The 54,780-nt window shown below is 35.4% G+C and carries 75 protein-coding genes, 1 tRNA gene and 1 pseudogene (2 of these 77 running past the window's edge); 22 read left to right on the plus strand and 55 right to left on the minus strand.

Annotation, left to right across the window (positions count from 1 at the left end):
• From GQ593_RS01515 to GQ593_RS01725, 43 genes are all read right to left on the minus strand, one after another.
• Nucleotides 1–277, minus strand: the 5' end (the start) of a protein-coding gene (locus GQ593_RS01515) for a tail fiber protein (protein ID WP_160430306.1). 1,010 nt of this gene lie to the left of the window's left edge; the window shows 277 of its 1,287 coding nt (coding positions 1–277); its start codon is at nucleotides 275–277; its stop codon lies beyond the left edge, outside the window.
• Nucleotides 270–860: a YmfQ family protein gene (locus GQ593_RS01520; RefSeq protein ID WP_160430307.1), complete on the minus strand. Its 591-nt coding sequence runs from the start codon at nucleotides 858–860 to the stop codon at nucleotides 270–272. Before GQ593_RS01520 ends, GQ593_RS01515 begins: the two co-directional genes overlap by 8 nt.
• The gene (locus GQ593_RS01525; RefSeq protein WP_202115330.1) at nucleotides 851–1,918 is read right to left on the minus strand and encodes a baseplate J/gp47 family protein; all 1,068 of its coding nucleotides are present in this window, start codon (nucleotides 1,916–1,918) and stop codon (nucleotides 851–853) included. Before GQ593_RS01525 ends, GQ593_RS01520 begins: the two co-directional genes overlap by 10 nt.
• Complete coding sequence (locus GQ593_RS01530; protein ID WP_160430309.1) at nucleotides 1,911–2,324, minus strand: phage GP46 family protein; 414 nt, start codon at nucleotides 2,322–2,324, stop codon at nucleotides 1,911–1,913. The genes GQ593_RS01525 and GQ593_RS01530 overlap by 8 nt, the downstream gene beginning before the upstream one ends.
• 55 nt (nucleotides 2,325–2,379) lie before the next feature.
• A complete protein-coding gene (locus tag GQ593_RS01535) occupies nucleotides 2,380–2,943 on the minus strand; it encodes a phage baseplate assembly protein V (protein ID WP_202115331.1) in 564 nt (187 codons plus the stop codon).
• Entirely contained in the window at nucleotides 2,943–4,016 is a 1,074-nt protein-coding gene (locus tag GQ593_RS01540) for a phage baseplate assembly protein (RefSeq protein ID WP_160430310.1), read from the minus strand. The genes GQ593_RS01535 and GQ593_RS01540 overlap by 1 nt, the downstream gene beginning before the upstream one ends.
• On the minus strand, nucleotides 4,013–5,383 hold the full coding sequence (locus GQ593_RS01545; protein ID WP_160430311.1) for a DNA circularization protein: 1,371 nt from the start codon (nucleotides 5,381–5,383) through the stop codon (nucleotides 4,013–4,015). Before GQ593_RS01545 ends, GQ593_RS01540 begins: the two co-directional genes overlap by 4 nt.
• Nucleotides 5,383–7,440: a phage tail tape measure protein gene (locus GQ593_RS01550; RefSeq protein ID WP_160430312.1), complete on the minus strand. Its 2,058-nt coding sequence runs from the start codon at nucleotides 7,438–7,440 to the stop codon at nucleotides 5,383–5,385. The genes GQ593_RS01545 and GQ593_RS01550 overlap by 1 nt, the downstream gene beginning before the upstream one ends.
• A 149-nt stretch (nucleotides 7,441–7,589) precedes the next feature.
• Nucleotides 7,590–7,889 (minus strand): phage tail assembly protein, encoded by a 300-nt coding sequence (locus tag GQ593_RS01555; RefSeq protein ID WP_160430313.1) that lies wholly within the window; start codon nucleotides 7,887–7,889, stop codon nucleotides 7,590–7,592.
• Nucleotides 7,889–8,251: a phage tail tube protein gene (locus GQ593_RS01560; protein WP_160430314.1), complete on the minus strand. Its 363-nt coding sequence runs from the start codon at nucleotides 8,249–8,251 to the stop codon at nucleotides 7,889–7,891. Before GQ593_RS01560 ends, GQ593_RS01555 begins: the two co-directional genes overlap by 1 nt.
• Entirely contained in the window at nucleotides 8,251–9,750 is a 1,500-nt protein-coding gene (locus tag GQ593_RS01565; RefSeq protein ID WP_160430315.1) for a phage tail sheath subtilisin-like domain-containing protein, read from the minus strand. The genes GQ593_RS01560 and GQ593_RS01565 overlap by 1 nt, the downstream gene beginning before the upstream one ends.
• A 6-nt stretch (nucleotides 9,751–9,756) precedes the next feature.
• The gene (locus GQ593_RS01570) at nucleotides 9,757–9,924 is read right to left on the minus strand and encodes a DUF2635 domain-containing protein (RefSeq protein ID WP_160430316.1); all 168 of its coding nucleotides are present in this window, start codon (nucleotides 9,922–9,924) and stop codon (nucleotides 9,757–9,759) included.
• Complete coding sequence (locus GQ593_RS01575; protein ID WP_160430317.1) at nucleotides 9,914–10,495, minus strand: phage tail terminator protein; 582 nt, start codon at nucleotides 10,493–10,495, stop codon at nucleotides 9,914–9,916. Before GQ593_RS01575 ends, GQ593_RS01570 begins: the two co-directional genes overlap by 11 nt.
• The gene (locus tag GQ593_RS01580; protein WP_160430318.1) at nucleotides 10,492–10,992 is read right to left on the minus strand and encodes a hypothetical protein; all 501 of its coding nucleotides are present in this window, start codon (nucleotides 10,990–10,992) and stop codon (nucleotides 10,492–10,494) included. The genes GQ593_RS01575 and GQ593_RS01580 overlap by 4 nt, the downstream gene beginning before the upstream one ends.
• The gene (locus GQ593_RS01585; RefSeq protein WP_086365949.1) at nucleotides 10,985–11,320 is read right to left on the minus strand and encodes a head-tail adaptor protein; all 336 of its coding nucleotides are present in this window, start codon (nucleotides 11,318–11,320) and stop codon (nucleotides 10,985–10,987) included. Before GQ593_RS01585 ends, GQ593_RS01580 begins: the two co-directional genes overlap by 8 nt.
• A gap of 5 nt (nucleotides 11,321–11,325) precedes the next feature.
• Nucleotides 11,326–11,658, minus strand: a complete 333-nt coding sequence (locus GQ593_RS01590) for a head-tail connector protein (protein WP_160430319.1) — start codon at nucleotides 11,656–11,658, stop codon at nucleotides 11,326–11,328.
• A 13-nt stretch (nucleotides 11,659–11,671) separates the two neighbouring features.
• Nucleotides 11,672–12,202 carry an Ig-like domain-containing protein gene (locus tag GQ593_RS01595; protein ID WP_160430320.1) on the minus strand — a complete coding sequence of 177 codons (531 nt, stop codon included), beginning with the start codon at nucleotides 12,200–12,202 and terminating at the stop codon, nucleotides 11,672–11,674.
• A gap of 78 nt (nucleotides 12,203–12,280) precedes the next feature.
• A complete protein-coding gene (locus GQ593_RS01600; RefSeq protein WP_160430321.1) occupies nucleotides 12,281–13,552 on the minus strand; it encodes a phage major capsid protein in 1,272 nt (423 codons plus the stop codon).
• A gap of 61 nt (nucleotides 13,553–13,613) precedes the next feature.
• Nucleotides 13,614–14,546, minus strand: coding sequence for a S49 family peptidase (locus tag GQ593_RS01605; RefSeq protein ID WP_160430322.1), 933 nt, complete (start codon nucleotides 14,544–14,546; stop codon nucleotides 13,614–13,616).
• Entirely contained in the window at nucleotides 14,534–15,787 is a 1,254-nt protein-coding gene (locus tag GQ593_RS01610) for a phage portal protein (RefSeq protein WP_160430323.1), read from the minus strand. Before GQ593_RS01610 ends, GQ593_RS01605 begins: the two co-directional genes overlap by 13 nt.
• A gap of 2 nt (nucleotides 15,788–15,789) precedes the next feature.
• Nucleotides 15,790–15,969 carry a hypothetical protein gene (locus GQ593_RS01615; RefSeq protein ID WP_160430324.1) on the minus strand — a complete coding sequence of 60 codons (180 nt, stop codon included), beginning with the start codon at nucleotides 15,967–15,969 and terminating at the stop codon, nucleotides 15,790–15,792.
• Nucleotides 15,963–17,687: a terminase large subunit gene (locus GQ593_RS01620; RefSeq protein ID WP_160430325.1), complete on the minus strand. Its 1,725-nt coding sequence runs from the start codon at nucleotides 17,685–17,687 to the stop codon at nucleotides 15,963–15,965. Before GQ593_RS01620 ends, GQ593_RS01615 begins: the two co-directional genes overlap by 7 nt.
• Before the next feature lie 2 nt (nucleotides 17,688–17,689).
• A complete protein-coding gene (locus GQ593_RS01625) occupies nucleotides 17,690–18,175 on the minus strand; it encodes a phage terminase small subunit P27 family (protein WP_160430326.1) in 486 nt (161 codons plus the stop codon).
• A 94-nt stretch (nucleotides 18,176–18,269) separates the two neighbouring features.
• Nucleotides 18,270–18,632, minus strand: a complete 363-nt coding sequence (locus GQ593_RS01630) for an HNH endonuclease (protein ID WP_160430327.1) — start codon at nucleotides 18,630–18,632, stop codon at nucleotides 18,270–18,272.
• 200 nt (nucleotides 18,633–18,832) lie between these two features.
• A complete protein-coding gene (locus tag GQ593_RS01635; protein ID WP_160430328.1) occupies nucleotides 18,833–19,204 on the minus strand; it encodes a hypothetical protein in 372 nt (123 codons plus the stop codon).
• On the minus strand, nucleotides 19,176–19,442 hold the full coding sequence (locus GQ593_RS01640; RefSeq protein WP_160430329.1) for a hypothetical protein: 267 nt from the start codon (nucleotides 19,440–19,442) through the stop codon (nucleotides 19,176–19,178). Before GQ593_RS01640 ends, GQ593_RS01635 begins: the two co-directional genes overlap by 29 nt.
• Nucleotides 19,408–19,773 (minus strand): hypothetical protein, encoded by a 366-nt coding sequence (locus GQ593_RS01645; RefSeq protein WP_160430330.1) that lies wholly within the window; start codon nucleotides 19,771–19,773, stop codon nucleotides 19,408–19,410. Before GQ593_RS01645 ends, GQ593_RS01640 begins: the two co-directional genes overlap by 35 nt.
• A 2-nt stretch (nucleotides 19,774–19,775) precedes the next feature.
• A complete protein-coding gene (locus tag GQ593_RS01650) occupies nucleotides 19,776–20,216 on the minus strand; it encodes a lysozyme (protein WP_160430331.1) in 441 nt (146 codons plus the stop codon).
• On the minus strand, nucleotides 20,200–20,559 hold the full coding sequence (locus GQ593_RS01655) for a phage holin family protein (protein WP_160430332.1): 360 nt from the start codon (nucleotides 20,557–20,559) through the stop codon (nucleotides 20,200–20,202). Before GQ593_RS01655 ends, GQ593_RS01650 begins: the two co-directional genes overlap by 17 nt.
• Complete coding sequence (locus tag GQ593_RS01660) at nucleotides 20,559–20,951, minus strand: putative holin (protein ID WP_160430333.1); 393 nt, start codon at nucleotides 20,949–20,951, stop codon at nucleotides 20,559–20,561. Before GQ593_RS01660 ends, GQ593_RS01655 begins: the two co-directional genes overlap by 1 nt.
• A 254-nt stretch (nucleotides 20,952–21,205) precedes the next feature.
• Nucleotides 21,206–22,351, minus strand: coding sequence for a DUF1133 family protein (locus GQ593_RS01665; protein WP_160430334.1), 1,146 nt, complete (start codon nucleotides 22,349–22,351; stop codon nucleotides 21,206–21,208).
• 159 nt (nucleotides 22,352–22,510) lie between these two features.
• The gene (locus GQ593_RS01670; RefSeq protein WP_160430335.1) at nucleotides 22,511–23,530 is read right to left on the minus strand and encodes a DUF968 domain-containing protein; all 1,020 of its coding nucleotides are present in this window, start codon (nucleotides 23,528–23,530) and stop codon (nucleotides 22,511–22,513) included.
• A gap of 3 nt (nucleotides 23,531–23,533) precedes the next feature.
• The gene (locus GQ593_RS01675; RefSeq protein WP_160406165.1) at nucleotides 23,534–23,878 is read right to left on the minus strand and encodes a hypothetical protein; all 345 of its coding nucleotides are present in this window, start codon (nucleotides 23,876–23,878) and stop codon (nucleotides 23,534–23,536) included.
• A gap of 9 nt (nucleotides 23,879–23,887) precedes the next feature.
• On the minus strand, nucleotides 23,888–24,634 hold the full coding sequence (locus tag GQ593_RS01680) for a phage antirepressor KilAC domain-containing protein (protein ID WP_160430336.1): 747 nt from the start codon (nucleotides 24,632–24,634) through the stop codon (nucleotides 23,888–23,890).
• Between the two features lie 198 nt (nucleotides 24,635–24,832).
• Nucleotides 24,833–25,591 (minus strand): hypothetical protein, encoded by a 759-nt coding sequence (locus GQ593_RS01685; protein ID WP_160430337.1) that lies wholly within the window; start codon nucleotides 25,589–25,591, stop codon nucleotides 24,833–24,835.
• Between the two features lie 4 nt (nucleotides 25,592–25,595).
• Entirely contained in the window at nucleotides 25,596–25,952 is a 357-nt protein-coding gene (locus tag GQ593_RS01690; RefSeq protein WP_160430338.1) for a RusA family crossover junction endodeoxyribonuclease, read from the minus strand.
• Nucleotides 25,870–26,133: a hypothetical protein gene (locus tag GQ593_RS01695; protein WP_160430339.1), complete on the minus strand. Its 264-nt coding sequence runs from the start codon at nucleotides 26,131–26,133 to the stop codon at nucleotides 25,870–25,872. The genes GQ593_RS01690 and GQ593_RS01695 overlap by 83 nt, the downstream gene beginning before the upstream one ends.
• Nucleotides 26,134–26,178: 45 nt before the next feature.
• Nucleotides 26,179–26,931: a phage N-6-adenine-methyltransferase gene (locus tag GQ593_RS01700; RefSeq protein WP_160430340.1), complete on the minus strand. Its 753-nt coding sequence runs from the start codon at nucleotides 26,929–26,931 to the stop codon at nucleotides 26,179–26,181.
• Entirely contained in the window at nucleotides 26,924–27,643 is a 720-nt protein-coding gene (locus GQ593_RS01705; protein ID WP_160430341.1) for a replication protein P, read from the minus strand. Before GQ593_RS01705 ends, GQ593_RS01700 begins: the two co-directional genes overlap by 8 nt.
• The gene (locus GQ593_RS01710) at nucleotides 27,640–28,581 is read right to left on the minus strand and encodes a helix-turn-helix domain-containing protein (RefSeq protein ID WP_160430342.1); all 942 of its coding nucleotides are present in this window, start codon (nucleotides 28,579–28,581) and stop codon (nucleotides 27,640–27,642) included. Before GQ593_RS01710 ends, GQ593_RS01705 begins: the two co-directional genes overlap by 4 nt.
• Nucleotides 28,578–28,769: a hypothetical protein gene (locus GQ593_RS01715; protein WP_143421904.1), complete on the minus strand. Its 192-nt coding sequence runs from the start codon at nucleotides 28,767–28,769 to the stop codon at nucleotides 28,578–28,580. Before GQ593_RS01715 ends, GQ593_RS01710 begins: the two co-directional genes overlap by 4 nt.
• A 58-nt stretch (nucleotides 28,770–28,827) precedes the next feature.
• Nucleotides 28,828–29,313: a YmfL family putative regulatory protein gene (locus tag GQ593_RS01720; RefSeq protein ID WP_160430343.1), complete on the minus strand. Its 486-nt coding sequence runs from the start codon at nucleotides 29,311–29,313 to the stop codon at nucleotides 28,828–28,830.
• Between the two features lie 26 nt (nucleotides 29,314–29,339).
• Nucleotides 29,340–29,525, minus strand: a complete 186-nt coding sequence (locus GQ593_RS01725; RefSeq protein ID WP_065611330.1) for a Cro/CI family transcriptional regulator — start codon at nucleotides 29,523–29,525, stop codon at nucleotides 29,340–29,342.
• Between the two features lie 100 nt (nucleotides 29,526–29,625).
• Between GQ593_RS01725 and GQ593_RS01730 the strand changes: the two genes are divergently transcribed.
• Together GQ593_RS01730 and GQ593_RS01735 are read left to right on the plus strand one after the other, a co-directional pair.
• A complete protein-coding gene (locus tag GQ593_RS01730) occupies nucleotides 29,626–30,273 on the plus strand; it encodes a LexA family protein (protein ID WP_160430344.1) in 648 nt (215 codons plus the stop codon).
• On the plus strand, nucleotides 30,270–30,767 hold the full coding sequence (locus tag GQ593_RS01735; RefSeq protein ID WP_160430345.1) for a hypothetical protein: 498 nt from the start codon (nucleotides 30,270–30,272) through the stop codon (nucleotides 30,765–30,767). The genes GQ593_RS01730 and GQ593_RS01735 overlap by 4 nt, the downstream gene beginning before the upstream one ends.
• A gap of 490 nt (nucleotides 30,768–31,257) precedes the next feature.
• Here the strand turns inward: GQ593_RS01735 and GQ593_RS01740 are convergent, their stop codons facing one another.
• A complete protein-coding gene (locus tag GQ593_RS01740; RefSeq protein ID WP_091125741.1) occupies nucleotides 31,258–31,782 on the minus strand; it encodes a hypothetical protein in 525 nt (174 codons plus the stop codon).
• Between the two features lie 449 nt (nucleotides 31,783–32,231).
• Nucleotides 32,232–32,420: a hypothetical protein gene (locus tag GQ593_RS01745; RefSeq protein ID WP_160430346.1), complete on the minus strand. Its 189-nt coding sequence runs from the start codon at nucleotides 32,418–32,420 to the stop codon at nucleotides 32,232–32,234.
• A 262-nt stretch (nucleotides 32,421–32,682) separates the two neighbouring features.
• Here GQ593_RS01745 and GQ593_RS01750 point away from each other — a divergent pair, with 262 nt between their 5' ends.
• From GQ593_RS01750 to GQ593_RS01815, 14 genes are all read left to right on the plus strand, one after another.
• Nucleotides 32,683–33,450, plus strand: coding sequence for a hypothetical protein (locus GQ593_RS01750; RefSeq protein WP_160430347.1), 768 nt, complete (start codon nucleotides 32,683–32,685; stop codon nucleotides 33,448–33,450).
• A 49-nt stretch (nucleotides 33,451–33,499) separates the two neighbouring features.
• Nucleotides 33,500–34,387: a recombination-associated protein RdgC gene (rdgC, locus tag GQ593_RS01755; RefSeq protein WP_160430348.1), complete on the plus strand. Its 888-nt coding sequence runs from the start codon at nucleotides 33,500–33,502 to the stop codon at nucleotides 34,385–34,387.
• Between the two features lie 181 nt (nucleotides 34,388–34,568).
• Entirely contained in the window at nucleotides 34,569–34,751 is a 183-nt protein-coding gene (locus GQ593_RS01760; RefSeq protein WP_091125755.1) for a flagellar FlbD family protein, read from the plus strand.
• Nucleotides 34,744–34,959, plus strand: coding sequence for a hypothetical protein (locus GQ593_RS01765; protein ID WP_160430349.1), 216 nt, complete (start codon nucleotides 34,744–34,746; stop codon nucleotides 34,957–34,959). The genes GQ593_RS01760 and GQ593_RS01765 overlap by 8 nt, the downstream gene beginning before the upstream one ends.
• A 3-nt stretch (nucleotides 34,960–34,962) precedes the next feature.
• Nucleotides 34,963–35,226: a hypothetical protein gene (locus GQ593_RS01770; protein ID WP_160430350.1), complete on the plus strand. Its 264-nt coding sequence runs from the start codon at nucleotides 34,963–34,965 to the stop codon at nucleotides 35,224–35,226.
• 14 nt (nucleotides 35,227–35,240) lie between these two features.
• A complete protein-coding gene (locus GQ593_RS01775) occupies nucleotides 35,241–35,417 on the plus strand; it encodes a hypothetical protein (protein WP_160430351.1) in 177 nt (58 codons plus the stop codon).
• Nucleotides 35,418–35,484: 67 nt separating this feature from the next.
• Nucleotides 35,485–36,000, plus strand: coding sequence for an HD family hydrolase (locus GQ593_RS01780; protein ID WP_160430352.1), 516 nt, complete (start codon nucleotides 35,485–35,487; stop codon nucleotides 35,998–36,000).
• A gap of 5 nt (nucleotides 36,001–36,005) precedes the next feature.
• On the plus strand, nucleotides 36,006–36,854 hold the full coding sequence (locus GQ593_RS01785) for a ribosomal L7Ae/L30e/S12e/Gadd45 family protein (RefSeq protein WP_160430353.1): 849 nt from the start codon (nucleotides 36,006–36,008) through the stop codon (nucleotides 36,852–36,854).
• A gap of 36 nt (nucleotides 36,855–36,890) precedes the next feature.
• The gene (locus GQ593_RS01790; protein ID WP_160430354.1) at nucleotides 36,891–37,607 is read left to right on the plus strand and encodes a hypothetical protein; all 717 of its coding nucleotides are present in this window, start codon (nucleotides 36,891–36,893) and stop codon (nucleotides 37,605–37,607) included.
• A gap of 29 nt (nucleotides 37,608–37,636) precedes the next feature.
• Nucleotides 37,637–38,119 (plus strand): hypothetical protein, encoded by a 483-nt coding sequence (locus tag GQ593_RS01795; protein ID WP_160430355.1) that lies wholly within the window; start codon nucleotides 37,637–37,639, stop codon nucleotides 38,117–38,119.
• Nucleotides 38,120–38,133: 14 nt separating this feature from the next.
• The gene (locus GQ593_RS01800; RefSeq protein ID WP_160430356.1) at nucleotides 38,134–38,346 is read left to right on the plus strand and encodes a hypothetical protein; all 213 of its coding nucleotides are present in this window, start codon (nucleotides 38,134–38,136) and stop codon (nucleotides 38,344–38,346) included.
• A gap of 63 nt (nucleotides 38,347–38,409) precedes the next feature.
• On the plus strand, nucleotides 38,410–39,009 hold the full coding sequence (locus GQ593_RS01805; protein ID WP_160430357.1) for a 3'-5' exonuclease: 600 nt from the start codon (nucleotides 38,410–38,412) through the stop codon (nucleotides 39,007–39,009).
• Nucleotides 39,010–39,068: 59 nt separating this feature from the next.
• A complete protein-coding gene (locus tag GQ593_RS01810) occupies nucleotides 39,069–39,269 on the plus strand; it encodes an excisionase (RefSeq protein WP_160430358.1) in 201 nt (66 codons plus the stop codon).
• Nucleotides 39,254–40,399 (plus strand): site-specific integrase, encoded by a 1,146-nt coding sequence (locus tag GQ593_RS01815; protein ID WP_202115333.1) that lies wholly within the window; start codon nucleotides 39,254–39,256, stop codon nucleotides 40,397–40,399. Before GQ593_RS01810 ends, GQ593_RS01815 begins: the two co-directional genes overlap by 16 nt.
• Nucleotides 40,400–40,549: 150 nt before the next feature.
• On the opposite strand, the gene GQ593_RS01820 is transcribed toward GQ593_RS01815, so the two are convergent.
• Nucleotides 40,550–40,732 carry a hypothetical protein gene (locus GQ593_RS01820; RefSeq protein ID WP_202115334.1) on the minus strand — a complete coding sequence of 61 codons (183 nt, stop codon included), beginning with the start codon at nucleotides 40,730–40,732 and terminating at the stop codon, nucleotides 40,550–40,552.
• A gap of 364 nt (nucleotides 40,733–41,096) precedes the next feature.
• On the opposite strand from GQ593_RS01820, the gene GQ593_RS13540 reads away from it, so the two are divergent.
• From GQ593_RS13540 to GQ593_RS01840, 5 genes and pseudogenes are all read left to right on the plus strand, one after another.
• The gene (locus GQ593_RS13540; RefSeq protein WP_202115335.1) at nucleotides 41,097–41,336 is read left to right on the plus strand and encodes a hypothetical protein; all 240 of its coding nucleotides are present in this window, start codon (nucleotides 41,097–41,099) and stop codon (nucleotides 41,334–41,336) included.
• A 111-nt stretch (nucleotides 41,337–41,447) separates the two neighbouring features.
• Nucleotides 41,448–41,603, plus strand: a complete 156-nt coding sequence (locus GQ593_RS14120) for an integrase core domain-containing protein (protein WP_202115336.1) — start codon at nucleotides 41,448–41,450, stop codon at nucleotides 41,601–41,603.
• A 153-nt stretch (nucleotides 41,604–41,756) separates the two neighbouring features.
• Nucleotides 41,757–42,323 (plus strand): NAD(P)H-dependent oxidoreductase, encoded by a 567-nt coding sequence (locus tag GQ593_RS01830; protein WP_160430360.1) that lies wholly within the window; start codon nucleotides 41,757–41,759, stop codon nucleotides 42,321–42,323.
• A gap of 75 nt (nucleotides 42,324–42,398) precedes the next feature.
• Nucleotides 42,399–43,468 (plus strand): annotated as a pseudogene (locus GQ593_RS01835) (IS3 family transposase); the annotation flags it as partial.
• 298 nt (nucleotides 43,469–43,766) lie between these two features.
• Nucleotides 43,767–44,336 carry a hypothetical protein gene (locus GQ593_RS01840; RefSeq protein WP_160430361.1) on the plus strand — a complete coding sequence of 190 codons (570 nt, stop codon included), beginning with the start codon at nucleotides 43,767–43,769 and terminating at the stop codon, nucleotides 44,334–44,336.
• Nucleotides 44,337–44,536: 200 nt separating this feature from the next.
• Here GQ593_RS01840 and GQ593_RS01845 read toward each other — a convergent pair whose 3' ends face one another.
• The 4 genes from GQ593_RS01845 to GQ593_RS01860 form a co-directional block, all read right to left on the minus strand.
• Nucleotides 44,537–45,064: an STY0301 family protein gene (locus GQ593_RS01845; RefSeq protein WP_160430362.1), complete on the minus strand. Its 528-nt coding sequence runs from the start codon at nucleotides 45,062–45,064 to the stop codon at nucleotides 44,537–44,539.
• A gap of 123 nt (nucleotides 45,065–45,187) precedes the next feature.
• On the minus strand, nucleotides 45,188–45,715 hold the full coding sequence (locus GQ593_RS01850) for an STY0301 family protein (protein ID WP_160430363.1): 528 nt from the start codon (nucleotides 45,713–45,715) through the stop codon (nucleotides 45,188–45,190).
• 598 nt (nucleotides 45,716–46,313) lie between these two features.
• Nucleotides 46,314–47,051, minus strand: a complete 738-nt coding sequence (locus GQ593_RS01855; protein ID WP_160430364.1) for a carbonic anhydrase — start codon at nucleotides 47,049–47,051, stop codon at nucleotides 46,314–46,316.
• A gap of 970 nt (nucleotides 47,052–48,021) precedes the next feature.
• Nucleotides 48,022–48,097: transfer RNA gene (locus GQ593_RS01860), tRNA-Asn, on the minus strand.
• A 148-nt stretch (nucleotides 48,098–48,245) separates the two neighbouring features.
• Between GQ593_RS01860 and GQ593_RS01865 the strand changes: the two genes are divergently transcribed.
• Entirely contained in the window at nucleotides 48,246–48,821 is a 576-nt protein-coding gene (locus tag GQ593_RS01865) for a TIGR00730 family Rossman fold protein (RefSeq protein WP_160430365.1), read from the plus strand.
• Between the two features lie 61 nt (nucleotides 48,822–48,882).
• Here GQ593_RS01865 and fruA read toward each other — a convergent pair whose 3' ends face one another.
• The 5 genes from fruA to GQ593_RS01890 all read right to left on the minus strand — a co-directional run.
• Entirely contained in the window at nucleotides 48,883–50,574 is a 1,692-nt protein-coding gene (gene fruA, locus GQ593_RS01870; protein ID WP_160430366.1) for a PTS fructose transporter subunit IIBC, read from the minus strand.
• Between the two features lie 9 nt (nucleotides 50,575–50,583).
• Nucleotides 50,584–51,519, minus strand: a complete 936-nt coding sequence (fruK, locus tag GQ593_RS01875; protein WP_160430367.1) for a 1-phosphofructokinase — start codon at nucleotides 51,517–51,519, stop codon at nucleotides 50,584–50,586.
• Nucleotides 51,520–52,725 carry a fused PTS fructose transporter subunit IIA/HPr protein gene (gene fruB / locus GQ593_RS01880; protein ID WP_160430368.1) on the minus strand — a complete coding sequence of 402 codons (1,206 nt, stop codon included), beginning with the start codon at nucleotides 52,723–52,725 and terminating at the stop codon, nucleotides 51,520–51,522.
• Between the two features lie 225 nt (nucleotides 52,726–52,950).
• Entirely contained in the window at nucleotides 52,951–53,955 is a 1,005-nt protein-coding gene (gene cra, locus GQ593_RS01885) for a catabolite repressor/activator (protein WP_160430369.1), read from the minus strand.
• A 190-nt stretch (nucleotides 53,956–54,145) separates the two neighbouring features.
• Nucleotides 54,146–54,780, minus strand: the 3' portion of a protein-coding gene (locus GQ593_RS01890; RefSeq protein WP_160430370.1) for an ATP-binding cassette domain-containing protein. Its footprint extends 121 nt past the window's final position; the window shows 635 of its 756 coding nt (coding positions 122–756); its start codon lies off the right edge, out of view; its stop codon occupies nucleotides 54,146–54,148.

The following is a 54,780-nucleotide window of genomic DNA, read 5'->3' on the forward strand; positions in this document are numbered from 1 at the left end:
CGGTTGTTTCTGATTCACTATTAACCGATGAACTAAGTTTAATTTTACCGGTTTCTACATACTGTAAAATAGCTAATTTAAGCTGATCATGTTTCTCTTTATTTAGTGTAATGCCCACTGATTCGATAACGTTGGCTATTTCTTCTTGCAGTGCATCAAAATATAAATAATCAAGTTGTGTTGCTAGTGTACCGGTTTGTGGATTCCCACGGGTAAAGCCGTTTTTCCCCTGACCAAATTTATCTTTTTGTGCAGTTGGTGTGTCAATTCTATGCATTGATTACTCCGTATTTAAAAATTACATAAGTATGTGATGCGCATAATTTTTCAATTATGCATTCAATTTGTTTATTGCCCCATTTTCTCAAGTATGAATTACAACTATCTTCGCATGTCATTTCTGTTATATGACGACCTGCTGGAATATTCACGACCCAGTAATAACGCCATTCTTCATCATATAAATAGTCTTCGCATGATGATTCACATGTAAAAACATCATTGTTATAGTTAGTGATAGTTGCATCTGGATAACCATTAATTGCTAGTGTTTGTAGATAAAAATCTTTGTTTATTCCACCAGCTAGATTTAGTTTAGAATCTAGCCGATTTCGGCGAGTTGTTAACGTCTGAGATTCTTCTGAATAGCAACTATCAGGTAAACCACATATTTGCTCATATCTATCGATAAGTTCGTTTGTAGTACGTGGATCTATCTCTCGCATTAAATCATCAACACGAAGATGTGTTTTTGATAGTGTTAATGCAAGTGATAAAAGAATTGGCTCTGTTTTATCCCACGCGGGGCCGTAAGGCAATAAATTGCCAACCATGCGTTGGTATTGTTTTTCTATATCCATTCAATACCTCCGAACACAGCCACCTGATTTTTCTCAATAAAAATATCGTTATCTGGGTAGAGTAATTCATGAGAATATTCGCCGAATGATTTACTAATTACTTCACTTATGCGAGATTTGAATAATGTTGTTTGAGGCGTACCTTCTCTCAATAAAAATGACTTTAGTTCTAATTCAATTTGATAACGAATTTCGGGATTATCTGGAGTCACCATGAGCTTAAAATTAATCGGTCTAGGTATCGGTGAAAAGACAATTAACATTGAGCCAGCCACAGGAGCCAATGGCTCTATATGTTTTTTGACATTTTGAATTGTTGTATTGTCTAAAACTGGGTTAACTGGATCATTATTAGCAACCAATATGCCAACGCTACCAGTTCCCGCCCAGTGACGATAACACCAAGCTCTTGTAACTCCAGGTACTTCTTTCGCCCACTGTACATAATCTTGATCGGCTCCGCTTTGGGGTGTGTAATACCATCTATCGATAACTCGTTTTCTAAAAGATTCTAAGTCCTCAATATCAGCACCTGACTCAATAGAATCAGCAAAACAAGTTGATGATAGACCAGTAACAGGGGTGATCAGTGACATACTGGTACCATCATCACAATTCCCTTTTTTACCTACCTCGTCACATACTACAGGCACTCTTAAAATATTATTTGCTGATGTTGTCGTTTGAGTAACTGTATACATACACTGATCAACTTGGCGCCTGACCTTTTGGTCTTTATTAATAACAATGCCATCAGCCACTTCATCAAATCGAATATAACCAACTGCTGGTGTTGGTTGTTTTCTATAGCAACGCTTCATATTTCCATGCCGAGTTAACCAATCTTCATCGGCCTGATCGGGCAAAATATTTTTGGCCATATTTTCAATATAACCCAATAATACATGTGTGGCCCCCGCTATAACTCGCCCGTATACTTCCGGGTCATTACGGCGTAATGAAATTAATTCATCATCGACAGCTAGGCGCGCATATAAATCATTGCGTATAGTTGTGATTAAATCCGGTAATGTTGGTCTTGAAAATCCACTAGACATTAATATCACTCCATAAGTTGTCAAACCTAAATTCTTCATTGCTACCATCTTTTTTGTAAATATTGATAGTAGCAACTAAAACGGTTAAATCGGTTCGCTTTACTGAAACATCAATACGTGATGCCAGCCCATCATCAATCATCCATTGAACCGCTTCTTTTATGTAAATTTTTGCAAAGTTAGCTGTTTGATTAGTTAATTTTGAGCGAGCCAATAAATAAAGGCGTGACCCAATTTTGTCATTTGCTATACTAGGGTATGAATCGCCCCACCAACCGTATGGATGATATGAATCGTCACTGGTGTTTTTTCGTCGCCATGTGAATAGCGAAATTATTAGCGCACGATATAACTTATTTTGAATATTAGTGGGATAAGTATTTCTACCATTTACTGTTAATATCATTTTGTTTTAGCCATAAAAAAACCGTCTAATGACGGTTTATGTAATGAAGTGAGAATTATTCTAATAATTGATTAGGAGTTTGTGTGACCGAGTTTGTTTCGTTATGCGTATGACCATTATAAATAGTTCTGATGTTTGAAATAGTGCTAGTTTTATCTTCTATTTCCCCAGACGATTTTAATAATGGTGTATTAAACTGTGTTCCTGATGATGCGTTAACTATTAAGTTTTTTGTATTTAACTCTATTGCATCATCAGCATTCACAATAAATTTTTTTGTTTTTACATTGATTTCATTATTGCGATTAAAAATAATGTAATCACCTTCATCTGTATAAATAGCAACTTCACCCTGCTTTAGTGACGTAATACGGTAACGACGATCCCCTGCGGCAAGAATCACACCATGCGATTTATCGCCGTCTAAGAATAGCGCCACTGCTTCTGCACCATCCAATGGTCTTGATGTGAACCCGTATGGCTCGATATGCTCGACATCACTTTTTTGTTCACCGCCCGACATTTTGATTTGCAACGTCTGGCATTTGCTTGCGCTATTACTGAATGTGATATAGCCCCGAGATACAAGGTTCATTATTTTATTTAAAACTTTACGCATTAAAATACCTCGCCATCGGCTTTCTTACCTTTTTTCTTCTTGGTTTTCTTCTTATCAGGCAAATAGGCTTCAACGGGTCCTACTTTTAATTCACATAACGTTCCACGACTGCTTAAGCTGTATTTAACTTCGGCAATAACCAGTTTTTCATTATCATAACCCAGTAGCGGATCATCAACGACAACCATTTGATTCGGTTTCCATAACGTTCCATCACCTTGCCGCCAACCTTGAACCGTGTATGTAACTTCTCTGGTTTTGCTTGCTCTCAGCACTTTTTCCATTTCACAGCGTTCTTGGCAAGTACCGTTATTCGAATCGCCAGACTGTTTAATGATTAGAGGGCGGTATCTTAAGATCCCTTCATCTTTAGATGTGGATCTAACTGATGCTAGTGTTGCTTCACCAAAGTTTTCATCATCACCAACACCTTGCCCTGAGACAAAGTAATCTGAATACCGATCTTTGATACTCTTTTCAGTATCCGCAGACAAAATATTAGCCCCTAAAACCAATGCTGTTTTTGCCTCATCTGAACCAATGTCACCAATTATTACTTGCCCTTGCTCATCATCGAATACAACTATTTGTTGCATGCCCATTATTTTACTAATGACATCAAAAACGGTATCCCCTTGGTCCGCTTGAATACTAACGGAACCTGCATCACTGCCTTGATTAATAACATTCAGTTTGAATGGTTTAACCAAATCTTGAATAACTTTAATAGTTGAACTACCGCTATATTGTTTGGGTACCGCACTACAATCAACACAATCAGCCGTTTTACTTCTACCGACAATGCCCATTGATAGCGATCCTGCATCGTACCGAATCGGCAACGCTTCAACATACCCTGTTAAAACCACGTCATCATCGATATACACTTCAACTAAATCACCATTTTTAACATCAATTTTCGTCTCTGAATCCTCGCCTGATGATGGCCATTGTCGAGTAATGGTGACATTAAAATCACGGGCTAGCCGTTCAATACCGGCCGAAATACTCACATCAGTCCAACCCCCGAAGTACTTACGGTTAACTTTCAAAAAAACTTTATTTTGATTCATGGTTTTGGTACTCGCAGCTCTTTTACAGGAATAAAACCAGGATGAAGAATATTGTTGCGAATCGATATATCATCACAACGTGTAGCATTGTTATAAAGATAGTGAGCTAAAACTAAATCGGGCAATACTTCATTAGGAATATAGACAATTGTTTTTTCTATTTTGATTAAGCGTGCATTGATATCTTGGTTAACCGCAGCCTTTAATTTTACTAGCGCAATGTATAAACCATCATGCTCGGTTCGTGACAATTCTTTATCAAAGGATTCATTAATGGATTCTTTGATATCCAGTAAATCATCAAATGAAATTGTATTACTTTTTTCAATTGTTGATGATGTTGATACGGGAGTGTTTGTTATGTTAGCCGTTGAATGATGAGTTGGTAACGTATGATCTTGGTCAAAAGAATGCTCTTTTTTACCTTTTGTTGATTCTAATGCCACAGGAGCAAAAGCTTGCTTCCTTTTATCTTCAACCTGTTTCGGTAGTGATGCGATTATTCGTGATGCTTCTGTTAGAGCGGTTACTCGAATAGCAGTATTAATTAAGTTTTGATTTTTCTTTCTTTTTTTAGTTGATTTGCTATCCGTTGACCAAATAGCACCGGGTAAAATGCTTTTTATAAACGATATACCGTTAAACACCTTTACCCTTGCTATCAACCCATTTATAGAATTGGAAAATTTTGTCGCACTCTTCCAAACATTTTTGATTGAATTAATAATGGATGAACCACCCGCACCGAGAATTGGCGACAGGTCACCATTTAGGATTTTAACCGCATCATTAACATATGGAGTTATCGCATTATAAGCATCAGCGATGTCATTTAAAATTGACATGGTGTCATCAAGAATACTGTGCTGTACAAAATCGGGCGCATCGATTAAGTCAAAATCTTCAAACGCATCTAATAGAGCCTGATCTACATTATCTGCATTTTCATCAACTACATCATCAGTAGCAACAGAGGAATCGGGGAATAATAACTCACCAGCTTCGACAAATGAAAATGAAATAACACTCATTCGACCGTTTTCAACGGAGTTGCTGACTGTTGCTGTACCCACAATATTAACATTAAGTTCGCCAAGAATAGGATGTATTAATGTTCCTGCTCCCTCTTCTTCAATTGCTTCTACCAGTTTTTCAGCTTGTTCTTTGTGATCGTCACCAACAACAAATGCGTCAATTTTATTTTTACGTGCTGAACGTCCCAGATCTTCGGTATAGGGTACATCTCTAAAAGGGTATTCGTGCGTTTGATTGCGCCGTCCAAACTCTGATGATGTACCGCTAACTTGAAACGGTACACCTCGAAAACTGGCCGGCAATAAATTATTTAACCAATTCATGAAGTTCATCAGTTTGCCCCTATAGCATATGGATTCCAGCCAACATCAGCTTTAGTGTTAAAACCAGATGCTTGTTTTGTCTCTTTTACTACTGTGCCATTCGGTGCATTCTCAAACTTAACAACAAGTTCGCCTTTACTGTTGCGATTTACATTATTATTTGAAAAGTTGTTTAGTGGCATTTGTGGTGCTTGATAATATGGATAGGTGACCATTGGTTTCGCCATTTCTTTCGGTAAATTTGCTGTATCAATCTTAACTTTTACTTCCTTTTCATCATCACCGAAAATATAGTCCCACGCATCTAGTAGCGGTTGGATGCCTGACTTAACGTTATCCCACAAGTTTTTAAAGAAATTCTGAACACTTTCCCACACTTTGGGTATAGCTTCACCCGCATTTTTAAAAGGTTCGATAAAGACATCAAAAATGGGCATTACGTATGGCTGGATAAACTCCCATAACTCACTAAAAAACTTAATAACAGCATTCCAACCTTCTTCAATTAGTGCCGCTCCAGCTTTAAATCCGTCAATAAAGACATCAAAAATAGGCATGACATAAGGTTTAATTACCCCCCACAACCATTGAAAGAACTTAACTATATCATCCCAGTATGTAATGATTAACACTGCGGCGATAGCAATGCCCGCCATAATAAGCCCGATTGGATTCATGGCCATCACAGCGTTCAAAGCTATTGACGCTATGCGCACAATTTTAAAAGCTTTTGATAAGGCTATTTGTGCAAATGAAAATAATTTTGTGGCAAAAGTAACACCTTTCAATATGCCATTGAAAATGGTGATCCCCGTTGATAATGAACCTACAATAAAGTTCACACCAGCACACGCAATCCGTAATCCAATTAACCCCGCAACCGCCATCGCCGCCATTTTCACTAGCTCCGGGTTTTCTTGGATGAAATGACCGAATGAAACCACTAATGGTTTTAGTCCAACTAATAATTCTGCGAAAGATGGTAGTAATGAATCACCAATTGATAGGCTAACATCGGTAAGAGCATTGTTAAATGATTGTAATTTGCCTGCAGTTGTGTTTGAACGGGATTCATATTCATTCTGCATTGACCCAGCATACTGAGATGCGTCACCCACCTGATCAAAGTTCTTTTTTAATAACTCCATATTGTTGAGTAATGGCGATATTGCAGCAACACTTTCTTTTCCAAACAACACTGTTAATGCCGCTGCACGTCTATCAGCCGACACCTTACCTAATGACTCTAACACAGACATGATTGTCCCTTGTGCGTCTTTTTGCATCCCTTTTGCTATTTGGGTTGATGTGAATCCAAGTTGTTGAAATGCCTTTTGTTGTTTCGCTGTCGCTGCTTTACCTGATGTTAGCGTCAGCATAAAGTTTTTAATACCTGTAGCCGCTTGATCGGTATTGGTACCCGTTGCAATAATTGTTGAACTTAATGCCGCTAATTTATCAGCACTAACCCCTGATTGTGCGGCAAGCGTACCCATTCGTGTAACTACATCTGAAATTTCCTTTGCTTTCGCATTCTGGCTATTACCTAATAAGTTAATCTTATCAGATAATTCAACTACTTCACTTTGAGTCAGTTTTAAAGCAGTTCGCCATGTTGACATTGTACTGCCTGCTTCTTCGGCTGTGGTATCAAACGCAATACCCATTTTTACGGCATCTTCGGCAAATCGTAGCAAATCATCCTTTGGGATATTTGCCTGACCACCCTCTGCAACGATAGAGGCGATATCTTTAGCCGCCATTGGTAAGCGTAATGACATTTCACGAATATCTTGCCCCATTTGTTTAAATTGCTCAGGCGTATCAAAGTCAACGACTTTCCTAATGTCAGCCATTTTTTCTTCATACCCCATTGCATCTTTCACCCCTTTTACAAACGGCGCAGAGATAGTTAGCCCAGTTACTGCATCTTTTAAACCAAGTTTGCCAAAACCTGATTTGTTCATGCTTTTTTGGAACTTTTCAAGTTTGCCTTTCATTGTATTTAATTGAGGTGACAGCTTATCAACACATGTCACCACTGCTTTTAAGTTAAAGCCTGCCATTTATGATTCCTTGCTATTTTCTATGCGATTTGCTTGTTCACATAATTCAAAAACTTCGGATAGTGAACGTTCTTCTATGATATAAAAAGGGGAGAGTTGCCAGTACTTGGCAAGGTCAAAACAAAGGTTTACAAGATATTCGATTGTAATTATTCCGCTGTCGCCTGTTCCTCCGCTGTATTCTCCACCTTCTCCTTTGGGCCGAAGAACATCATAATTTCACTCGTAATCATTAAAAAATCATAGGGTGTAAGTTGCTCAACGGAGCTTGGCGTAACGTTACCTAGCGCAACAATGTAATCGGCCACTTTTTTAGGGTCACCAATCATTTGGTTATCAAATGGGAAGCCTAATTTTTTGATATCTTTGACTGTTGGTTCTTTTAATTCCAGTACATGCAGCTCATTGCCGTGTGCCATAATCGGCTGTGATAATTTAATTTCTTTCATTATTGATAAAACCCTTCTTCACCGTGAAATTCGATTTCTGCTGTACCTTCTTCGGCATTGTGATTAACTTCACCTTCAACCCAAGCATTAGATAAAACGTAAACCTTACCGTTGGCTAATTCTGCGGTAACGGTCATTGAGTCACTCGACATTAATTTGTCGATTGGAAAATCACTTGGTACTTTAAAAGTCCCTTTAATGTAGGGAGCACGGAATGTTTCTTTGTAGTGAACGCTATTATCTAACCCCAAAATACTTTCTTTAACGTTAGTATTCATCGGGACTTCAATACCGCCCGTTAATGATAGTTGGTTGGAATCAACTTTAATATAAGTTGTTCCAGCGATACGTCGTTGTGTCATTAGTTTTTCTCCTCTTGATATTGCAATCTAAACTGTGCTAACACAGCAAAAACGCGTAGTTGATTAACGAGATCGGGTGGGAATAACACATCCAATCGATTTGGGTCGTTCACATTTCGTTCAACAATTAAGTTCTTCTTGAATACATCAAAATTTTCAACTAAGCCTAATAATTCTAGTTGACGATAAGTGGCGTTGATTTCCGCCTTAGCTACTGCTGGTGTAATAATTGCCTGTCCAGCACCAAACCGAGTGCCATCATTTGCCAATTTATGCCGCGGGTATTTAGATGTGATCACACTACGTAATTTACGTAATACATAAGCGAGTGTATGAAGTGTTTCACTATCTAAATAACTATTATCGGCTACACCGTAACTGTTACGTTGATATGTGGTGATATCTCGCTGAATTAATAAATTACCGCTAGAAGCATATGCTGTCGCAATGCCGTGGTTTAATAATGATTGTTGCTCTGTTAGTGTAAACTGATTGCTATCAGATGCTGGCAATGCACCATTTAATAATCCAGTTTGCGTTGGGCGAGCAGGATCATTACGAATAAAAATAGCGTTTCGCGCTGTTCGCATCGCAATTAATTCATCAATCCCCGTTTGAATGGTTTTCTCATAACCTGCAACGGTAATATGTTGGTAATTTAATTTATCGCCAAACTCTATAAGTTCGGATAAATCACCTTTTTTAGCGGTATAAGCATGTCCATACAATTGGCGCGCATAGCTCCAACGCCCTGTAGTATCATCCATTTCATGATTAAATGTTGCCAAAGATGATAAGTCATTAAATGGGAATGCGATAAAATCAAGTAGTTTGTCACCCATAGCGGCAATAACTGGCGTTAAATCTGGAGTGCCAGTTCCACCATGCATTTGAGTGATAACAATATTTAAACCGTCTGGGGTTTCTTCTCCGCCGATTGTGCCATAGTAGTTAAAGCACAGAGGAATATCATTACCACTCAATCCTTTGTGTTTAGCTGTTAGCGTTATTGTGCTATTCGTCACGGTTGCGGTAACGGGTAAATCAGGATGAGCATTAATCGCATTATGTAAACCGTTTGCTATGCTTTCTGCAGTATCAGAAACGGTTACTCTCGATTGAATTTTACTGTTACCGATATAGAGACTTAATGTGCCTGTTTGTTCTGCTGTGCCCGATATTTGAATAGTACCAGATGCATTCGAGCCAGCAGTGGGTTCATCTACTGCAATCACAAAAAGTTCGCCAAAATTATCGATATTGCGATAGGATTCAACCATTCTAGATAATTGACTGCCTCGGCCTGCGAGTTTTTTTGCTTGATCTACAGACGACATAATAATGAGCTTATTACGTTCAATGGTACTATCCGCTAGCGGATAAGCAATAATTAATGAAGCACCACTATCTTGGATTGTATTCGCTGCAGATGAATCCACTTCCGCATAAAATAGAGGGACTTTTATATTGTTAGGAATATTGTTAAAACTAATTGTCATTTTTAGCTACCTTTTTTCTTGTTTTACTTTGATGTTTGTGACTTCTTCAACATCATTATTTGTTAGTCGTCTAGCCCAGTATTGGTTAAACTCAACATTACGTCCGTCTACTGGTAAATAATCTCCGTTATCGGGGTCATATATCTGCTTGCCCCTCACTGGTTTAATTATCATTATTGCCCTCATAGATATTATTGTGTTCAAAATTAACGGTTACTAATGAATCAGTATCTTTTAAAGCCCCTGACAATGTGTCGAACTTGCCTATATTTAATGGGTTATAATTTTCTTTTGGATTTAAATCGAAATATTGTCGAGTATCCTCAAACCCAACTTCCCGCAGTGCGCTAAAATTAAATTGATAAAAAATTCTCCCTCGGTCCAAATCAAGTAAATCACCACCATCATATTGAATAGGATAATGCGCGGGCGAAGGTTCATAACCAAGCAATGCTCGCCAAAGTTCGGTTTTTATGTTTTCGATAATGTCGTATGCTTCGTGTTGACCCCGTTCATCCAACGGTTTTAATACAACAATAACCCCAAATCCCTCTGTCACATCCTGCCAATAATCAGTTTGTGATTTATTATCATCTACTCTGTCATCAAGCGGTACAACGTAAGCTGCAGGTAATTTCAAAAATGCGGCATCTTTAATAGCTGAAAATTCAGCAGCACCACCTACGCGACCTTCAAAACTTGGACTTAATTGTCGTAAAGCCTGAACAATATTTGATAATTTCATTGTTTAACCTGCTTCATAGCGTTAACGAGTTCTTTGGCTAATGTATATTTACTCCACGATGATTCTTTATTTAACGCATCAATCATAAAGTTTTTACGTGGTACAATGCGCCAAGGCGTTCCACCTGATGCTCCTTTTTTATGGCTTTTCCCTCGTTTGGCATTACGCCTAACGCCATAAAATAAAAATGCTGGATAATACGGACCCATTAGCTTTTCCATGTTACTGCCTCCTTTAACGTTCGGCATCACAATAACCATGAGTCCAGGTCGCCATGATGTTGGCCTTGGAACTTTATAACCGATTGAACGACTCAGCTTACCACTTCGATATCCCGGATATTCGCCACTTTTTGAAACCTGTTTTTTACTGACTAATGCGCGTGATGTTGCTTGAATTTTTCGACCGATTTTGACGAATGTTTTACGCACCTTTTTTCTATCCAGCTCAGCCACTTCGGTTACTTTAAAATCAACATGAACGTTGTAATCATTCATCTGCGCCAATCTCCTCACATTCAATTAGCAAAAAACTGGTAGACTCCTCTATTTCTCTTACTCTTTTGATCCTATAAATTTTATTTTTAAAAACAATTTCATTGTCCGTTGTTAAACATTTGTCATCTCGACGTCTAATAATCACATAATGAGTAATTGTGTTATCTATTTGTGAAGAATTTAAATACGTTGATGATTTTGAATGAACAATTTTCGCAAAAGTATGGAATCTATTAACATGAGTTTTTTGCAAATCATAAGCGTGAACAGGTATATCTTCCCGTGTTCGCACCAATATGTATTTTGTTAATTCACCTGAATGGATCATTTTGGTTAGCCTATAAAGTGTTCTCGATACGGAAACAATAAAACGTCCACAGCCATAGGTAATTTATTAACATTATTCCCAACTGAAATAATGCCTCTATTTTCAAACCAATGAGTAACAATTAAATAAACAGCTTGACGCAAAGATTCATCAAAATAGATTACTTTTTTTGAGCCACATTCAGATATTTGTTCTGATGATGTTACTATTTTAGAATTTAGCTCATTTTCAATATGCTTATGGGCTGCTTGAATATAAGATTTAATTAATTTGTCATGAATTGTTAAGTCATTATCTATAGATAGGTGTTGCTTCATTATTTCTAAGTCAACAATCATATTGAAGCCTCAATTATTTTTTATAACGCTTGGCTACATTCCGTGTTTCAACTAATTCTTTTGCATAACTAGCTTCAAAACCCGCAATATCACCACGTGAATAACGACTAAAAGGACAAATGAATTCAACAATAACTTTAGTATCGTTTTTAGCACATTTTTGCTGTTGCTGTGTTTTTTTATCATCAGGCGGTAACGGCGGCAAATCTGGACTTTTTTCTTCAATATATTTCAATTCAATTGAATTTTGATTAACCACATCATTCACGCTAAAGCTAAATGTTTCTGCACCAACATTAGTTGTTGAAACTGTGCATGTATATGTACCGTCGTCATTGCTTGTTAGTGCAGACAAAATACTTTTACTTTCAGAAATTAACGCTACTTTATATTCACTAGACAGATTTTTAATATCATTACCTTCTGAGTCCTTTAATTGTATTGTAATAACAGCTTGATCTGTCCCATTTGCTAAGATTTGCTCTTTGTTTATCGATAATACAGATAATTGTGCATCAGCAACTAAGGTTTTAGTTTTGCTCATAATATTCTCCTAAAAATAAAACCATCGATATTGATGGCTTTATTATTGATATGTTTTAATTAGACAAAATCACCTAAATTAGAAAGTAACTTTCGATCCGAATGACAACCCTTCTGGATGACGGAATCCGATATCATGTTCGGTAACAACACGAATTAAAGACTGATTACGTGCAAAAGCAGAAACCTGATTACCGTTTGCATCGATATATGTTGCTTCTCGTGAATAGTCAATTGTCATATTGCCATCTTCACCAATTACGACATCATTGAAATCAGCAAAATAAATTTCGGTTTCATTTGAGCTAGCACCTAAATTCGATGGAATGGCATTTGTATGCTCAATTGGATAGCCTTTCAGCATCCCCTGCGCCATTTCTGGATAAACTTTATTGCCATTACCATCACGAAGTCCATATAGATACATCCATGTTCGAGGCGACATTGCCCAGCCACATGCAATCATCAAGCTGTTTGACTCCATCAGTTTTAAAATCAATGAGTCTAAATATTTATCAACTTCATTCAAATTCACAGCCCCCGACCAATCAACATTACGTAAATTATCCAAAGCTGTGGCTTTAAACCCTTTTGGCGTATTATTACTACCATCATCACGTAAAAAGGCTTTATCTTCACGCACTGCAATTGCTGACAGCACATCAGCTAATACCATTTGTTCAACATTGAAACCTGCTCGACCAATTAATTGGTTAGACATCGGCACTAGCGCAATCATTGTTTTAGCCGCTAATTTAACATCGTCAAATGTTGACTCCGTGGCTTTTGCTTCATTACCTTCGCCAACATAGGACGCTGTTGCACCACCAGACATACGAGGCAAACTCAAATTACCATTTGGTAATGGAATTGAACGCGCCCCCAGTTTTCGAACTACAGTGCGATCACGTAAAAGCTCAATAACTTCGCTATATAAATTTTGCGGAATTAATGCACCACCCGATGCCTGTGTAGTACTAATTGCCATTGAAACACCTTTGTCACCGATTTCTGTTTCGGCAAATTTTGCAGCATCTTGAAGATTACCTTTACCTGCAGCGATAGACATGGCAATTCTAGCCAACCCAGCACCAGGATATTGTTTAAGATCTTGCTTAACAACTACTGCTGGAGCATTAACTGCACTGACTGGTTGTGCAATAGCTGCTTGCATTTTTTCTGCTTTTTCAAGTTGTTCTATTTGTGCTGTAACTTCATCAAATTCGTTACAAAGTTGTGTGAACTGAGTAGATTCATCACTCGTTAAACCCGCTTCTGACTTTTTAGCTAAAGCTTGCACTTTATCATTTACTTCTGAACGTTTTCTTCGTAATTCTAGAATTTTAGACATGTTTTCACCTTGTTTAGATATAAAAAAAGCGACCGAAGTCGCTTGATGAGAGTAAAAATTATTAAATTCGTGATGCGTGATCAATTGCCTGTGCACGAATCTTAATGTTATTTTGAGCTTTTGCTTGTTGTTGATACTGTGATGCAATTAAATTAATTGCGTTTTGCGGTGTTTGTAATTCATCAGCTAATCCGACACTTATTGCTTCATTACCGAAATAACATCTTGCTTGTGTATTGATAATCGTTTGAACATCAACACCTCTATATTTAGCAACTGATTCAGTAAATAATTTATACATCCAGTCAAGCTGTGCGTTAAGAAATTCCAGAGCATGATCGCTTAATGGCTCATGAATTGAACCTGCATTTTTATAATCACCTCGATAGAGTGTTGTAAATTTAACACCTTCATTTTCTTCCAGCTTTGACATTTCCATATGTTCTAGAATTACACCAATTGATCCAACTCCTGATGTTTCACTGATAATAATTTTAGAACATGCCGAAGCAATGAAATAAGCAGCAGAAAAAGCGCAATAATTAACAATAGCCGTTATTGGTTTTATTTCTCTTGCTTGAAAAATAAAATCAGCCAGCTCTTTACAACCTGTTGCGGATCCACCTCCAGAATTTATATCAAGCACAATTTCCTTTATTGATGCATCATTTAGTGCTTGATTGATATCAGTATGTAATTTCTCATAGCTAACAAGCTCAGTGCAGGCGGCATTGATTGAACCCCGACGTGTAGTTAACAAACCGTGGATAGGGATAACTTTAACAGGGCTAGCGGTGCTTGTCACAGCAGTTGCTTCAACATCATTCGTGCTTAAATTGATTTTATTCAATTCAAGATCTGATAATGTCAATGAACCACTTAGCATCCGCGGAACAACAACCGCTTTTACTGCGTTCAATGTTTGCGGTGTTGCATAATGAGGAACTCCAAAAACTTGATTTGCTAGATGAGGATAATTAATTAATTTCGGCATAGTATTGTCTCTATTTCTTTTATTTGAGATGGCGTTGCTTTTTTAATTCCTGTTAACATTGATGTATCAACCATATTCAATGGTGTTAAATAAGTATCGCCGCCAGATATTGGGGTTAGGTTTTCCATTCTTCGGATATCATTGACAGATAACCACCCCCATTGACGCCCGATTGCATACGATTCATACCGTGCCTTTTGATCGCCTCTAAGCAATCCCGACACGTTAAATTCAATATATAAATCTTTACGTTCTGACGGTAATAATAAATCACGCATCATTGCTGCCTCGTGACGTTTTAACCACGGCAATAAAGTATAAATAACAAACTGTAACCCTTGATGCTCAATATTGCTAAATGTAGCTTTATCAAGCGATTGAATCATATGAGGCGGAACTTTATATAATCGGCAGACTTCAATCACGCCATATTGGCGGCTTTCTAGTAGTTGTGCCTTTTCGTTGTCCATAGCTAATTGCTTATAAGTCATGCCCTCTTGTAACAAAGCAACTGAGAATGCATTGCGGATACCACTGTGTTTTTCTCTCCATTTATTTAAAATAGCATCAACTTTTTCTTGAGATTCAATTGGTTTAACATCACTAGGTCGTTCAATTACACCGCTCATTGTTGTACCGTTGGCAAACACTTGTGATGCATGCTGATCAACGGCAATACTTAAACCGATAACATCCGCATTAGTTTGTAGCGGTGAAACACCCACAAAGCCATCAAATGAAAATGCTTTAACATGATGTATCATATGCATAGGTACAATTTCATTGTGATCTAAAAGGTTGTAATAAGGTAATCCATCAGGACCTTTTAAAACTTGAATTTTTTTAGGATTTACAGGGATTAACTCTGTTACATAACCGCGTCCATCACGCTCTATTAATGAATAACTATTTCCATCAACACCCAGATAGCCCTGTTTTTGTTCATTGAATTCAAAAATAGTGTCTTTTTTATTTGGCTGGTTATGAATTAAATCATATAAAGGGTGATCTGTTGCTCGTTCTCGCTGTCCATTTTTACCACGGCGATATAGTTCACAGGGCAACTGTGCTACAGACTCGGCTAAAAGAGTAACACACGCCTGAACTGCGCTTTGTGCAAATGCTGTTTCACGATTTACCATTACCCCTGCCGAGCTTGATTTTCCAGAAATAGAGCTAATCCAACGCCAAGCTCCGCTCTGTTGAATTTTATGCCCTTTGAACATTGAGGGAGTAAACATTATTAACCTTCTTTATTTTCAATTTGTTGTGAGTTAGCAATCACCTTTGAAGCAAAATATGACCACAGGATAAAAATACAACCTGCAGTAATAAAACCACATGCGGGCAATATCAGCCACGCTCCATAAGAGACTAAAACAACTCCAAGAATACCAATGAAAAAAATAATTATGTTTAGCATAAGACATCCGTTTTTTCGTAAATTGAATCTTCATCATCTTGTTCAGATAAAATAATTCGACCAATAGCCATTATTAATGCTACCGCTCCATCAATTTTGTTTTCATTCCGCTCTTTTATCGGTCGCACAACATCATCATTACCTGGTGCGTTTTTTCCAACAACGTTACTAATACACCACGTTAAAATAGGGTTACCGTCGTGATGAAATCTGCCCGATTGAATGGCCGCTTCCAATTCTTTCATTGGATCACTTAAATTAGTAAAGTTTTGAATAATTGTGACTGGGTTTAATCCCTCGTCAGCTAAATGGTGTGACAGGTTTGTAGCTCCATGTGGATCTATCGCTGAAACTGTAACTGGATTATCTTTGTTGGACTCAATAGCGTCATGTAATATTTCACGATAATCAATTTCGGCACCATCAGTAACATCTAGATGCCCAGTATTAATCCATTTTTGAAAGCGTTCTGCTGTTTTTCTATCTTCGACATCAGCACCGTAAACAGTATCATAGGGCACCCAAAACTTTGGAGAAATACAATAATAATGGCGTTTACCATCAAGAATTCGGTGAAATAGCCTAACGCCACTGTTCATATCCAATTTTCTGGCCAAATCATATCCACGTATTACTGATTGCCCCTCAAATTGCTCTAACGATAAACTTTTATCTTCGCAGCTTGCCCAACTGATCATATTAAAAAATGCTGATTTTGCTGAAACCCACACATTTAAATGTTTAGTCTTAAACGTATTGGCCAATCTTGCATTATTAATTGCTCTTTGTTGTTGGCTTAATAAAAAGTCACGATAAACAGAAATACCTATATTGGGATTTGCTTTTTCAAGTGCGGCAGGATCTGTCCAGTCATCGCCTTCGTCAATCGTGTAAATAATGCCAAACAGTTCATCATTCGGAACCGTTCCATTTAGCATATCAATCACTTCTCGACGCTTGTCATAACAAGGACCTTCAATGTTATAACCTGCGGTTGTAATCGCCCACATCAACGGCTGTTTACGTGCCCCCATACCTGTTAGCATTGTTGTGTAAAGTGAATCCGTATCATGTTCATGATATTCATCAACAATTGCACAACTCGGAGAAGCACCATCACCAGGATTACCGATCAATGGTTCAAAGCGAGCACCGTCTGCAATTCGACTAAGATTAGACGCATTCACGTTTATACCAAATGCTTCACAAAGAAGAGGGGTTCGTTTGCACATTAATCGAGCTGGGCGAAAAACTTCCCACGCTTGTTTTTCAGTTGTGGCACCAGAATAAACTTCTGCACCAAATTCATTATCCGCAGTAAAGCAGTATAACCCCGCTCCTGCTGAAATTGCCGACTTCCCGTTTTTACGGGGAATTTCAGTGTACACTTCACGAAATCGACGTAAATTTGTTTTTTTATGAACCCATCCGAATACACAACAAAATATAAATAATTGCCACGGCTCTAATGTGATCGGCATTCGTTTAAATGCCCATTCGCCTTTCGTGTGTGGCAATAATTGAATAAATCTACATACTTTTTCCGCAAGATCTTTATTAAATTTATATTTAAACGACTTATTTTTTTCTTGTTCTAAATCATCTAAATGTCTTTGGCATGCGTCAATTACATATTTACACGCAATAATTTTCCCTTTAACAATATCTCTTGCATATTGATTTGCAGCATTAACATTTTTATATGATTTTTTGGCCATAACTATAAATTACTAAATGGGTTATTTGATTTTTCTTTAGTCGCTAAACCAATCAATCTTTGACGGCTACTAGGATCTAAACCAAGCAATGCACCAGTTGTGTTCATTTCAGATTCTTGTTCTTTTTTGGCAGTTAACTCAGGATTTTTTACTGGTCCACCAGTTGCACCGATCACGGTATTACCCTGCCGAGCAATATTAATTACAGCCCTCCGCCAAAATTCATATGCGACACACCAACGCTCAAGAATACTCAAATCGGTTACACACAATAGTCCCTCGGCACACAGCTCTTTTGCTGTTAGCTCCCACATTAGTATTGCGAGTTGTAAATCAGCTTCTACGAACCATTCTGGAGGGCTAACGCCCACAATCGGAGTGAATGTTGGCTCATATTTGTTGAGTTTTCGTTTACCAGGATTATTAGTAAGTTTTTTTATTGCGACTGGTTTTGGCTTACGTCCTGACCGTCCGCTTGCTCCAGCCATAACATCTCCAATTTAAAGTTCATTTTTCGCGGTTGTAAAAATTTGACTAGGGGGGCGGTACTCAGGAAGAAAAGCTACAGAGATTTGATCCCCCCTACCTAAGCCGCTCTCTTGCTGTTTTCTTGTCATGACAGTGCTTATTAATTGCACGCAGATTACTTAGATCATCTGTTCCGCCATGTGCTTTTGCAATGATGTGATCGACATGAGTAGCTTCTTTAACTAAGCCTAAACCCCTACATTCATCACACTGACAAATATATTTATCACGTTGCAAGACTTGCTTTCTTAGCTTGTCCCAAGATGATCCATAACCTCGCTCATGTCTAGAGCGACCTTTTTGGTACCTAGCCCAACTGTTTTCCGTTGGTTTGTGACTTGTACAATAACCTGACGCATCAGTTGTAACCCTTGGGCAACCTTGTTTTCTACACGCTTTTGGTGTGCGAGCTGGCATATTAACTCCAAATTAGACAAACCAATTATGTTGAGAACAGTAACGTTTTCCTTGTGATGTTTTGTTCTTACATCCCTTCTTATTACAAACAGACCAATCCATTTGACGTTTTATTTTATTCACCTTGATCATGTATAAATGTTTATCACAATAACCACTTGCTGAATACGCACAAACACAACAGCCTTTTGCTTTACATCTCACCTCAACACCTCAATCTCGACACCATTAGAGTTTGTTATAAAGACGCTTTCACCTTCATAAATAAACAAATATGAAAGTTCCTCTTTATCATTTTGATCATCTGTTGATAAACAAACTAATCCTATGATCATCGTATTATCATTAATGCAACGAGGAAGAACAAAAACCTTACTATCATCGCGATAAACGCCTTTTTCAATTTCAGTAGCTCTCCCATAACAAATCATATGCTCTGGTCTTTCATACCCCTTTTTTTTGGCCTCGGCAATTGTTGAATCAAACATTAACTGACCAGGTCTAGCTATCACTACTGAATCACATTCGCTAATAATTGTGTTGTTATTTGTGTTTATCTTTACTGTTTGCATTATTTTCACCAATCACTTTTTCGTAAATAGTTATACATGAGTTAGCACGATTCCGCTCTTTTTCACCCCATGTTTTATATTCATTCATTAATTTAAGCGCATCTTTCCACTTAACAAGATTTTGCTCTGTTATTACAGGTTCAGGATTTTGTTTCGAAATGTTATCCGATAATGGAACGTAAGTTGGAGTTACATATTCAATTCTAGTTTGTTGAGAACAACCTGCGGCGGACATCATCAGCAATATTACGATTGCTACACTCGTCACTTTTAAGTAATGCATCCATATCTTTCTGTAATACATCATATTCACCCTGTAACTGCTCGTTTAAGTTCATATAAAGATTTGTTTCTTGCACAACTGTTTCGATTGAACTTTTTGTCAGTTCGCGCTGATATTCCAACTTACCAACATACTCTTTCTCTCGCTTCAAATCTTCTTGAGCGTAAATCAATTGTATTTTTGCAATTTTGCCCTTTAAGCGTTCAGAGTTATAAACCCAAAATCCATTGCTTGAAATTAACAACACAATCAGAACAAAGATCATTATTGCTATTTTTTTATTCATGATTACGCTCTATCAAATAACTCTTTTTCAGCTTGGCGACGTTGAGTCAAACCAAGGCTCGGTTTTTTAACGCCATTTACCCTGATTTTGTTCCACACCAAAAATTGATTAGATGCCCCTGAATAATCCCCTGCATTTAATTTTCTTAATAATGTTGAACCAGTAAATGCAGTAATGCCAATATTAAAAATCAACAAAATTAGAGCATCAAATTGATTTTGATTGATCGGTACCTTAACTAATTTATTCACTGCATTTTCAAACTGAACTAAATCACCCGTTAGGAAAATTTCAGCTTGCCCGATTGTTATTTTATCGCCCTCTTTTACTCCCGTAGTATGACCCCAACCGATAGTCCAAACACCCGCTGAGCATTGGTATGCTATTAACCGTAATCCCTCAAACGACTTTAATTTAGATTTTCCATTAATGCTTATTTTCATTCTTCCTCCTAAAATTAAATATCCTTGGCCATGTTGCATTTTTAAATGCGCCAACAACATTACCGTTGTGTGCCAATAAAACAGCCAGAATAAAACTTCTACCTAATATTTCCGTAAGATCAATTATTTTAGGTTGACCTATAAATACCAGGATTGGATCGGAAATCATTGCAAGCATTAATGAATAAGCCAACAGAGACGGAAAGAATCTAAACTTTGACTTACCTCGTCTATAACAAAACAGCACACCTGCAGATGATAAACTCAACAAAACCACGACCCATTTAAGAAGTGGTTGCACAGAGTTCATATCGAAGTTAAATAAACTAGCTAATAGATACATTAATCATCCCTCCTACTATTATTGGAGAGCCATTTTATAATTGAACTAAAAATAGATTTTTCGACATCTCTATTCTCTAAAAAATACACTAGCACTTTTACAATAAATGCGGATGACAACAATGCACCTAATGACTGATCAACAGTTAACTGAACAAATGGGACCAATGCAGCTATAATTTTCCCAACCGCGTTAGATGTCGTGATACCAAGAAAAAATGACAAAATAAAATACAACCACCGCCGACTCAAACTAATATTATGACTAGATGTCATATATAGTGTTGCACCGGCAAATGAACTAATTATTACTGGATATGCGTCAGATCCAGACACAACACCAATAGCGCACATTACCGCTAAAAATGCTGATGTAGTGGCTGGCTCTTGCATGTTTTTACCCTTTTAATTTAAATGTTTAATAAGTGAGTATAATGAACGAACATGTTCCAAATAAAGAAAGGTGGCGAGTTGCAGCGATATAAACACTGTGGAGCTAATGTGGAGTAATAGCGTTTATATCTCTCGCCATATTTTAGACAATAAAAAACCCCAACTTGTTAAGCTGAGGTTATTTATAGAATTCCTGTGGAATATATCACAAATATACTACCTTATAACTTTTTTTGCAATATTTTTTTATTTTTTTATTTATCTATTTGATTTAATTCATATTGAATAGACGCGTAAAGTTTTTCTTTAATAAAAGATAAGCACCAATGCACACGATCTCTACATTGCTTAACTGTTAGATTATAATCAGTTATTTTTAATATATATTGAGATATTGCAGTCATGCTATACCCATAAACATAATAATAAACAGCAATTCTAATTAATGGATTTTGTACACCAAAAGTTTTTATAAGCATTCTATCAACAAAACTTGCTTCTTCATTTGTGCATTCAGCATAACTTCCATGTCGTAATGAAGCCAAAATATCTGTTGCTTTTTTTACAAGATCTTCTCCTGAATACCCTTTATTATATAACTTTTCAAAAATTTCAACGACCTTACAATGATGAATGGTCCTATAGCCATCAACTGATGCCATCATCCTAGCGATAGGATTTGTGTTATTTTGCTTATCTATTCCTGAGTATGCCCATGCCCCCCAACCACACATCATTCTTTCAATGAATATAGTTTGGTATTTATCTAGAGGTTCTGTTTTACCTAATTGAAGTTTTCGTTTTAATTGAGATATGGTTCTAATTTTATCATTTGTAAAAACTCGTTTATTTGTCGATTTGGAAAAAAAGTCATTACTAAACCGCTTTAGAAATTGATTCACTGCTTTTATTGCTTTAGATCTTTCACTATATCGACCTAGATAATAAGGCTGCCCCAGATGTTGAACTGTTGCAACCCATTTTTTATCAGATTTAGCAAAATGAACACATCTCGCTCCTGAAGCGTTAACTTTTTTACTTAATCTTAAGTTATGAGAATTATCCAGTGGTGTTTCTTCTATTCTTAAATTGCCAAACCGATTATCTGCGATGTTGCCATTGATATGCTCAATATTTTTTCTTGCCCATTTACCTGTCATATAAAACCACGCTAATCTATGAGCTTGATAACGACGGCCATTAACACAAATAATTAAATAACCTTTATCATTGAACGAGCCTTTTATATATAGCCCCGAATTATAACGACTAGTAAAAACACCTGTATCAGGATTATATTTCAATGCGTCCTTTATTCTTTTATGTTGAATTGCTGTTGGCGACATATCTTGAACAGGATATTCAAAAGATATAAGTGACTTTCGATAAGTTTTTGGCATGTAACGACATCTCCATTCTTAAATTAGAAAGGATTTACACAATAAACAGTCTGCACTCTATTTATTGCTCAAACTCCACAATAATGTCATTTTACCATCTAGATATCTAGACGTAAAGAAGCCCAAAATTATTTATCAATAAAATTTAAAAAGTTATTGTTACGTGATTACTTTCATACCAAAAACTCGATCCAAAAATTGAATTAACAATAATATCTGTGAACCGTGCTTTTGTTCCCACTCTTCGGTGTTCTTATGCAATTCGTTGTGATGAATTCTGCAGAGTGGCAATGTAAAGATATCATGAGCCTTTCCTCCCATCTTGCCTTGACCATAACCAATTATATGGTGTGGATCATCAGCTTGATTACCACAGCATACACAAAGTTGAGTTTTTACCCACTGAGTATATTTTTCACATTCCCAGCGTTTTAATTTTGGCCTTAACATGAATGATTCCGGTGATTCAGGATTCACTGCGATTTTCTTAACTGGTTTAAATAATGCTTGTAGGTGTTGGTGTGTGTTATTTATTTCATTTTGTAATCTAGGTTTTGAACGATCATCACTAGCAACTAATTCAGATTCTTTGTAAACAGATTTTATTTCTTCAATTGGCCTATTATGTAATAACCTGGCCATGTTCTCGGGTATGAGTTCATGCAGTTTGTTGATTACGGCCCACCACGCTAATTCTTGAATTGATAACAGATGATTACTGTCATGTTTTAACTGGTTTATAACACATTCGATTAGAAATTTTTTTAAGTTGCGCTTTGCTAGCGTTTTCACATTATCATCAATAACTAAATCTTTATTGTGATGCCAGCACACACGAATAGCTGAATTGCCAACTTTTTCATTCACTAATTCATGATGACAATACTCGCCATCTTCTAACTGACATTTATATCGTTGATTTAAAAAATAATCAAAGTTATATAGATTTTTTAGTTTATTAACTACTGTGTCATGTAATATAAATGGATCGATATATTTATTATTTAATAATGGTTGCTCATCTTGAATAATACCCGATTTAATACCCGCGTACTCTTCACCACTTTGAGAAATAATAATACGATTACCTGTGCACAGTTTTTTTAGTAACTCTGCACCAGGTTTTAAAATAATAATTCCAAGCTCGGGTTGATAATAAGGAGTAAGTAATGCTTTCATTGGTTAATGAAATATCCTAGTACTATTAACATAGTCAGTCAGTTCCTTTTTCATTACCTGACGCACACCTTCAAGAATTATCGGAAATCTACCATCCCAGAAATATGGCACGGTTTCATCACCATCACCCGTTGATAAGTTTAAACCAAACCATTCTGCTTCTTCATTTATTACCCAGTATTTTTTATTTTTACCATTAACTTTGACATACTCAACCCGAACAATACCTAGTCTTTTAATTTTTTGTAATAATCTCTCTGGAGATAAAGTAACATTATGAATAAGAATTAATTTATTAAGATTTTCTGCAGTACAACCAATATATGAATTATTTGTGTTATTAATCATTTTATACTCCTAAGAAATAAAACCATCGTTGATAAGTTTGTTAGTCAGCCATACACGGCCTTTTCCTGTTATTAGTGTTGTGTATGCCGTTCTAACTTCTCCATTCTTAGATTCATAATGACTTTCTTTTAGTGTGAAATAACCTTGATCTATATATGATTGTCTTGGAGTATTGTGCCTTCGTCCCTCAGAATTTAAATATTTTTTCTTTCTCAAGTAATTAAATAATTTAATCGGTCCTACTTTTATGCTTTTTGCATAATTTGAGATGCTTTCTCCATTTTGTGATAACGATACTTTATCTGCATAAGCGACTTTGGGGGCATCTTGTTGAACTTTGTATTCTAATTTCAATTTTTCTTCAGCAAGTTCAGCAGCTAGTCTCAAGGCATCTGGCAATGTCTGAGGTATTACTATTTGACGATGATAAAATTTGGTTTTTAATTGTTCAAGAACAATTCGTCTAACCTTTTTTGATTCTCTCATTGCAACTAACATACACATATCTTGTGTTAGCTCAAAATAAGTAGATTTTGTATTGTTTAAATTTTCTACTACAAAAGTTTTGTAGTTAAAATCTGACAGCTCATCAGCTACTCTTTCATGAAACTGGTTAACCCTGACAGCGTTCTCATTTTCTTCTAGCCTTACCTTGTTGATCATTTCTAATAGATCACGGCTAGACATGGTAAATTGATTGCCTGACGGCATTGTTGATGTGGCATTACCTACCACCATAGAAGATTGGCTATACATTTTAATACTCCACTTGTTTTCAATACACGCTTAACATCTGCCTTGTTAAGCACCTTTTCGCAACATGTCAGTCTGCACTCTGACAATTGATACGATAGCAAACTGAATATAACTTTTCAAATAGAACTAACTTCATATCCTTTCAATATACTAATGAATCCACTTAATATATAAAAATATCTTCACTAGTCTCGATCGTTAGTTACTTAGTAACTCGTTAAGATAAAGCACTTCTGTTTTTATATTTAAAAAATCATATATTATTTTTGCTTTTTGAAAAAGTTTTTCATCATGAGTTATGAAAAGATCCGTATAAGAGGCATAAATAATATGGCCAATATCGTACAATCTTGACCTAGAATTTTTCATTTTTTCTGGATAAATATTTTTCAGTTCGCAAAGATGAAATAGAGCCTCGATTGCATTTTGTCTGAAATTAAAACTATTTCGTATTAATGACAGTGTATTTTCATCCTTGTAAACTATAATATCTGAAAAAGCTTCAGATTCTATATTTCTTAAGTGATCGATCAACACATCGAAATCAGATTTATCAAGCATCTTTTGTGAGTTATTTTTTTTTATCGATTTTATAGTTTTTAGCCTTTTTTTACTAAAAGATTCAACACAATCATTTAAGTAACTATCGCTGATGGCTCTATTATAACACGTACCTGGGTATTCAGTTCTAAATACAACACTATCATCTTTCGGTCTTATTGAGTTTTTCCCAAAAAAATAAGTAAAATATCCTATGTCCCTGATAATTACTTCATCATCAACATCACTATGTCTCTTAGAAACGGCTAATTCTTCTAAATGAGCAGGACTAAAAAAGAAACAATGTCCATTTAATTTGTAGTTGGCTATTTTCTTTTCTAATTCTTCCGAATTTATTTCGGATGATTTTTTATCTTTTAGAAAAATTAACACATTGTAATCTAAATAAATTTTCATTTTTTTATTCCAATTTTAAAATATTGATTAATAATTTACCATTTTTAATTGACTCACACCACTCAGATTCAATCCTTTTTATTTGACTATCATCAACCCAAACGCCCGCTGTTGTGAGCGAATCAAACAAAGCTTTAAAATAATTATCCATATCACGCCTGATATTATTAGGCGGATAAAATTCAACTTTGACAGCAACATTATCTGTAATTGGTTTAGGCTTCTTTTTTAACTGCTCATATACTGCAGCAATAACCGCAGTTTTATATTTTCGACCTTTAACACTTAATAGCGTTCTGCCATTCAAGTTGCGCCAGTAAGTATTCATTGATGGAGGGAATGGTAAAACCAAAGTTATCATTCGCTATTAATCCTTTTATGCTTTGTTGTGTTGATGCTTTTAATACCCAGCCTTGAAATGCTGATTCCATATTTTTTCTTAAATATCCGCCCTTTCGGTCCTTTCTTAAATGAATATCAGGACACCCTTTTTTACGCATTGTTTTTTCAAACTCCATGCGTTCTAAATTAATATTTATCATTATTTGACCCTACATTCATATACAACATTACCAACATAAAAAGCATTAAGCTTTTGGCATAGCCTCCATTCTATTTACCAAAAACCGAGCAGCATTATTAATTTGCTCTGGCGATAGCCGATCAATAATCATTTTGTTAATGCTTTGTTTAACTTTTGTTTGATGTTCAATTGTTAAATTTTTTGCATACTCAATTGAATTAAATATCTGGTCAACCTCTTTTGGCCATACAGCACTCACCGCAGGATCTGGTAATGTTTCCTTGATTTTTTCGTATGTTGCATAAATTTCACTTCTATCAACAAATGAAACACGACAATCACCAAATGCCTTGGGATTGAATACCGCAAATAATGAACCTCGGTTATTACCGTTAATTTTTTGCTTATTATCAGAACGGACAAACGAAATACGACCATTAACAATAAAATAAATTTCACTAGCTAATTTTCGTAACTCGTTAAACCATTCAACCGACGTATCAACGGGTAACAACATCACGGTACCAACCCCGCAATCTGCGGCTTCTCGTGCCTTTTTGACCCATGGCAATATACGAGAGTAAGGTGGATTGCAGAAAGCAAAACCGCTTTTTAAGTGTGACCATCCATTTAGTAACGAATCATATGACTCAGTTAAATAATTCAAATGCAAATGATTGTGATCACTAGCAGCCACATCACAAACAAAACTAAAACGAGCATTTAAAAATTCATATAACTCAATCGGCGTTTGCCATAGATCTTTTATATCTGAATCAGTTTTGCTTTTTGAATGTTTATAATCAACTTTAGCCATTTTCTGCTATACTCCTTTTTGCTTTCTCTCTCGCCCTTTCTCTCATCGCGTTGACTGCATCAGAATTGCAATAATATACGCCGTACCCTGATTTTTTTTCTTCAAGTTGGACACGAATTTCAGGTATTACTTCACCGTTACTCAATTTTTTTGCCCATTTGTTGATTAGCATTTCGGCACGCTTTTCAACCTCGAACTCAGATTGATTGTATTGGCGCATGTGCTTTCTCAGATCGGTAACAATCCAGTACATAACTGGATGAGACCACGGGAATTGCTCTGCTGTTTGACATGAAAAACCAATCTCAGCACTATACTTGTTGAACTCTCGCATAACTTGAGCAACTGTTGGTAACCCCATATCTGATGCCTCGCCCTCTTTGCACCATGAAATAAATTGACCAGGCGATGGGACAAATGGTGTGTTTTGTTGGCGTGCTTTCTTCATACCAATTTCAAACTGACGTAACGTTGTTATGCCGTTTTCTTTAAATGCCAGTAACCATTGGTTTTTGAACTCATCAAGATCTATCTGAGTTTTTATTAACGCCGTTATTGCAGGGAATACCTGTTTTAATTGGATAAACAATTTGTTAAAGTTTTTTTCAATTTCACAATTAAATTTTGGCGTTCCAATACATGTATTTTGGTGGCTAACATTTTTTTTTATCGCAATTTCAGATGCGCTGTAAATTTCGTTTAAAGGTTTCATTGTAGGACCTCCTCACGTAACCACCCTGTACTATTCCAATCAATTTCAGACGATTTGTTTACCACTGTTTTACTATCAGATAGCATTTGAGTCGTGAGGATCATCCATTTCTCAGAAAGGCTCGACGGTGACAAAATGTTTTTAAACCAAAATTCATGATGATTAGCCCAATTAAAAACTTCTAATATTTCTCGTGTCCGCTTGTTGACTCGTTTTTTTAACAACCGAATCTCATTGCTCCATCGTGGCCAATTAGGTTCTTGGTAAGTTGGGTTAATCTCAAGCACTTTTTGATAAATATACTGGGCTACTTTCAAATCATCTTTTGAACCCCAGTATTTTCCGTTTGCTGAATAAATTTCAGCTTGAGGATGTTTTTCTAAAAATTGGGATAATTTATCAGCGTCGGAAATTTGACTAAAATTTCCAGACCCTAATTTATTATTATTTATATTATTATTTATATATGGATCGGGGTCAGATTCTGTCCGGTCAGGATTTGACCCCTGAGAATTTCCATACCCTGATGAAGCGTTGATAATATTAGGAATTTGATTTTCTGACAGGTCAATTTCTGTCGGGTCAGTTTTTGACCGGTCAGAATGTGACGGGTCAGAATTTGGCTGGTGAGAATTAACAATTTCTAAAGCTAGTTTTTGTAGTTTTTGGACATTTATACAATACAAATTACTGTCATTCCGTTGACCATTTCGACGAGCTTTTACATATAACCAATCATCTTTCTTTAGGCTGCTAAGGGCTAACTTAACAGCACTTTTACTTGAGCCAGTTTGGCTGACAATTGTATCAATTGAGGGGAAACTAACCCCCTCATCATTGGAAAAATCAGCTAACCTTAGTAAAACTAATAATTTAGTGCCTTTCATTCCACTTGTAGCACAAACATCCCAAACATAGGAAGTTAACTTGGTACTCATAGATTAACCTCTTTGTTATTGTCGTTATTCAAACTTTGTTGTTTGATTAGAAAAGACCACAAAAATTCGACAAATTGGTGGCTGACAGGTGTCCAGATGTGATTTATCATGGCTTCATATTCAAAGCCTGATTGTGAAAACTTACAACGCAATTGCGTTACAGTACAATTTAGTGTTAAACTATTCATGCGACTAATACTCCACAAGTGTTTTTTCGCAACCGACCGATAGCCTTCTGCAAAATTGCTATCGGTCACCCTTTCCAAAAATCATCTCAGTTATAACGATAATTTCACTCAATCTACATTGAATTGCATACGACGTAGCTTTTAATGACTTTTTCTCTTTTTTATCTAATATTCCATCTGCAGTAAATTCATTATGTTGCCGACAAAATTGACCCAGTTCTGCAATCAGATTATTAAATTTATTTAGTAACTCGTCGTTATCAAATTCATTAAATTCAGGCAACTTAACAAAAACACCGCCTCGATATTTTGCAATTGCTTCTGTAATAACATTAGAATTGGCTTCTGCTTCCATTTCTAATATCATTCCCAGCGGTACCATTTGCCCATTTAATTGCCGCACACGATTGCGTAATGCGTTTTCTGTACCCGATGTTGGATCTAGTCGTTTCGCCATCTCAGGGTACTTACCGTCAAATGATGTGATTAACTGATGAATTGCATCGGTTATCTCTTTCGGTGTTGGATAATTTCTATTGTCCACATTTACCTCTATTCTTGGTGGTTGTTTTAATGTTTATTTCGATATAATTTTGTATCAACTTTTAATGCTCCATTGGTTATTTCCTGAATCCGATACGCATTTTTTTCGGGAATAATGTCTCCCCATTGAGAGATAGCCCCTTTTGATATACCTAAACTTTTAGCTAATGGAGTTACACCATTAAAATAATTTAAAACGATATTTTTGAACATTTACGCCTCCTTTTTGTTTAGTTTTCTAAATATTATATGTTTATTTATCTAAAGTCAACAGGTGTTAAGATAACTAAACTATTTATTAATAGGTGTCTTTATGAATACAATTGGATCTAGAATAAAACAAAAACGAACAGAACTGGGCTTAACCCAACGCGAACTAGCTAAATCAATAAAAGGGGCAAACCATTCTTCTGTTTCGCAATGGGAGTCAGATATATCTACACCCAGTTCTAAAAATTTATTTGATCTGTCAATTGCTCTTAATTGTGATTTTGCGTGGTTATTAAAGGGAAACTTTGAATCTAATATAGTCCCAGTAGAATTACATTCATACAAAGTACCATTAATTAGCTACGTCCAAGCTGGAGCGTGGACAGAGTCTTGTGAACTAAGAGACTCTACAGGATTTGAATATATAATAACCTCTTTAGATCTATCAAAAAAAGCATTTGCACTTAAAATAAAAGGGGATTCCATGGAGCCCGAGTTTAAAGAAGGTGATTTAATAATCGTAGATCCTGAAGTACTGCCATATCCTGGTGAATTTGTTGTCGCAATGAACGGCGAATCAGAAGCAACCTTTAAAAAATATCGTGAATTAGGTTATGACAAGCATAATAGGATGCAGTTTGAATTAATACCATTAAACCCAGATTATAGCCCCATGAGCACATTAAACCAGCAAATACGTATAATAGGTACAATGGTTGAACATAGAATATTTAGGAAAAGACGAGTATGAAATATAAATGTATATCATTAATTTTATTGTTGAGCTGTATGAGCAATATGGCTTATGCGGACTGGGAAGTAAAAAAAGAAGGTCAAACAGAAATAACAGCGAGTATGCATGCAGAAAGAAGCTCTGAAGAAAACACTTTAATATCGATTGGTTGCACAGATCTTTTTAGTGTAAATGATAATGGAGATTTAACATTTTTCATTTATACAGAAGACCCTAATTTTAAAAATGCAGGTGAAATAGATGTTTTAATTGAAGATCTTAATAATAACTCTACTAGAAAAAAAATGTTTTCTAGTGATAAATATATAGTGCTAGAACAAGGAAGTCATGATGTTACAGAAGTGTTTAACTTCATGAAACATAAGAAACGTATCATTGTTACAATGAAACCATTAACAAAGAATACTAAAGCGGAATTCATTGCATTTTTTGATCTTGATAACTACGATAGTATCGTTACAGATGTAGAAAAAACGTGCAAAATAAAATAACAATAAAATAGTGACCTTATCAGGTCACTTTCTCCTACCATAACGTTTACCTTTCTAAAATTATTTTATTATTCTATAAAAATAATATTGACTTTTTTGTTTAGTTATCTAAAATTAGATGCAGTTAATTTTACATAGCTCTTTAAAAATCAAAACATCTAATTAATTATTCTTGTTTTCAGTTCGTCGTATTTGAAACCCGTTTCTGATTCCATGAATTCTACTGCTGAAATTGGATAACCGCATAAAGCGCATGAAATGCTTTTCACAAAAACCGCTTCATCATTTGGATTTAGCTTAGGTTCATGTTCGAAAAGATATTCGTGGCTTTGGCATATAACACAACTGTGTTTTATTGTTTTAATCTCGTCCATAGTCTTAGATCTGTTAATCAGTTAATTAGAGTTATTCATTATAATAAAATACTGAATTTATATACAGTGTTTTTTAATGAATTGTTTTGATAGTTCTTTAAAAATCAGGCTCAATATCAATTATCAGATTCGCTTTCTGGATAAAGTCCCGTATTATTTTTTAAATATTCAGATTGATTAGGTAAATCACCAGCTAACCAAGATATGATTTTTTCAAATTTAGTTAGCTTTATTGGAGGATTATCTCTAAGACCTAGACAAATAGCTGCTCTTTGTTGTGCAGCGTTACGTAGAACAGAAAAAACATGGCTATCATCTTTTTCCATTAATTTTAGTTTTGATGCTAATTGGTCATTTTCAAGAGAGTCAACATCTCGAATTAATGCCAAATATTGATAAGCTCTGGATTGTGCTACCGCTGAATTTTTACCAAATTGGTAAACTGAGTTAAATGCAGCAACACATGCTATCAGTCCACCATAAAAAATAGTACCTCGAAAATCCGCAAAAACAGCGGCGCCAAAGAATAAGATTAGAAATGATAAGAAACGATCTACCCTACCACACAATGTGGATTGCATTTTCTCTAAAGTATATGAGTAATTAATATCATAAATAATGTCGTGTCTTATTGTTTCCATTTTATTCACCTTTTAACTTTTCCGTTGCGGTTTTGGTGGTGGCACAGGCCTTTCATTAATTGGCTTATGTGCATCAGGCTTAGGGGCATTCATAATTAACTCCTTAAGGTTGGTGTTTGGCGATTCCAATCTTACCACGATGGCTGTGAGTGGTAAATAATCAGCCACCATTTCGTATATTTAACCCAATTGAGGTAATTGATACTGAGCCTGCATTTTATATGAACGTAATATATTAAGCTATTTAGCTCTTTAAAAATCAGGAACAGCATTAACTAAGTGTTTAATCATTTTGGAGGTTTGTATGTTGGCTCAAAATAATCTTTTATCTGGAACAGATAAAGAAAAAATAAAAAACGCAATTTTAGAAAGCGTCTCTAAAGCAGATGCTAGTTGTTACGCTAGCCTTGAAAAATTAGCCTTACAAGTTTGCAAGGCTATTAGTACAGTTAATTCTTATCCAGAGGATCATCCCCAAGGTCACTCTCTAAACGTGACGATAGCTCTAAAATAAAATCAGCTACATCATCAGCCGATTTTTTATCATAAGAGTCAGAAGAAATTATTGCATTTGGGTTAGTTTGTAAAATTTCTCTCGCTATTGCTATAGCAAATTTTTCTGCCTGATATTTTTTCATATTGTTTCCTTTTTTATCTGTTGTGGTTGTTTAAATTATATCAAAATTCCTTGCTGTTGTGGTGACAAAAAGGACACTTGAGCCTAACAAGTATAAAGATAGGCACACTTAGTTAATGCAGTTCCTGATTACAGAATGTTAGTGGAGTAAATCGTACGCTCTTGGAGTGCAGACCAGAGCGTTTTTATTACTAACAAACCATGTGTGTCCTGTGCAGAGGGCTCACGAACAAAATTATTTACAACATTTGTGGAGGATGGAAATGACAGATAAAACATTAAAAGACTTGTTATTAGAAGGTGTTGACCGTTTTAATAATAGTGATAAACCTGCATCAATAATTGATGAAGCACTTGAAGGATTATTTAAAAATGCAATTGAAAGCGAGCTTAGCCCGTATGGCGATTTTGGGCGAGCGGTAAAAGAGGCGGTCAAAGAAACATTACCTGCCAATATTCAAGATGTTATTTCTCTACCTAAATATAACCAATTAATTGTCAACTCACTTCAACAGCAATGGCTTTCATCGAATGTTGAGCAAAATTTTGTGGATAAAGCGACAAAAATGCTTAATAACATTATTAATGAATACCCTATTCCTGAATATATTTATCTTTCTGATTTACTGGAGGCTTTTGTTGAAGAATATGCAGAGGAAGCAATGGAAAACGATTGGGACAACCCAGACATTCGGATCAATGAAAGTGATTATGACCATGACTATATTAGTATCTATTTTGATAAGAAGCCTAAAGAGAGTTATTTAGAAAGACCTAAATACTTATTGGATAACAACCTAGGTTGTTGCCGTTTAGACGAAAAAATAAAAGGTAAATGCGGCGAATATGATGATGAATATTACGCTTATGAAGTTTATTCAGCAAGAATTGCTGGCGAATGTATTGGAAAATTGATTCAACCTACAAACACAAAATATCAAAACTTAATTATTGCTCTTTATTACGGACAATCAAAACTTGTATTTGACTGTGATATAGACGACTTTATTTACCCGAACCATTGCGATTAATTAAACATCTTAGTGCAGAAAGATAAAATAAAAATGTGGAGTATTAAATATGTTTTTCAAAAACCTAATTATTTATCAATTCGATAAAAACAGTAGCATAGAACGTTTAGACAACAACATGTTAAAAAACATGGCGTTCACACCATGCGGACCAACGGACTCAATTAAAAAAGGTTTTGTTTCGCCAATTAATGACGATGACGTATTAAAATTACAGGTCCAAGGGCACTCATTATTAAAGTTACGCATTGAAAGCAAACTGCTACCGGCATCTGTTATCAAGAAAAAAACTTCTGAACGAATTGAACAGCTTGAACAAAAACTTGGTCGTAGCGCAACTAAGAGCGAAAAACATTGTGTAAAAGATGAGGTTATTATTGACTTATTGCCCGTTGCATTCACAAAAGATCAATACGTCTATGTTTGGATTAATGATAAAGATAAATTTATAGCGGTAGAAACAGCCAGCTTTAAAAAAGCCGAAGACGTTCTTGCGCTGATAAGAAAAGAATTAGGCGCATTAGCACTCAAACCACTTTCTGTTGAAAACAATATATCATTCACGTTAAAAGAATGGGTATGTAATGACAGCACTCCACCTAACTTTTTTGTACTCAATGATGCAATGTTAGCCGACCCATTAGACGGTAATGGAAAAATAAAACTTATTGACGAAAACCTCACTGCAGAAGAAGTCAAAAGTTATCTAAATGGTGGGCATGAAATTAAATCGCTATCGTTCTCATATAAACAGCAAACAGTTTTTACAGTAAATACTGAGCTCGTTTTTTCCAAAATTAGCTATTCATCTGAAATGTTAGATGAAAATAGCGATATCTCACTAGATGATAAAGCAAAACGAATAGAAGCTGATTTCTTTTTAGTTGCTAATGAACTAGCTAATTTAATCAACGATTTTACTAAAGCGGTGCAATAACGTAGGTGGCGTCTGGTATATGCGTTGATAATTAGTGTTAGCAGTGATCTGTTCCTTAGCAGTTAGCCCACTAATTTGAAATATACAAGCCAAAATGCTTTCCAGACGGTAGCCACGCCGTTGGCGACAGAGTGGCAATTACTTAATACAACAATAGTTAACTGCTAAGAGGAGTTTATAATTGGCTAAGTTTATTGAGGTAACAGACCAAGACGGTAAGATGTTAGTTAACATAGAATGCATTATTTATATTCAAGAAACCGATAGTATTGAAACAGTTATTGAAATACTTAATGACAAAACCCTTTTTGTTCAAGAGCCATACGAAGAAATAAAATCAAAACTGGAGATTGCTAATGCCTAAATTAAATTGGCGTGATGCTAGCAAAGAGTTGCCTGACGGCACCGATGAAGACGGACTTCCAATGATGTGCTTGACATTATCGTTTCATAAAAATAAACCAGTGTTTAGTGAAAATTGGATTCATAGTACAACAAAAACGTGGGCGTATGGTGATGATAAAGTTAAATATTGGGTTTATCTAAGTGAAATACCATTGCCTGAGGAGTAAATTATGATTACAGATGAAGAGTGGAAAAAGCTAAAAGTTGGGGATGTTATTTGGTATACAGATCAACATGCATTAACTCCCGAAAAATTAATAATCACAAAAATAACCAAAAATAGTGTTTATTGTGACAAGACAAGGATTGATAAGGAGAGTTATTTATTGCATTCAAGTTTAAACGACGCAACGCGAGCTGTAAATTTTAGATTAGAAAAACGAATTGAAAAAATACAGCATCAAATTGACAAAAATTTAAAACAACTGGAGTAAGAATGAGCGTGATTATGTCAACTAATAAACCGGTTAGAGTGGACCAAATAAGTTTGGTTTGTTCAATTATGAAAGAAATAGATGAACAAAACAATGGTTGTTTTATCACATATGATCAGATGAACACAATCATAAAAGCCGCAAATATTATATGCGATGAATTTAATAATAAGGATTCTAAAAAAGAATAATTTTTCAAGAATTTTTAAATTACAAATAACGAGTGCAGACGTTATTAATTAAATGTGGAGTATTAATATGACTTGGATTACAACCTATTCAGGGTTACATTTTGATTACAAAAACCCTATCATCGATTCAATCTGTATTGAAGATATCGCAAAAGGCTTATCTCATGAATGCCGTTACACTGGGCAGCTTGATAGATTTTATTCTGTAGCTCAACATTCTATTGAATGTAGTTACGTTGTTGCCGATAAATTTAAATTAGAAGCATTGTTACATGATGCTGTTGAAGCGTACTGCAAAGACATCCCGTCACCACTAAAAAAATTATTACCTGATTACCGCCTGGTTGAAGACAAGGTTGATCAAGTTATCAGGCAAAAATTTAATTTGCCATTAACTATTTCTCCCGAAGTTAAACAAGCTGACCTTATTTTATTAGCAACTGAGCATCGTGATATAGCTAATGATGGCAAAGAATGGCCAATGTTGAAAGGCATTCCATTGCTTGAGAGAAAAATAGAGCCTGTACCAAGTGGTGTTGCTTATAACCGCTTCATGCGTCGATTTTATGAGTTGTTGGGGTGAAAATTATGATTAAGATTAAAAACTTCATTCCGGCAAGGCAATTCAAACATAACCCAAATAGATTTAATGTTATGTCATCAGGCATGGGGACTCAATCAAACGCAATTATTTGTATGATCCATGCAGGAATTTTACCAAAACCAGATGTTATTGTTGCTGCTGATACAGAGCGAGAAGCTTCAAACGTATTTGAGTATCAAAAAAAACACATTCAACCTTTATGTGATGAAATGAACATTCCATATTATATAGTTCCAAAATCACAATTTACTAATGTTGATTTAGTTCAGCCATCTTCTGGCATGACTTTAGCCGGATATTATTCAGAGTGGGATGGTCGAAAAGAAAATGGAGAATGCAGAGGAAAACAACCAGGATACTGTTCAGCTCGATGGAAAAGAGAAGTAATAGAACGGTTTTTAAATAAAAAATACGGGCAATCATATCTAACCAAAAGAGGGGTCGATATGTGGATGGGGATGTCACTAGATGAGCCCAAACGCATCAAAGTAACAACAGGCAAGTGGCATCGTGTTTACCCGCTATTTGAAATGATGATTACAAGACAAATGGCAATTCAATTTGTTGAGCAATATGGCTTACCCACTCCTCCCCGTTCTGCATGCTGGATGTGTCCAAACAGAAGAGAAAGCGAGTGGTTATGGATGAAAGAAAATGTTCCAGAAGATTTTAAAAAAGCATGTGAACACGAGAAAGAAATACAGAAAGATAATCCTCATCTCTGGTTAACAAAATATGGAGTCCCTCTTGCAGACGCCCCTCTAAAATCAAACGGAATGGATGAGCAATTAGATTTAGTTCAGTTCTGCGATTCTGGAATGTGTTTTGTTTAACACGATAAACAAATTAAATAACTATAGGAAGTAAAAATGGCAGAATATGGCGTAAAGGTTAATAGTTCTAATTTTATTGAAATCTCATCTGGGCAACAAAAGTTTTTAGTTCTAACTACTGCACGTGATCCCATGATTGGGGACATATTAATTATCAAGGATAGAAACGATCCTGGTAACTCAGTTGAAGCGATTATTACCAGTTTTGACATTGAAGCAAATGGAATTGAAAACGGTTTTATCGTTGTCAGCATTGATATTAACTCCAAAGACCAAAGTGCAGTTGTAAAACAATCTCAAACAGATGAAAAGATTATTTTATTAAATAAGAAACTATCTGAATTAACTAAAAAATATAATGCATCATGCAACAATTACAACGAATTAGATAATGAAAAAACTAAAATTAATGAACTATTGAAAAAAGAAATAAAAAAAAGTGACAGTATGCAAGAAGAAATATCTTCACTAAAAGAGGAAATCTCAAAACAAAAAAATGAGTTAGCAAGAAATCATAACACAATAAAAGACCTTCAATCTGAGGTTAAGAAGCAAAAGGATAGCATAGAATGGTATCAAGTTCGAAATGATGAGTTAGCTAATTTAAATGCATCTTTGAACCAGGAAATACATAGCATAAAAAATAAAAATGACATTATGAATAAAGCAACCGAACATGTAGTTCCTGATAGTTATATCAAGCTAAGAAGCCTAACCAAAAACTTATTATCTTATATCGATAGTAATTTATAACTGCAGTTAATAAATGCTAGAACGTAATTATGAAAAAGAAGCGAAACAAAAAATATAACTCAACACTAAAATATCAACAAATATCTAGAATTGTGGCCAAAGATTACATGATCTTAGATATCACTGCTATTGATGTGTTTGTTTATTACAAAGGTTCTGAAATAAAACCTAAATCATTTGAAGCAAGGATGTTAAACGAAGTGCGTTATAAATGGCAAATAATGGCGGGTGTTATTTGTCGAGATCAGCTAAAACGCGAATATTTAAAAACCGACACATTTATAACGGCTAATGAGTATTTTACATCTGAACTATCTGATTATCTGGCAGAGTTTCAAGCTGATCTTTGGGAAACGGCCAACCCATTACATAGATTAACTCAATTCTGGTTAGCTACACCAAATAAAACTGAAATTACAGAACAAGTTGTCATGAAAATGATTAATAGTAAAAAAGGTTTTAATAATTTTATGACTGTGTATGAGTACCAACAAAGCAAAGTCACATTTTAAACGGAGTGATATACATGAATAAAATCAGATATTTAACAGAAGATAAATTATTGGAAATAGCTGGAAGTTACGATCGTGAAAACCCACCAACCACTGAGATGGTTATGGCTGTCGAAATACTAAATCGTAGAGCAGAAATTATGTTAATAAAAAGAAAAGTTTATTCAACAAAACAAAGAATAGATAACGATATTGAAGAACTATATTTAGATATAGAACGACTATAAAGCATGGAACAAGCGATTGAGGGCTAAATATGACTAGATATAGCAAACAAGGAGAAAATTAAAATGACAATTAATACAGTTATTATTGATATTGAAACATTAGATACAAAACCGTCGGCAATTATATTGTCAATTGGAGCATTTGCATTTGATAGATTTAATTTAAATGAAACGTTAGAAAAAATAGAAATGGTTGAAATTTCAGGTTGTTACAGTGATCATCATCTATACCTGTCATGTGACCTGCCAGACCAATTATTTTATTCCAGTCGAACGATCAGCAATGAAACGCTAGAATGGTGGAGATCTCAAGTTGATAAAAAAATTGCATCCCCTGCACCAGGGCATTCTCACTTAGAAGAAGCTCTTAAGAAATTAATATCTAAAATAAATGAATGGAAAAAAATTAACCCTGATATTGCATTTTATTTTAGAGGAACAAATTTTGACCCGATTATTTTAGAAAATGCATTCAATGAATATTCATTACAAACGCCGTGGTTATATTATCAGGTCAGAGATGTTAGAACATATATTGATGCATTAACACGAACAGCAAAAGGGAAAATTGAAAACTATACATCGTCATTTAATTTTTTAAAACATAACGCACTACATGATGCAATGTTCGATGCAGAGCAAATGTGTTTGGTTTCAAAATAATTGTTAAGTTGCAGATAACAATTATTTAATAATTTTGTGGAGTAAAAGGAGTGCAAAAAATGATACGTTATTTACCAATTTCTAAATATTGTAGCGAATATGGCGACACGGTAGGTGCTGTAGATAAAAGGCTAAAACGTGGCATTTGGGCTTTTGGAGTACATGTTTTCCGTGTTGAAGGCATAAAAGAACGTCAGGTAGATATAGTAGCGGTTGATGAATGGAAAGGAAAGGAAAAGCAAAAATGTCGCGTGGTGTAACAATTCGAAAACACGCAAACGTTCAAACATTAATTATCACATTTACGTTCAAAGGTGTTTGCTGTCGTGAACCGCTACGAGGCCTACCAGTTACGCCATCAAACATAAAATATGCAGAACGGCAAAGAGGTGAAATATTAAATAGTATTGAGCGCGGAACTTTTAATTATGCTGATTTCTTTCCAAAGTCAAGCAAGCTGAAAATATTCGGCTATTCGAGTAAAGGATTAAAAGTTAAGAGCTATTTAGATAGTTATTTATCTTTATGTGAAAAACGAAAATTATCTCCATCAACGATCAACGGCTATCAGAAGTGCATTAATGCACTTCATGATCTTCATGATATTTGCATAACTGAATTAACACCAGGAATTATAAAAAATTGGGTACAAGAACAAACAACATCAATTAAGACTAAACGTAACAACCTATCTTATCTAAAATCATCTCTTGATGATGCCATTATTGATGGGATAATCTCTATTAATCCCGTTCAGTCTGTATCAGTATCTAAATATCATGACAAAAGCACAGAGCAAGATAAAAGTGATTACGTTGTTGATCCTTTCTCGCCTGATGAAGTTAATGCAATATTACAATGTTGTAGCAATGAACAATGGGAAAATTTATTTAGGTTCGCTTTTGCAACAGGCATGAGGTCAAGTGAGCTTTGCGCATTAAAATGGAAAAATATCGACTTTATTAAAAACAAAGTACATGTAAATTCTGCTCTAGTAGTTGGAGTTGAAAAAGGAACAAAAACAAAAGCGGGAACTCGTATTATTGATCTGGATAATAATGCACTAATAGCATTAGCTAAACAAAAAAAATTTAGTTTTTTACATAATGAGTATGTTTTTTTGGATCCAAAAACAAATAAACAATGGGAAGGTGCTGATGCAATACGAAAAAAAGCTTGGGTACCAGTGTTAAAACGATCTGGAGTACGCTACCGCAACCCGTATCAAACTAGACACACGTTTGCAACATATCATCTAAGCAACGGTGTTAATCTATTCTGGTTAGCAGAGCAAATGGGCCATAAAGGGCCAGAAATGTTATTCCGGCATTACGGTTCGTACCTTGAATCATATGATGGTAATACATCAATCAAAAAAGCATCAAAATAAAATGCACGCCCAATGCACGCAAAAAACAAACAAAATAAAAAATCATTATTATTTATATTGATATTGAAATCTGGACGCGGGTTCAACTCCCGCCAGCTCCACCACTTAGTCCTTTGTCATCCGCATTAAGTTAAATTTATAAATAAATTTTTACTTAACATACAATTCAGATGTATCTAATTTAAATTCATCATAAATATCAAGTTTTTTCATAATATGCGCTAAAACTTGATTAATAGTTCGCATTCCAACTAATAACTCATCCATATAAATATCTGGATGTAATCGCGATGAATTGTAACCTAAGCTTTCCTTTTCTGCTTTACAGCCCAATTCATCGTTTGACGCATAAACTGTAGAAATTTCTCGCGTTGTTTACAGTAATTTGAGACATGACTGTAATGAATATACATAAAAAGCAAAATTAACGCTTTATAACAGACAAGAAATATGGCGTCTATATCATAAAGAAAAAATAACCGTCACTGATTTAGCTAAACGCTTTATGGTGAGTCGCTAGGCCATTTATAGCGTGCTAAAGAAAGCTCACTTGAAGCTTTTTGTCCCTTTAACCAGTAAAGAATGAACGTTATAGAACCATCAGTTATGGTATTAAATGTCTGGTTAAAGTTAAAAAATCTATTGAAGATAAATTAAGACGGCAAGCTAAACGCTATAACAAACCTATCCGGGTGAAATGCTACACGTTGACACCAAAGGTTTACCGTTACTTAAAAATGAAACGCAACAGCAAACTAGAGACTATTTATTTGTCGGCATTGATGATTTTTCACGTGAGCTTTATGCAGGTATTTACTCTGATAAATCCCAATTTAGCTCAGCACAGTTTTTACAAAATGAGGTGTTAGCCCAATGTCCTTATACCACTACATGTATTTATTCCAATAATGGACGTGAATATCAAGGCACCTGCTAACCCCAATTTGTTAAAATGTATCATAACCATCATATTAATCAAAAATTTACCAAACCCGCCTGCCCACAAATGAATAGAAAGCCGAAAGAGTAATACGCACTTTGAATTGAGATGTGGCATAATCAGCAAATATTTAGCGACTCAAAAGATAGAAAACAAAAGCTTAAACACTTTATTAATTTTTATAATACAGTTAAACCGCATAAAGCGATTTCGGGGAAAACACCTTATGAATTTTTAGAGGATTATTTTAGCTATGAAGTGTAAACAACTCGGTGTTTTCCTACACATTAAATAATATGACGCCGATTGAGTATAAAACCCTAAAACAAGCAGCCTGATTTTCTACGTCAGTTTTGTACTAACATGGGGTATCTACACTTCGTTATCGTAAATTTTAAAAAATAAGGAGATTTTACAATGAAAACACTAATAATTTATTCTCATCCATATGAGCAGAGCTATAATCATGCCATTTTAAATAAAACTATATCACTTTTGAAAGAAAGTGGAAAAGATTTTGACATTATTGATTTATATAAAGACGGTTTTAGTCCCGTATACACTAGTGAAGAATTAAAATTATTTAGTACGGGACAAACAACAGATCCTTTAGTAGAAAAATATCAAAAAATGATAATGGATGCATCCGATATTGTATTTATCTTTCCTATCTGGTGGAATGATTTGCCAGGAATCTTAAAAGGTTTTATTGATAAAGTCTTTAAGAAAAATTTTTCTTACGTTGATACTCCAACAGGCGTAAAAGGAAAGATTCGCAATATTCATTCAACTACAGTTTTGACTACTTCATCATCTCCCACATGGTTTATTCGTTTCTTTGCTGGGAATGCCATTAAATCTGTTTTTATTAAATCAACTTTGAAACAATTAGGAATTAAGAATGTGACTTGGAAAAATATGGGACAAATTAGGACAGCTTCTCAAGAGAAAAGACAACTATTTTTGAAAAATATTAGATTGTAATGTGTAACTATCCCATAAAATAGTACAGCAAAAAAGTAGAAAATTCTCTATGATAAAAGTAAAGGGGATTTAATTATGAAAAAAATGACTGAACATCAAATCGTCGCTATTTTAAAAGAAGCTGAAGCGGGTATTCCCGTTAAAGAACTCTGCCGTAAATATGGCATGGGTAATTCAACTTTCTATAAATGGCGGGAAAAATACGGCGGAATGGAAATTTCGGATATCAAACGCTTAAAGGAGCTGGAGGCTGAAAACCGTAAGCTTAAGCAGATGTTTGCCGAGCTGAGCTTAAAATCCCAGCTTCAGGAAGAAATTATAAAAAAGCTTTAGTGCCCACAAAGGCACGTAAAACGTGGGCACAGCAACTACAACAAAATCATTTAGTTACTATTGCTATGAGTTGTGCCATTGTTGGCTTAAGCCGTTGTGCTTACTATTATCAACCTAAGTTACAGGATGATTCGGTGATTATTTCGGTGTTGAATGCTATCACAGACCGGCATTTACGCTGGGGCTTTCCTAAATGCTTTAATCGTATCAGAAAGCTCGGCTATAAATGGAATCATAAACGGGTGTATCGGGTGTATTGTGAATTAAAGCTTAATCTCAGGGTAAAGCGTAAAAAACGTATCTCCCCACGAACACCAGAAAAGCTATTGGTTCCTAATAAACAAGGTGAATGTTGGTCAATGGATTTTATGAGTGACAGTAGTGGTAATCAACGTCGCTTTAGGACATTCAATGTCATCGATGACTTTAATCGTGAGGTGCTAGGCATTGATATTGCAGTAAGCTTACCGGCAGGGAGAGTTACCCGTTACTTAGATAAATTGGCTGAATATCATGGGTATCCATTAAAAATACGAGCCGATAATGGACCGGAATTTACAGGAAAAACCTTTATAAACTGGGCTAAATCACATGATATAGCCATTGATTATATTGAGCTCGGCAACCCATATCAAAATGGGTATATTGAACGATTTAATCGCATCTATCGCACAGAGGTACTAGACTTATATCTATTTAATAATCTGGAACAAGCAAGAAAGATAACCGAATAATGGCTAACCAGTTATAACAACGAAAAACCTCATGAAGCATTAAATAATATGACGCAGATTGAGTATAAAACCCTAAACAAGGAGTATTATTTTCTACTTGAATCTTGTACTAAGTTTGGGGTATTTACACGTGAGCTTTATGGGGTCATATACCCCGATAAATCCCAATTTAGCTCAACACAGTTTCTACAAAATGATGTATTAGCCCAATGTCCTTATATCATTGAATGTATTTATACCGATAACGGACGTGAATATCAAGGGACAGGTTGTAACCACCCCATAAAACAGCACAGTTTTAAGACTGCTGCTAAGATAGCATTTCATTGCTTTTCAAATATGTTAAAATGCAAATAAATTAGGATAAGGAAATAATATGATAACAATTAATATGTTAACTCAGAATCAAAAGCTATCTGATTTTGAAGATGTCATCGCGTTCTTTGATAAGATTTATGAGTGTATCCCTTGCGAATCAGAGCTAAGCACAAAACTGGATCGAAATGCTTTCTATGCTTTTGTTGTCATTCATACCATTAGTCATTGGCAAAGTGATGGTTGGTGTAATCTTTTATGGAATTATGCTACAGCAAAATATGTTGTACCAGCAATGAAAGCAGTAAATTTACCGCAAATTGCAGATGCTTTTGAACAAGTAGAACAAACTTATCCCTTTTCCTATTCAGAATGTGAAAATGAGAAAGAATTATGTAGTTTAGGCAATTTTATTGAAAACCCACGGCAAAAGCGCAAATACATTTCGTCAGAAAGGTTACTAGCCATGTCAGATGAACAACGTCAAACCTATTCAAAAAATTTTCTCGCTAAATTGCAAATATTAGATGAGTTAGTTACACCCTTATGGGATTATCAAGCACCCGAACAAGAAATTTGGCAACCTGTCATTGATTTTATAAATCAACATATAGAAAAGCAATCTATATAACGATTTAATCAAACCAGATTTTCATTATTTATTTCACTTGCTCCAATATGGTTATAAGTGTGATAAAGGACTATATAACACGCCAATTTCTGACAAAAGTAAAAGGCAGTCACAAACAACTACCTTTTACTATCTTTATTGAGGTATAACTTTTGTGGGAAATGTAAACATATCCCCGAAATATCCAAACTAATATTAATTTATTTTGCTTTTTCAGTACTACACACTAATTTAGCAAGTGTTCCTTGATGCTGATCTTGGGTGTCAACTGCCCAACAAGTTTTCAGTGATGCATCAATAGGCTTTGTCAATTGTACTTCGTTATTGTAGTTATAATTACAGCTAGCCCAAAAGCTCAGTTTATTAGTATCATCACTGCTCTCTAACAACCAAACTGCCTGATATTTTTTCCCATTTATCGTTGCGGGCTTGGGTTTTATTCGTTTTGCTGAATCAGTTGATTTTCCGGAATATACTTCAACTTGATTGAGTCGAATAAGAGAGCTGGTGTGAGCGATATCTTCTGGCAAAATTAAACCATTAATTTTATTCTTATCATAGCCTTTTTCAGACACTTCCCAGCCTTCAGGCACAACTTCTAGTTCAGGTTTAGCATATTTTATTTTTACCGATTCGGGACAAACTATCTCTTGATTTGCATTAGCTGAACGGCAAAGACTCCCCCCCATTACGACAATTGCAGCTAGACTTAAAATTTTACCTTTCATGTTTGCTATTCCTTCTTAATCTTATAAAAAATGCAATGATTTCTAATAGTTAATATCATTTTATTAAGTTAAATGCATTAGACTATTAACTATCTAAACCAAGGCTATTTTTGCTATCTAACTTTATCCGATGTTAGAGCTTAAACTAACTTTATTTTCACGTTTAGAATATGATTGTCGACCTTCATGTATTTTTTTATCGCAATTTAGTTTTACTTTCATATTACCTTTTGCATCTTTTGAAGAGATTACCCAGCAGGTTTTCATAGTCGGATCGATGTGTTTTATCAGGCGAACCCGATTACGTGAATAAGAACAATTAAACCAATAACCAGTATCATTAGGTGTATCATAACGAGTATCAACACTCCATGAATCCTTATATTTTTTACCTTTAATGGTAGTTGTAAAGGGTATCATCTGTCCTAAATTCACTGGTTTACCATGGTATACTTCACCACTATCAACTCGCAACAACAGATTTTTTTGTTCGAATATTTGCCACCCTTCAGGTAATGTTTCTAATTCGGTGGGGATAGCGTTTACCTGAACAGAATCAGGGCAAGTTATCTCATAAATTGCATTAGCTGAAAGGGGCATACAAGCTCCAGCTAATAATATTATGGCAATACTAAAAATTTTTCCTTTCATGTTAACTATTCCTTTTTAATTATAAAAAACACTATTTTTAGTGTTGAATAATATAACCTTTTTTAAAATTTAAGTCATTAATCATTTATATTAGGTGATCAATTGTGGATTAAGTACATTATTACAAACCCAACTTGTTTTGTAATTCATGCAGGATTAAGTATTGCTGCTATATTGGTGGGCGCAATTGCTCTTGAGCTGGAGAAACTTTTCTTTGATGATTTAACCTTAATTTGCCAATAATCATGCTTTCATCCCTAAAAGCATATAACGATAGGTGGTTCAGTTAGTTTAACCTATCCACTCGTATTTATAGAATATGATTGAAGACAATCAAGATGCTGAGGCACTAAAGATAAGATAAAGATAAAAAACACCTGAACATAAAATCAATAAAGCAGTCCTGATTATATGACTTTTCATGTTTTGACAGGATATTAATATTATTTGATGATAGCGTAAAATTTTTATACGGTATTCGTGTAATGTTTAATGACAAAAAGCCATTAAAAAATACATTATATATTTTAGTGTGTTATAAGTGATAAGTGCAGTAATTATTGGCTCTACTCGCTCTCACCGATAGAGCCAAAAAGTATTAATTAACTATCACACGACCATTTAAAGGCTGGATTGGACGGTTGTTATCATGATGCATGATTGAGTGGAATTTTTCAATTTGTTTGGCAGACACGCTACTTTCTTGTTCTAACACAATCCATCGAACACCTTCAGAGCAAGGTGGCGTTGTCAAAGATCCACTAAAGCGATAAAAATCTAACCTATTCGGTAATAAAGTCTTAATATCGACAGGCTGATTTAATGCTGCTGTACCCCCTTCTTCTTCTGGCATTTGTTGCCAAGCTTTCGCCAATTCAGGGTTAGCTTTTCCCTTATTAAACATCAGGCCGATAACCGTTAAGTCGCCCTTGTCGTTTTTATAAACAAAGTGAGCTTCCATCGGAAAGGGTTTACTTTTAATCATATTTTCGCTTGGTGCATGAAAATGGAATTGTTGTAACGTAAAGATTTCATTATCAATTTCTAAGGTATTACCTTCGTTAACATTGATTTGAATGGTATGACCGTTGTTGATGATTTCTTGCTTGCTGGGTTTAAACACCAGTTTAAGTTTATCATGGTGCGTTTTTAGTGCATGTTCAATATTGATCGGCGATTGATTTTTGCCATTTTCACAGGTTGAAAATTCAGGTGAAAGTTTTCCCCAATTTTCGGGTTTAAATTCGCCTTCATAATCCCAATGCGGAGCAGGCTCTACAGCAGCACAAGATAAACTGGTTGCCATTAAGGCTGCAATGATTATATTAAATTTCATGTTGATTTTACGTTAGAAAGTTGTTTAGTGGATACCAAATTATACGCCACAAAAAACCACCTTACTACAATCACACATCATCACTTTTTGATATTTTTATAAAAAAATCGTTTGACATTTATACAAAAAACTAGCTAAAAAATAACCTGTTTTGTTTGGTACTAATTTTACTCAATTTTTATTATGATAATATCTAATTGTTTATGTTGAGTAACTTTTTACAGCTTAAGCATCGTCAGTCGGGGAAGTGCTTTTTGATTTTCCGTCATTAAAGCGCAAAGCTCGCAGGCTCTGCCTGCGCCCCCCAACTGACACGCGGGAGCTGTTCTTTGATAACTTGATCAACAACAGTCATATAAGCACCACCGCGTTCTAAAGACTAAGAACTAAATGCTAAAAGCTAAGGTCAGTACAAATAACACCGAAGTCATCAATGGGGTCATCGTTGTAGATTACATCGTAGTCCTCTCCTTCGACAACAAGCTTGTCGCCATAGTCAGAATCTATAGCGAAGACGTTAGCGTGGAAACCTTCATCTAATACTCGCCTCTTTGATGCTATCTTTACTTTACTCAGATGTTCAAATTTATTCCTAACAAAGCCCAAACTCGCCAAACATCCATACTTGCCGTGCTAATCTCGCTTAATTGTCGACACATTCTAGCGCGGTAAAAGGGCAGCTATATTGACCTTACAATATTATGAGAATATTGTTTGACTATAAAAACCGTTTATTTATCAAGTTGATTTTAATTAATATTTAAAAATAACTACCATGATAACATTCAATCCAATTGTGATCATTTTAATTTCTTTTAGCAACTCATTAATTTTATAAGAAGATTAAAGAATTAAATACATATCCCAAAAAACGTGGTTTTAAGCGTATTTGTTATAACAAAAAAATAAATAGGTAGGTATTTTAAGATACAAAAAACCTGCTATAAGCAGGTTCTAAGAATTCGAAAATTGGCTCCTCCAACAGGACTTGAACCTGTGACATACGGATTAACAGTCCGCCGTTCTACCGACTGAACTATGGAGGAACACTTAACAGGCAGAATATTAACTATCTATAACAACAATGTCAATCTATAAAACACCAAATAGCATCAACTGCTCAGCTTGTAAGCAAATCAGGCGATTAGTGTGTTAAAATAATGAGTAAGTGACATAACAGGTAGAATAAAATTGATGAAAAAAAATATTTGTGTTTTTTGTGGTGCAAGTGAAGGAAGCCGCCTAGAATACCGGACTCATGCTGAACAATTAGGTAAAATATTAGCGGAGCAACACAGGCGTTTAATCTATGGTGGTGGTAATAAAGGCTTAATGGGTATTATTGCTAATGCAGTCTTAGCTCATGGAGGCGAGGTAATTGGTATTATCCCTGAACGTTTAGTCAAAGCCGAAACGGCTCACCACGGTATCACTCGTTTAGAAGTGGTAGATAATATGCATCAGCGCAAAGCAAGACTGTCTGAGCTTGCCGATGGCTTTATTGCAATGCCGGGCGGAACAGGTACGCTAGAAGAGGTTTTTGAAGTCTGGACGGGTATGCAAATCGGTTATCACGAAAAGCCGGTAGCTTTATTTAATCCAGCTGAATTTTGGCAGCCTATGCTCAATTTTTTACAACATGCTGTGAACGAGGGGTTTGTTCGAGATAGTTTTTATAAAACATTAATCGTTTCGGAAGATCCGAAATCTATGCTACAACAAATAGATCACTTTATTCCTAGAGATTTACAACGTTGGATAAAAAAATAACGTATTGATGATAAAAAAATCGCCATCAAATGATGGCGCTTTTTTTATTTATATTTCAGAATTAAGCTACAGCTGTAGATTCTAACTCTGGTTGTTTAATAAATGCATAAGCCACACCAGCAATAACAGAACCAGCCACAATAGATAACAAGTAGCCACCTACTGGTTTAACCACGCCAGGAATGGCTAAAGCGAATAACCCTCCATGTGGCGTCATTAATGTTGAACCAAAAGCTAACGCCATGCCACCAGTAATTGCCCCACCAATAATACAACATGGGATAACACGTAATGGATCACGAGCAGCAAATGGAATTGCCCCTTCCGATATAAAGCATAAACCTAATACCAATGAAGCTTTACCACTCTCTTGTTCAGTTTTAGCAAATTTTTTGCGTGCAATAAGTGTTGCAATGCCCATCGCTAAAGGTGGAACCATACCCCCCGCCATAACTGCCGCCATTGGTGCATAAACTTGTGCTGAAATTAAACCTGTACCAAATGCATAAGCAACCTTATTAATTGGCCCACCCATATCAGTACACATCATTCCCCCTAAAATAGCCCCCAATATAACAGCATTGGCAGTACCCATTGAATTTAACCATACTGTTACAACGTTCATTAACCATGCAATCGGGGTACCAACAATAAATTGCATCACAAGACCTGTAATAAGCGTTGCAAATAGTGGTACGATTAGTATTGGCTTTAATGCCTCTAGCGTTTTTGGTAATGGTAAATATTTTGTGATTAATAGCGCCAAATAACCTGCAAAATAACCAATAATAATCCCACCTAAAAAGCCTGCGCCAGTCGATACGGCAAGTAAACCACCCACAAGCCCCGGTGCAAGCCCAGGTCTATCCGCAATAGAATAAGCAATATAACCTGAAAGCAATGGCACCATAAGTGAAAAAGCAAGCCCTCCAATTTGAGCTAAATGCGGTTCACCAATTAATTTTTGCACCCCATCAACCATTTCAAACGAACCAAAAGCAAATGAAAGTGCAATAATCAAACCACCTGCAACCACCATTGGTAACATGTAAGATACGCCGGTTAATAGATGTTGATAAACACCTTTTTTATCATTGCTTGATTCAGTTTTTGCAGCATTTGCAGGCTGATAAACCGTTGCTTCTTCAAATGCTTTATCAAATTCTTGTGCTGTTTTTTTCAGGGCTGGTCCTGTTTTGGTGCGATAAAGTTTTTTACCTGTAAATTTGCTTAAGTCAACATCGATATCGCAAGCTGCGATAACTACATCGGCAGAAGCGATTTCTTCTGGTGTTAATTCATTGCCAACACCGACTGAACCACGAGTTTCAACTTTACACCACCAACCCCGTTTTTTGGCTTCTTCTTCAATCGCTTCTGCAGCCATAAAGGTATGTGCAACCCCTGTTGGACAGGCAGTAACAGCAACAATGCGTTTTATACCATTATTTGGCGTTGATGTTGGTGCCACCTCAGCAGATTGTTCATAAACACTCGCTTTACTTTGTGCATCAGTTAAAATCTGTTTTGGATTAGCAAAAAGCTGATTTAAGTCTTCAATAACATAAACTTTTTTACCCACCACTGATTTATCACTGATGGTCCCCGAACCGACAGCAACAATAACATCTGCTGATGCCGCATTTTCAACTACGTTTAAATTTAAGGCATTTGCCGCTAAAGCTAATTCTGCTTTAGCTAAACGTCCATTAACTGGACCTGCATGACTACCTTCAATAATATATATATTCATGAATACTCCTTATGCAGCAATTATTTCAATTTTTTCTAGCATATTATTTACAGCTTGGCGCTCAGCGATACCCACACCAGCCTGTCCAACCGATAAAGCCGCAACACTTGATGCAAATACTAAAGTGTCTTTAATTGATTGCTCAGTGATTAAACCATATATTAAACCAGCGACCATTGAATCACCGGCACCCACAGTGCTAACTACTTGGCATTTAGGTGGTTTTGCTAACCATGCTTCATTTTTAGTGACCCATAATGCACCTTTACTTCCAAGCGAAATAATGACATTGTCAACGCCACCATTAACTAATTCCATAGCAGCATTTTTTACATCATCGAGTGTAGATAATTTGCGACCTATCCACATTTCGAGCTCTTTATCATTTGGTTTAATTAACCATGGTTTTGCTTTTAATCCTGCGACCAATGCATCTCGACTACTATCGAATACAATTTTTGGACAAATCGCTTTAACTTGTTCCATCCAATTTGTAAATTTATCAAGTGATACCCCAGCAGGTAAACTACCGCTAATAGCAACCATATCAATGTCTTTTAACCATTCAAGCGAGTTTTTTACAAAGCTTTGCCAGTCTTGCTCACTAATAGTAAAGCCAGAAAAATTTAGATCGGTCACTTCGCTATTTTCTTCGGTTAATTTGACATTAATACGTGTACGACCGTCAATTGTTTCAAATTTATCAACCACATTTAATGATTTAAATAATAAATTAAAGCCATCACGGTTTTCTTTACCTAAAAAACCACCAACGGTTAATTGAACATCTAAATCCGACAAAACTTTAGCAACATTGATGCCTTTACCAGCAGCTAGTAATGCATTGGTTTGGACTAAATTAACATCGCCAAGCTCTACTTTTGGGCAAAAACCTAAGAGATCATAAGCAGGATTTAAGGTGATTGTTGCAATACGATAAGTCATTTAAACACCCTCACCTAAACCGCTTTCAATCGCTTTGCCAATTGCTTCAAGCGCTTGTTCGGCATCGTCACCAACGGCAGTAAATTGTAATCGACTGCCTTTTTTGGCACCTAGCGCAACAATTTTCATTAAGCTCGTTGCACTTACTGCTTCACCTTTACCATCTAAATTAGCAACGGTGACTTTACTGTTGAATTCTTTAACGAGTTTAACTAAAACAGACGATGGACGAGTATGTAAACCATTCTCGTTAGGAATAATAAATTCTCGACTTAATGATTCATTATTCGATTCAGTAGCTGTCGACTCATTTGTAGAGGTCGATTGAATTCCTGATTTATCAGCACCTCCTGTCGTTTCAGAGCCAGATAAAAGAAGATTGATAAACCCATCGCTATTTGCTGATAATAGTAATGCTAATTTTTGGTTAAACACTAAAGTTGCAATGTTATTTACAACCTCAGAAACAGAATCATCAACGACTGACATGGTGATAAGTAACTTAACTGGCTTACCATCTTCATTAAGATTACTAGTGGTACGACTAATTGCTATAGCATTTTTTAAATTACCTTCTTTACTATCATTTAACCAAACACCATCACCTAGGTAAGTAGGTTTATTATCTAATACTTCAGTAATAAAACTTGTATTGACAGCATTTTGCTGTTTTAAACGCGATGCATTTAATGCTTGTAGTGTTGATAAACTATCAGCAGGAATATCCAATAATAATGCAGATTCATTTACTGTGAATTGACTATCTTCTAGACTTGTTTTGCCGGTTAAAATGGCAATTGCTTCGTCCGCCGATTGAATTTTTCTGATGCGCTCCTCTACCCCATCAGCCCCAAGTACGTGAGTTAGTTGACGAAGTAATTCTAGATGCTCATCAGAGCTTGCGGCAATACCAATTGCAAGATAGGCCTTTTCACCATCATCCCCCCATTCAACACCATTAGGAAAACAAAATACTTGTACCCCTGTTTTTTTGACCAAATGACGTGTTTTTGTTGTGCCATGGGGAATAGCAAGACCGATACCTAAATATGTCGCCGCTTGAGTTTCTCGTTCAAGCATGCCATCGACATAACCTTCTTCAACAAATCCTGCACTCGTTAAGGCTGTAGCAATTTTTTTTATCGCTTCAGTTTTATTGGTAGCTTGTTCATTTAAATGAATGTTTTCTTTAACTAAATGAAACATATAATAAATACCTCTGGGTTAAAATGTTGGGTCGACTAAAATGACTCAGCAAATATAAATCCTTGAATTAACATTATTGAATCGTTTCAGCAATAATGAATAAATTAATATCAATTATCAAATAAATTATGTCTATTAATAAGTAATTTGTGATCTGGATCTTATTTTTTATCTAAAATTTAAACTGTTTTAAAACCAATATTGCGTTTAGTGCCTATCAATATCTTAACGGCTTAAGCTACCTCGATAGATCAATCTCCTCGGAATTATTGTCGTACCCGATTGGTAATTTTCATTATGCAGATAGTTTAAAAACAGTTTTATTGTTATATTCGCAACTTCTTTATGATCTTGTGCAAGCGATATGACTTTACATGGTAAAAAATCTAACAACTCATTATCGCCAAAGGTAGCAATAGTTAAAGTATCGGGTAAATGTCCAAATTTTCTTAAAATTGCATCAATACTTCCTTGTAATAAAGAAAAGGAAGTAGTAAAAATGCCATTAGGCATCTCATGACTTTCTAACCATTGGCTAAAGGCAAAATCAGCATCTTGACGACTATAGTTATTTGCATATAAAAAATCAATTTTATTGCAATTATTAAGCTGGATATCTTTAAAGCCATCTAGACGAAGTTGACTAACAGACAAGTCTGGTAAAGCCCCAATATAAACCGCTGAATCTTTTACAAAATTATTAAATGCTTTGGCTAGTGATTTAGAATCCTGTCTATCCGCCCCTACAATATTTCTAAATTTAGAGATGGATAATATTCGATCAAGTGCAAATAATGGAATCTTTTCGTTTTGCCAGTTATCATAAAAAAGATAATCCTGCGCAGAAACAAATGACGATGAAATAATTAAAGCATCTACTCGGCGTTGCTGAAGATGCTTAACGCACTCTTTTTCGATGTGTGGATTATCTTCAGAACATGCTAATAATAACTGATATCCTTCTTTTCTTACCAGCTGTTCTAAATAATTAGCGATGCGGGTATAACTGTTGTTTTCTAAATCAGGAATAATAAAACCGATAGTACGGGTTTTACCAGCTCTAAGTCCTGCTGCTACGGCATTAGGTTGGTAATTATGCGCTTTTACCACCGACATGACTTTTTCAACTGTTTTGTCACTCACGCGATACTTTTTGGCTTTTCCATTAATCACATAACTTGCTGTTGTTCTTGAAACACCCGCCAAAAGAGCGATTTGTTCTAATTTCATAACACTATCTCAGCTAAAATATAGTTAGTTATTTAACCTGAATCAGAATAATTTGTAAAGACTGATTCTAATGTCTACTCAATAAGTTAGCTATATTTTATGTTTTGCAAAAAGCCTAAATACAAAAAGGGTTGATTCAAAAAAATAGGATTTCGCCAAGTCCTATCAATAACAATAAGCACATTAGTCATTAGTAATAAATAGCAATATTTTGATCATGGACATGTTCAATTTTGACTGGAGTATCAAATATATCTTCTAAAATAGTCGCATTCATAATCTGTTGTGGGCTACCTTGGTATATTAGTTCGCCATTTTTCATGGCTAAAATGTAATCTGAATACACTGATGCAAAGTTGATATCATGAATAACAATCACAATTGTTTTACCCAGTTCATCGGCAGCACGGCGCAACTGTTTCATCATAGCAACAGCATGTTTCATATCGAGATTATTGAGTGGTTCATCAAGTAATACATATTCAGTATCTTGGCAAAGTACCATGGCAACATAAGCTCGTTGCCGTTGCCCACCTGATAATTCATCTAAAAAACGCTCTTTATATTCGGTAAGATTTAAAAAATCAAGGGCACGATGAATATGGTTATAATCATCAGCATTTAATCGACCTTTGGTATAAGGGTAACGTCCAAACCCGACTAACTCAAAGACAGTCAATCTACTGGTAAAACGGTTTTCCTGCCTTAATACGGATAAATAGGTGGCAAGTTTATCACTCGGTGTATTTACAACATCCATATTTTGGATTTTAACTTGCCCTTCGTCAGCTAATAAAAGTCGACTGATAATCGATAGTAACGTCG

Origin of the sequence: Gilliamella sp. Pas-s25 (genome assembly GCF_009795885.1) — a bacterium.
Taxonomy (GTDB): domain Bacteria; phylum Pseudomonadota; class Gammaproteobacteria; order Enterobacterales; family Orbaceae; genus Gilliamella.

Excerpts from the sequence above, each read along its gene's own strand:
- GQ593_RS01600 (WP_160430321.1), bottom strand. The coding sequence starts at position 13,552 with ATGTCTAAAATTCTAGAATTACGAAGAAAACGTTCAGAAGTAAATGAT.
- GQ593_RS01740 (WP_091125741.1), bottom strand. The coding sequence starts at position 31,782 with ATGGAAACAATAAGACACGACATTATTTATGATATTAATTACTCATAT.
- GQ593_RS01700 (WP_160430340.1), bottom strand. The coding sequence starts at position 26,931 with ATGGCTAAAGTTGATTATAAACATTCAAAAAGCAAAACTGATTCAGAT.
- GQ593_RS01710 (WP_160430342.1), bottom strand. The coding sequence starts at position 28,581 with ATGAGTACCAAGTTAACTTCCTATGTTTGGGATGTTTGTGCTACAAGT.
- GQ593_RS01545 (WP_160430311.1), bottom strand. The coding sequence starts at position 5,383 with ATGAACTTCATGAATTGGTTAAATAATTTATTGCCGGCCAGTTTTCGA.
- GQ593_RS01690 (WP_160430338.1), bottom strand. The coding sequence starts at position 25,952 with ATGATAACTTTGGTTTTACCATTCCCTCCATCAATGAATACTTACTGG.
- GQ593_RS01665 (WP_160430334.1), bottom strand. The coding sequence starts at position 22,351 with ATGCCAAAAACTTATCGAAAGTCACTTATATCTTTTGAATATCCTGTT.
- rdgC (WP_160430348.1), top strand. The coding sequence starts at position 33,500 with ATGTTTTTCAAAAACCTAATTATTTATCAATTCGATAAAAACAGTAGC.
- GQ593_RS01780 (WP_160430352.1), top strand. The coding sequence starts at position 35,485 with ATGACTTGGATTACAACCTATTCAGGGTTACATTTTGATTACAAAAAC.
- GQ593_RS01565 (WP_160430315.1), bottom strand. The coding sequence starts at position 9,750 with ATGACAATTAGTTTTAACAATATTCCTAACAATATAAAAGTCCCTCTA.
- GQ593_RS01810 (WP_160430358.1), top strand. The coding sequence starts at position 39,069 with ATGATACGTTATTTACCAATTTCTAAATATTGTAGCGAATATGGCGAC.
- GQ593_RS01670 (WP_160430335.1), bottom strand. The coding sequence starts at position 23,530 with ATGAAAGCATTACTTACTCCTTATTATCAACCCGAGCTTGGAATTATT.
- GQ593_RS01845 (WP_160430362.1), bottom strand. The coding sequence starts at position 45,064 with ATGAAAGGTAAAATTTTAAGTCTAGCTGCAATTGTCGTAATGGGGGGG.
- GQ593_RS01580 (WP_160430318.1), bottom strand. The coding sequence starts at position 10,992 with ATGAATGATTACAACGTTCATGTTGATTTTAAAGTAACCGAAGTGGCT.
- GQ593_RS01865 (WP_160430365.1), top strand. The coding sequence starts at position 48,246 with ATGAAAAAAAATATTTGTGTTTTTTGTGGTGCAAGTGAAGGAAGCCGC.
- GQ593_RS01655 (WP_160430332.1), bottom strand. The coding sequence starts at position 20,559 with ATGTATCTATTAGCTAGTTTATTTAACTTCGATATGAACTCTGTGCAA.
- GQ593_RS01660 (WP_160430333.1), bottom strand. The coding sequence starts at position 20,951 with ATGCAAGAGCCAGCCACTACATCAGCATTTTTAGCGGTAATGTGCGCT.
- GQ593_RS01530 (WP_160430309.1), bottom strand. The coding sequence starts at position 2,324 with ATGATATTAACAGTAAATGGTAGAAATACTTATCCCACTAATATTCAA.
- GQ593_RS01650 (WP_160430331.1), bottom strand. The coding sequence starts at position 20,216 with ATGAAAATAAGCATTAATGGAAAATCTAAATTAAAGTCGTTTGAGGGA.
- GQ593_RS01680 (WP_160430336.1), bottom strand. The coding sequence starts at position 24,634 with ATGTATAGCCAATCTTCTATGGTGGTAGGTAATGCCACATCAACAATG.
- GQ593_RS01855 (WP_160430364.1), bottom strand. The coding sequence starts at position 47,051 with ATGAAATTTAATATAATCATTGCAGCCTTAATGGCAACCAGTTTATCT.
- GQ593_RS01800 (WP_160430356.1), top strand. The coding sequence starts at position 38,134 with ATGAATAAAATCAGATATTTAACAGAAGATAAATTATTGGAAATAGCT.
- GQ593_RS01630 (WP_160430327.1), bottom strand. The coding sequence starts at position 18,632 with ATGCCAGCTCGCACACCAAAAGCGTGTAGAAAACAAGGTTGCCCAAGG.
- GQ593_RS01605 (WP_160430322.1), bottom strand. The coding sequence starts at position 14,546 with ATGCCGAAATTAATTAATTATCCTCATCTAGCAAATCAAGTTTTTGGA.
- GQ593_RS14120 (WP_202115336.1), top strand. The coding sequence starts at position 41,448 with ATGTGGCATAATCAGCAAATATTTAGCGACTCAAAAGATAGAAAACAA.
- GQ593_RS01795 (WP_160430355.1), top strand. The coding sequence starts at position 37,637 with ATGAAAAAGAAGCGAAACAAAAAATATAACTCAACACTAAAATATCAA.
- GQ593_RS01575 (WP_160430317.1), bottom strand. The coding sequence starts at position 10,495 with ATGAAATTATCAAATATTGTTCAGGCTTTACGACAATTAAGTCCAAGT.
- GQ593_RS01560 (WP_160430314.1), bottom strand. The coding sequence starts at position 8,251 with ATGACACAACGACGTATCGCTGGAACAACTTATATTAAAGTTGATTCC.
- GQ593_RS01550 (WP_160430312.1), bottom strand. The coding sequence starts at position 7,440 with ATGGCAGGCTTTAACTTAAAAGCAGTGGTGACATGTGTTGATAAGCTG.
- GQ593_RS01765 (WP_160430349.1), top strand. The coding sequence starts at position 34,744 with ATGCCTAAATTAAATTGGCGTGATGCTAGCAAAGAGTTGCCTGACGGC.
- GQ593_RS01640 (WP_160430329.1), bottom strand. The coding sequence starts at position 19,442 with ATGATGTCCGCCGCAGGTTGTTCTCAACAAACTAGAATTGAATATGTA.
- GQ593_RS01770 (WP_160430350.1), top strand. The coding sequence starts at position 34,963 with ATGATTACAGATGAAGAGTGGAAAAAGCTAAAAGTTGGGGATGTTATT.
- GQ593_RS01535 (WP_202115331.1), bottom strand. The coding sequence starts at position 2,943 with ATGCGTAAAGTTTTAAATAAAATAATGAACCTTGTATCTCGGGGCTAT.
- GQ593_RS13540 (WP_202115335.1), top strand. The coding sequence starts at position 41,097 with ATGCTACACGTTGACACCAAAGGTTTACCGTTACTTAAAAATGAAACG.
- GQ593_RS01745 (WP_160430346.1), bottom strand. The coding sequence starts at position 32,420 with ATGAAAAAATATCAGGCAGAAAAATTTGCTATAGCAATAGCGAGAGAA.
- GQ593_RS01585 (WP_086365949.1), bottom strand. The coding sequence starts at position 11,320 with ATGATCCATTCAGGTGAATTAACAAAATACATATTGGTGCGAACACGG.
- GQ593_RS01705 (WP_160430341.1), bottom strand. The coding sequence starts at position 27,643 with ATGAAACCTTTAAACGAAATTTACAGCGCATCTGAAATTGCGATAAAA.
- GQ593_RS01540 (WP_160430310.1), bottom strand. The coding sequence starts at position 4,016 with ATGAATCAAAATAAAGTTTTTTTGAAAGTTAACCGTAAGTACTTCGGG.
- fruB (WP_160430368.1), bottom strand. The coding sequence starts at position 52,725 with ATGTTTCATTTAGTTAAAGAAAACATTCATTTAAATGAACAAGCTACC.
- GQ593_RS01725 (WP_065611330.1), bottom strand. The coding sequence starts at position 29,525 with ATGTTCAAAAATATCGTTTTAAATTATTTTAATGGTGTAACTCCATTA.
- GQ593_RS01685 (WP_160430337.1), bottom strand. The coding sequence starts at position 25,591 with ATGAAAATTTATTTAGATTACAATGTGTTAATTTTTCTAAAAGATAAA.
- GQ593_RS01785 (WP_160430353.1), top strand. The coding sequence starts at position 36,006 with ATGATTAAGATTAAAAACTTCATTCCGGCAAGGCAATTCAAACATAAC.
- GQ593_RS01620 (WP_160430325.1), bottom strand. The coding sequence starts at position 17,687 with ATGGCCAAAAAATCATATAAAAATGTTAATGCTGCAAATCAATATGCA.
- GQ593_RS01735 (WP_160430345.1), top strand. The coding sequence starts at position 30,270 with ATGAAATATAAATGTATATCATTAATTTTATTGTTGAGCTGTATGAGC.
- GQ593_RS01675 (WP_160406165.1), bottom strand. The coding sequence starts at position 23,878 with ATGATTAATAACACAAATAATTCATATATTGGTTGTACTGCAGAAAAT.
- GQ593_RS01790 (WP_160430354.1), top strand. The coding sequence starts at position 36,891 with ATGGCAGAATATGGCGTAAAGGTTAATAGTTCTAATTTTATTGAAATC.
- GQ593_RS01590 (WP_160430319.1), bottom strand. The coding sequence starts at position 11,658 with ATGATTGTTGACTTAGAAATAATGAAGCAACACCTATCTATAGATAAT.
- GQ593_RS01595 (WP_160430320.1), bottom strand. The coding sequence starts at position 12,202 with ATGAGCAAAACTAAAACCTTAGTTGCTGATGCACAATTATCTGTATTA.
- fruK (WP_160430367.1), bottom strand. The coding sequence starts at position 51,519 with ATGACTTATCGTATTGCAACAATCACCTTAAATCCTGCTTATGATCTC.
- GQ593_RS01615 (WP_160430324.1), bottom strand. The coding sequence starts at position 15,969 with ATGCTAAACATAATTATTTTTTTCATTGGTATTCTTGGAGTTGTTTTA.
- GQ593_RS01570 (WP_160430316.1), bottom strand. The coding sequence starts at position 9,924 with ATGATAATTAAACCAGTGAGGGGCAAGCAGATATATGACCCCGATAAC.
- GQ593_RS01775 (WP_160430351.1), top strand. The coding sequence starts at position 35,241 with ATGTCAACTAATAAACCGGTTAGAGTGGACCAAATAAGTTTGGTTTGT.
- GQ593_RS01555 (WP_160430313.1), bottom strand. The coding sequence starts at position 7,889 with ATGAAAGAAATTAAATTATCACAGCCGATTATGGCACACGGCAATGAG.
- GQ593_RS01645 (WP_160430330.1), bottom strand. The coding sequence starts at position 19,773 with ATGAATAAAAAAATAGCAATAATGATCTTTGTTCTGATTGTGTTGTTA.
- GQ593_RS01525 (WP_202115330.1), bottom strand. The coding sequence starts at position 1,918 with ATGTCTAGTGGATTTTCAAGACCAACATTACCGGATTTAATCACAACT.
- GQ593_RS01520 (WP_160430307.1), bottom strand. The coding sequence starts at position 860 with ATGGATATAGAAAAACAATACCAACGCATGGTTGGCAATTTATTGCCT.
- fruA (WP_160430366.1), bottom strand. The coding sequence starts at position 50,574 with ATGAATATATATATTATTGAAGGTAGTCATGCAGGTCCAGTTAATGGA.
- cra (WP_160430369.1), bottom strand. The coding sequence starts at position 53,955 with ATGAAATTAGAACAAATCGCTCTTTTGGCGGGTGTTTCAAGAACAACA.
- GQ593_RS01695 (WP_160430339.1), bottom strand. The coding sequence starts at position 26,133 with ATGATAAATATTAATTTAGAACGCATGGAGTTTGAAAAAACAATGCGT.
- GQ593_RS01610 (WP_160430323.1), bottom strand. The coding sequence starts at position 15,787 with ATGTTTACTCCCTCAATGTTCAAAGGGCATAAAATTCAACAGAGCGGA.
- GQ593_RS01830 (WP_160430360.1), top strand. The coding sequence starts at position 41,757 with ATGAAAACACTAATAATTTATTCTCATCCATATGAGCAGAGCTATAAT.
- GQ593_RS01730 (WP_160430344.1), top strand. The coding sequence starts at position 29,626 with ATGAATACAATTGGATCTAGAATAAAACAAAAACGAACAGAACTGGGC.
- GQ593_RS01625 (WP_160430326.1), bottom strand. The coding sequence starts at position 18,175 with ATGGCTGGAGCAAGCGGACGGTCAGGACGTAAGCCAAAACCAGTCGCA.
- GQ593_RS01850 (WP_160430363.1), bottom strand. The coding sequence starts at position 45,715 with ATGAAAGGAAAAATTTTTAGTATTGCCATAATATTATTAGCTGGAGCT.
- GQ593_RS01635 (WP_160430328.1), bottom strand. The coding sequence starts at position 19,204 with ATGCAAACAGTAAAGATAAACACAAATAACAACACAATTATTAGCGAA.
- GQ593_RS01750 (WP_160430347.1), top strand. The coding sequence starts at position 32,683 with ATGACAGATAAAACATTAAAAGACTTGTTATTAGAAGGTGTTGACCGT.
- GQ593_RS01715 (WP_143421904.1), bottom strand. The coding sequence starts at position 28,769 with ATGAATAGTTTAACACTAAATTGTACTGTAACGCAATTGCGTTGTAAG.
- GQ593_RS01815 (WP_202115333.1), top strand. The coding sequence starts at position 39,254 with ATGTCGCGTGGTGTAACAATTCGAAAACACGCAAACGTTCAAACATTA.
- GQ593_RS01840 (WP_160430361.1), top strand. The coding sequence starts at position 43,767 with ATGATAACAATTAATATGTTAACTCAGAATCAAAAGCTATCTGATTTT.
- GQ593_RS01805 (WP_160430357.1), top strand. The coding sequence starts at position 38,410 with ATGACAATTAATACAGTTATTATTGATATTGAAACATTAGATACAAAA.